Genomic DNA, 57,671 nt, shown 5'->3' with positions numbered 1-57,671 from the left:
GCCCACGCGCACCGAGCTGGAGGAGCCCTGGCTGTCGAACTATCACCTCAACGCGACCTTCGACTACACCACCTACCAGGACCCGGGTGCACCGATGCCGACGACGGGGGCGGACGGCGAGCTGATCCTGGCAGACCTGCGAGGAGCCGACTACGACGACGAGCGCTGGGACGCGCTGCTCGACCAGGCGACTATTGACGAGATGATACACATGATCTCTCTGTCCGGCTACCAGACGCCGGCCATGGATTCCGTCGGCAAGGTCCAGGCTATCGACTCTGACGGTCCTGCCGCCATCAACAACAACTTCACCGGGGTCGGCTCGATCGGCATGCCTGTGGAGGTAATGATCGCCAATACGTGGAACGTCGAGCTCGGCAGCCAGTACGGCCGGATCATGGGGAAGATGGCCAAGGAGATGGGATCGGCCGGCTGGTACGCCCCAGGAATGAACATCCACCGGATCGCCCTGGGTGCCAGGAACTACGAGTACTTCTCCGAGGACCCTTTGTTGTCGGGGACGATGAGCGCCGCAGCCGTGGCCGGAGCCAGGCAGGAGGGGGTGTACTCGTTCGTCAAGCACTTCGCCCTGTACGACTTCAACGGGAAAATGGTCTCGGTCTGGAGCAACGAGCAGGCAATCCGCGAGATCTACCTGCGGCCCTTCGAGATCGCCGTCAAGGACGGCGGCGCCAACGCCGTCATGGTCTCCTGGTCCTTTGTCGGGGCCAGGTGGGCCGGTGAGGTCCCCGAGCTCATGAACACGATTCTTCGTGATGAGTGGGGATTTAGGGGGATGGCACTGACAGACTTCTTCCGCAACAACGGGCACGGCTTCATGAATGCCGACGCGGCCCTGGCCAACGGCGTCGACGCGATGCTCTCGACCTTTGAGGGCGGTCCGAACAGGGTGACCAACCCTGACGACCCGGCCACCGTGGCGAACCTTCGACGCGCGACGAAGAACGTGCTGTACGTCGTGGCCAGCTCGTGGCTGTACGACGAGTCCGAGGACGTGAGCCGGGCAGCGCCGTGGCGCACCTACCTCTACGTGGCCGACGTCATCGTCGCCGTCTCGGTCCTCGCACTGGGTGGGTTCGCTGTCGCCCGCTACCGCAGACGGACGGCGGCCCCGGACGGGTCATGAGCACATCGGGCCGTCTGGAACCGGCACTGGCCTGTACCCTCCCAGCATGACCGAGAACCTCAGGACGCTCGCGCTCGAGGCCGCCGCGGCCTCCACGGCCCAGGCGGACCCGGACTACCCGCTGGTCCACCTCGCCCCTCCCGTGGGGCGCCTCAACGACCCCAACGGGCTGCTCGTCAGCGCCGGCACCTGTCACGCCTTCTACCAGTACACCCCGATGCACGGCACCCGTCGGCTCGTGTACTGGGGGCACGCGAGCTCCACCGACCTGCTGCACTGGCAGCACCACGAGCCGGCTGTCGTCCCGGACTCCTTCTACGACGTCAACGGCGCCTACTCCGGCAACGCGATCGTCCTGGAGGACGAGGAGCTGGCGCACGCCCCCGCCGGGGCCCCGTACCAGCTCTTCTACACCGGCAACGTCAAGGACCCGCGCACCGACGAGCGCACGGCCAGCCAGTGCCTCGTCACCAGCCCGGACCTGGCCACCTTCACCAAGTGGCCCGGCAACCCCCTGCTGCCCACGCACGCCCCCGGCTACACCGCCCACTTCCGCGACCCGCAGGTGATGCGGGACCCCGAGCGGCCGGGCGGCTACCGCATGCTGCTGGGCGTCCAGCGCGAGGACAGCACCGGGGCGGCCCTTGTCTACCGCTCGGCGGACCTCGTCTCCTGGGAGCTCGACGGCGAGATCACCTTCCCCGGCGCCGGAGGCCGTCTCGACGCGCTGGGCTACATGTGGGAGTGCCCGGGCCTGGTGACGCTCACCGACGAGCTGACGCAGGAGGAGTGGGACGTCCTCGTCTTCTGCCCGCAGGGGGCGGCGAGCGGGGCCGCCGGCGGCTACCGGACGGTCTTCCCGTGCGTGTACACGGTCGGGCACCTGGTGGGCACCGAGATGCGCGACTGCGACGGGACCCTGCGCCAGGTGGACCACGGCTTCGAGTTCTACGCCCCGCAGGTCTTCGCGCGGCGGCCCTCGGAGCCCGGCCCGGTGCTGCTGTCCGGGTGGGCGGGAAACGCCGGCCAGGACGACCAGCCCTCGATCGGCACGGGCTGCTGGGTCCACTGCCTCACCGTCCCTCGCGCGCTCAGCCTGCGCGGCGGGCGCCTGGTGCAGCGGCCCGCGGTGCCCCTGGGCCGGGACGCGGTGGAGGCCGGTGCGGGGGAGGCGTCGTCAGCGGACCTGGCCGTCCTTGAGGGGCACCGCTCCTGGCACCTCGTGCTCGACCTCGAGCGCCAGGCGGGGGAGGGCGGTGCGCAGGACGTGCCCGAGGCGGAGGCGGGCGCGCGCCTGACCATCGGGGACGAGGAGTGTTTCGTCACCGTCGAGCTGGTGGCGGGCGGCGCGCCCCGGCTCGTCATCGACCGTGGGCTCTCGCGCTACCACGAGCCCGAGGCCGTGCGGGTCGTGGACCTGGACCCGGGCACGACTCTGCGGCTGGAGGTCGTCCACGACCGCTCGGTGACGGAGGTCTTCGTCGGTGACGGCGACCTTGCCGCGACCTTCCGCTCCTTCGTGGCGCCGACGGCGACCGGCGCGCGTCTGGTCTGCGGCGCCGGCCTGCGGGTGGCCGGGCTCCGGGCGGCAGCCCTCGACTGAGGACGGGCGGGGCCTGTCTCCCGGCCGGGTCTCCTGGGCCGCCCGCCCTGTGAGGCGGTGCGACGGGGCAAGCACCCGCTATGTGATTCGCATCACTTGACGCGCGCCTGTCGGGGCGGAGGGTGTCGCGGTAGTGTGACCAACGTTTGACACAGGTCTGGTCGGACTGGTTGTCGCGACGTCCCCGCGTCCCGCCTCCCATCCCTGCTCATCGCTGAGCGACCGGGCCCCAGAGAAAGGAGACCCGGGTGGCAATGGATCACGCCCGCGTGGCCAGGGACGTCCTGACGTATGTCGGTGGCGCCGACAACATCACCGCGGCCGCGCACTGCGCGACACGCCTACGACTCGTCCTGGCCGACATGGACAAGGTCGACCAGGCCGCCCTCGACAAGGACCCCGACCTCAAGGGCACCTTCGTCGCCGGCGGCATGTTCCAGATCATCGTCGGTCCCGGCGACGTCGACCAGGTCTTCTCCCACATGGTGCGCACCGGAGGCGTCAAGGAGGTCTCCAAGGACGAGGCCAAGGAGGAGGCCGCCAAGGGCGGCAACGTCTTCTCCCGCTTCATCAAGATGGTCGCGGACATCTTCGTCCCGGTCCTTCCGGCCCTCATCGCCGGCGGCCTCATGATGGCGCTCAACAACGTCCTCACCGCCGACTTCTTCTCCTCCTCCGCCTACGTCACCAACGACAACCCGGAGGGCCTGTACTCCCTCGTCGACCGGTGGACGTGGCTCACCGACTACGCGGCCCTGGTCAACATGATCTCCGCCGCCGCCTTCTCCTTCCTGCCGATCCTCATCGGCTTCTCCGCGGCCAAGCGCTTCGGGGGCAACGTCTACCTCGGTGCCGCCATCGGTGGCGCCATGGTCTCGAGCGACCTGCTCAACGCCTGGAACACCGGCGCCGCGCTCGCCGGCGAGTCCACGGTCGAGTACTGGCACCTGTTCGGCATGGAGGTCGCCAAGATCGGCTACCAGGCCCAGGTCATCCCGACCCTGGCCGTCACCTTCGTCATGTGCGTCATCGAGAAGCGCCTGCACAAGTGGCTGTCGGGCACCGCCGACTTCCTGCTCACGCCGCTGTTCACGATGCTCATCACGGGCTTCCTCGCCTTCATCGTCATCGGCCCGATCACCCGCCAGCTCGCCCAGTGGCTCACCGACGGCATCGGCTGGGGATACGACAACCTCGGCCTGTTCGGCGGCCTGCTCTTCGGCCTCGTCTACTCGCCCATCGTCGTCACCGGCCTGCACCAGTCCTTCCCGGCCATCGAGATCCCGCTCATCACCCAGGGCGTGGGCGACTTCATCTTCCCGATCGCCTCCATGGCCAACGTCGCCCAGGGCGCCGTCGCCCTCGCCGTCTTCTTCAAGACCAAGGACGCCAAGATGAAGGGTCTGGCCGGCGCCGGTGGAGCCTCCGCCGTCTTCGGCATCACCGAGCCCGCCATCTTCGGTGTCAACCTGCGCCTGCGCTGGCCCTTCTTCATCGGCATGGGCGCCGCCGCCATCGGCTCCGCGCTCGTGTCCATCTTCGACGTGCGCGGCCAGGCGCTCGGAGCCGCCGGCTTCGTCGGCTTCGTGTCGATCCGCCCGGACGACATCATCACCTACGTCATCCTCGAGCTCGTCGTCTTCGCCCTCGCCTTCGGCGCCGCCTTCGTCTACGGCTCCACCAAGGGCGCGGCCTCCCTCGGTGGCGACGTCGTGACCGACGCCGACGAGAAGGCCCTCGAGGCCGCCGCCGTCGCCGCCCACGACGCCCACGCCGTCGAGCTGCCCGCCGAGGCCGCCACCGACTACACCGTCACTGCCCCCATCGCGGGCCGTGCCATCGCCCTGGCCGAGGTCGAGGACCCGACCTTCTCCTCCGGCATCCTCGGCCCGGGCCTGGCCGTCGACCCCCTGGAGGGGCCGGTCGTCTCCCCGGTCGACGGCGAGGTGCTCGTCGCCTTCCCGACAGCCCACGCCTACGGCATCCGCTCCGCCTCCGGCATCGAGCTGCTCATCCACGTCGGCATGGACACCGTCCAGCTCGACGGCAAGCACTTCACGGCCCGGGTCAAGGCGGGCGACACGGTCCGCCGCGGCCAGCCGCTGGTCGACGTCGACTGGGCGGCGGTCAGGGCCGCCGGCTTCCAGACCGTCACCCCCGTCGTCGTGTCCAACGCGACCGCCTTCGACGGCCTGGCTGACGAGCGCACCGGCGAGGTCCAGCGCGGCGACGCCTTCTACAGCGTCGTTCCGGCCACGGCCTGACACGAGCGCAGCAGGCCGGAGGGCCGGCACCCCGCGACGCGGGGTGCCGGCCCTCCGGCCGTCCCGGCGCGGTGCCGACTGGACCGCCGTGCCGTCCGGGACCATCCGGTCCCCCAACGGTCCCAGTGGGGGAGGCCGCCCCGGTGGGGGAGGGGCTCAGGTCGTGCGGCCCTGGACCAGGGTGCCCGGCAGCTCGATGACCGGGCGCGCGGGCCGGGGGACCTCCCCGTCGTCGCGCAGGGCCGTGATCTGCTCCAGGAGCAGCTCGACGGCGGTGCGGGCGATGGCACGGATCGGCTGCTGCACGGTGGTGAGCCCCGGCAGCGCCCGTCGCAGCGCCGTCGTGCCGTCGAAGCCGACCACCTTGAACTCACCGGGCACGTCAAGCCCCCGCGCACGGGCCCACTCCACGGCGTCGGCGGCGGACAGGTCGTCCGTGGCGAAGACCGCGTCCACCCGGTCCCTCACCGCGTCCAGGCCCTCGCCGACCATCTGCGCGCGCCGCCCGTCTGGCGTGTGGAAGTCCACCGTAAGGACGACCGGCTCGATGCCGGCCTCCTCGAGCACCGCCCGGTAGCCGGCCTCGCGACGGTTGTGGGCACCCGAGCGGGAGGTGAGCAGCGCCGGACGGCGCGCACCGCGCGCGAGCAGGTGCTCGGTGGCCGCACGGGCGCCGTCCTCGTTGGCGCAGCGCACGTTCGGCACCGCGGGGGACAGGTCCCGGTCCACCGTGACCAGCGGCATGTGGATGGTCCGGTACTCGCTGAGGTCCTCGTTGTGGGCGCCGGAGATGATCCCGTCGACACGGTGGGAGACGAGCAGGTCGAGGTAGTCCCGCTCGCGCTCCCGGCGGCCCAGGGAGTTGCAGATGAGCGTGCGGTAGCCGTGCGAGGCCAGGGCGTCCTCGATCTCGGCCGACAGCTCACCGAAGAAGGGCAGGGAGACGGTGGGCACGATGATGCCGACGCTCTGCGTGGACTTGCCGTGCAGGGCCCGCGCCACCTGGTTGGGGCGGTAGCCCAGCTCCTTGATGGCCTCGGCGACGCGCGAGCGCGTGGCCTGGGAGAGGTAGCCGCGGTTGTTGAGGACCCGGGAGACGGTGGTGAGGGAGACCCCCGCCCGCTCGGCGACGTCGGTGAGCGTGGGCTCACGGTGCTGGGGCACAGGGGACTCCTCACACGATCGGCACAGGTAACCGGCTCACTCTATGCCACTCGTCGGTCACCTCCGTGCAGCGGCGGCCCTCACCGCCTGGCGGCCCCGGCGTCCGGGGCGGGGCCGCCAGGGCCGGCGGCTGACGCGCACAGCGCCGGCGCCAGGTCCTCGTAGACGCGGATCATCGCGCGGGCGATGGCGGCGTGCCCCGAGTCGTCCGGGTGGATGCCGTCGATGCTCAGCAGGTCCTCGTCGCCGTCGACCGCCAGGCTCATGGCGTCCGTCGAGACGAGGCCGAGCGTCGTCGCCCGCTCGTGGACCAGGCGGCGGACGACCTCGAAGCGCGGCCCGGTGCCGAGGACGGGGAAGTAGGGGGCGATGATGACGGGCACGCCGCGCAGCCGGGAGGACAGGAAGGACAGGTCGTGCTGGACGGCCTGGCGGACGAGCTCGAGCTGGGAGGGCAGCAGCGCGGCGTCGTTGAGCCCCAGGCAGACGGTGACGACGTCCGGCTCGGCGCGCAGGACGGTCTCGAGCCAGGTGGTGTCCCGGCACGAGGGGGCGCGCCCGCCGCCGGGCAGGTGGCCGCCGCGGCGGGCGAGGAAGCCCAGGCCGTCGGCGGCGAGGTTGACCTCGCGCCAGCGCAGGTGCTCGCACACGAGCGAGCTCCAGCGGTTGCGCGGGTGCGTGACGGCCTGCCAGCCCGTGGTGACGGAGTCTCCGAGGAAGACGGCGGTGGGGAAGGGGGCTGACCGGGGCAGGCTGGGCACGAGGTCGACCCTAGTCCCGGGTCCGTCCACGTGGCTGCGCGGACGCCGGCGGCGAGCTTCTCAGGGGTCTCACAGGTGCTGAGGGGGACAGGTGCAGGAGGCGGACCTAACGTCGCGGCCATGACGACGAGAGGCACGCAGATGTCCGACGACGCCCGGGGCACCATCCTCATGGGGCCGCATGGCCCGTTGCGCGACATGGGGGTCTATGACGCGGGCTCCACGGGGAGCGCCGCCACCGGGGAGGCAGCCGACGGCGGTGCGCACGTGCCGTGGGCGGATGCGCGAGCGCAGTCCCCAGTCTCCGGCGGGCCGGCCGGCCGGGCGGCGGGGCAGTGGTCGGTGCCCGCTGCTGACGGGCCGGACGACGTCGCGGGTGTCCTCAGCCCGGTGTGGCGCACGGGGACGGCGGTGGGCCTGCTGGGCCTCGTCGTCGGGATGCTCATGATCCTCGGCACGAGCGGGCTGGCGGCCGTGGTGCTGTGGCCGCTGGGCGCGCTGTCGCTCATCAGCGGTGCGAGCGTGCTGTGGGCGACGCACCAGGCGCGCCGTGCCGCGCGCCGGATGAGCGTGCAGGTCACCCGGGTGCGCGTGGTGCGCTCCTGGCCGTGACGCGACCGGCACGTGAGAGGGCTTCGCGACCGGGCCGTCGTCGTGAGGGGAGGGCGCCTGCCGTCCGGGCAGCGCCTGTCCGAGCCTCTCCGCCACGCCGTAATGACATAATGTGCATTATCGGCGAATGGGGTGAGGTGCGCGGGAAGGGGCTGCCGAGGCGCCGGCGCCGGCCCTCTCAGCCCTCGCGCATCCGCAGGCGCGCGACAATCGGCTCCGGGTCGTCCTTGAGACGGCCGTAGACGACGACGTCCTCGCGCACGAGCACCACGTCCTCGCCGTCGTGCACCTCGACGACGCGCGCCTCGCGCAGCAGGCCCTCCTGCAGGAAGCCCGCGGCCCGCGCGATGTTGCCGGCGTGACGGTACGAGGCCACGTGCTCGAGCTCGAGACGGTCCAGGACCAGGCCGTCGTCGGCCAGCGCCCAGTCCGCCACCGTCGCCACCGCGCGGCGGGTCAGCCCGCGGCCGCGGTAGTCGTCGCCCATCCAGAAGCTGAGCGCGCCCGTGCCGTTGTCCTCGTCCGCGGCGACGGACACGAGCCCCATGAGGACGTCGTCGCCTCCCACGATGGCCCAGCCGTGCAGGGGCGACCCGGCGTCCGCACGCGTTCTGACATAAGTCTGTGCCGACTCGAGGTCCACCACGCTGCCCTCCAGCGACATCCCCGAGGAGCCCGTGAAGGCACGGCGCACGGCCTCGGCGTCGTCGTCACGGAGCGGACGCAGGTAGACGGTCTCAACGGACGGAGAGGAGGCGACGTTGCTGCTCATAGGGGTATCCAACCACCCCGCGCCGCCCTCGCGCAGGAGGCGCTCAGTCCCCCAGCGCCGTCCCGACGGCGCGCGCCGCCTCGATCCACTCGTGGTCACGCGGCACGTACTTGACCTTGCCCGCCACCCGGCGCAGCGGCACGAGCTCCGTGCCGTGACCACGGTCCGCCACCATGACACCGAAGCTGCCGTCGGCGATCGCCCGCGCCCCGGCCACGCCCAGGCGGGTGCCCAGCAGGCGGTCGGCGGCGTTCGGCGTGCCGCCGCGCTGGACGTAGCCCAGGATCGTCACCCGGGCCTCGAGGCCCGTGCGCTCCTCGAGCTGGCCCGCCAGCGTGAAGGTGTTCGCCCGGTGCGACGCCTCCAGCCGCTTGACGCCCCGCTTGGCCGCCGCCTTCGACTCCGGCGAGGACGCCTCCTTCACCAGGGCCTGCGCGTGGTTGATCTCCTCACGGTCCTCACGCGACAGCGCCCCCTCGGCGACCGCGACCACGGAGAAGGAGGAGCCGTGCGAGCGGCGCCGCTCGATCTTGGCCGCGATGGCGTCGACGTCGTAGGGGATCTCCGGCAGCAGGATGACGTCCGCTCCCCCGGCGATGCCGGCGCCCAGCGCCAGCCACCCCGCCCGGTGCCCCATGATCTCGGTGAGGATGATGCGGTGGTGGGAGTGGGCCGTCGAGTGCAGCCGGTCCACCGCCTCCGTGGCGATCTCCAGGGCGGTGGAGAAGCCGAAGGACGAGTCCGTCTCGACGATGTCGTTGTCGATCGTCTTGGGCAGGTGGAGGACGTTGAGCCCGGCGTCCATGAGCCGGCGGGCGTTCTTGGCCGTGCCTCCCCCACCGAGGCACACGAGCGCGTCCAGCTCGTTGCGGGCGTAGTTCTCGACGATGGTGGGCACCATGTCCCGCTCCTCGCCGTCGACCACCATGCGGTGGACCTTGTCGCGGCTCGTGCCCAGCAGGGTGCCGCCGGTGGTGAGGATGCCGGACAGCGAGGCGGAGTCCAGGCGCATGAAGCGGTTCTCAGCCAGACCGCGCATGCCGTCTCGGAAGCCGATGAGCTCCCACCCGTGCTCCTGGATCACCGCCTTGCCGAAGCCGCGGATCGCCGCGTTGAGTCCAGGGGCGTCTCCGCCGGCGGTCAGGATCCCGATGCGCTTGGTGGCCATGGGGTGATTATGCCTGCCCGTCGCCCGTGCGCGCCGTCCAAGAGCCCCACGGGTCCCGCAACGCCGTGGGCGGGGCACCGCCGCGCAGCCGGTAGACTCACCCTCCGGACGGGCGCGCGCCCCGCCAGGAACAAACCGGACGGCGGGAGCGTTGCAGCCACCGGTCCCCGTGCCGCCTCCTGGGCCGCGGGGCCGGCGATGATCTTCGAGGAGAGGCAACAGCATGGCAGACCGCGCACTGCGTGGCATGACCATCGGCGCGAAGTCGATGGAGTCCGAGGAGGGCGTCGAGTTCGCCGAGCGCCAGATGGTCACCTTCGAGTGCCCGATGGCCCACATGACGACCGTGCCCATGGCCCTGGAGGCGGAGGTCCCGCCCACCTGGGAGTGCCCCGAGTGCGGCCAGACCGCGAACCTGCGCGGCGAGGAGGAGCCGGAGTCGGACGAGCCCAAGAAGGCGCCGCGCACCCACTGGGACATGCTCCTGGAGCGCCGCTCCCTCGACGAGCTCAAGGTCCTCCTGGAGGAGCGGCTCGAGCTCCTGCGCTCGGGCGAGATCTACCGCCAGCGCTTCTGAGGAGCCCGCTCCCCCGCACATCACGACACAGCACGCGGCCGGCCCCGGGAAAGGGGCCGGCCGCGGCGCATGTGAGTGGTACCGGGCGCCCCGTCCCGGGCCCCCACCGGGCCTCAGCGCCGGGCGGCCCGCTCACGCACCTGCTGGACCAGGCCGCCGAGCTGGGCGGCGCGACGGCGCAGCCCCCACTTGGTCACCAGGGCCAGCTCCTCGGTGAAGATGCCTCCCGAGAGCTTGGACCGGCCGGCCTCGCGCTCAACGAAGGTGATCGGCATCTCCACGACCCGACCACCCGCCTCCTCGACCAGCAGCGTCATGTTGACCTGGAAGCCGTAGCCCAGGGCCTCGACCCGCGACAGGTCCAGACGGCGCAGGACGGAGGCCGTGTAGACGCGGAAGCCCGCCGTCGCGTCCTTCACGCGCGTGCCGAGCATCGCGTTGATGTAGAGGTTGCCCGCCCTCGACAGGGCCACGCGCCGTGCGTCCCAGCCCTCGGTGGCGCCCCCCGACACCCAGCGCGAGCCGATGACGAGGTCCGGGGCGTCCGACATCTGGGCGCGCTGGAGGAGCAGTGCCAGGTCCTCGGCGCGGTGCGAGCCGTCCGCGTCCATCTCGACGACGAGCTCGTAGCCGGCGTCCAGCGCCCAGGCGAAGCCCGCGAGGTAGGCGGGGCCGAGGCCGTTCTTCTCCTGACGGTGCAGGACGTGGACGTGGTCGTCCTCCGCGGCCCGGGCGTCCGCGAAGGCGCCGGTGCCGTCCGGTGAGGAGTCGTCGACGACGAGGACGTGGGCCTGCGGCGCCGCGGCGCGCACGCGCTCGAGCGCACCGGGCAGGGACTCGATCTCGTTGTAGGTCGGGATGACGACGACGGTCCTCACAGCACTCTCCTCCTGCGTCAGCGGCCGGACCGGCGACGGCGCCGGACCTGTGCACGCGCGTGGGACACGATACCCGCGACGGCCAGCAGCCCCGCTCCCACCAGGACCGCCCTGCCGGGCCACGCACCCAGACGGTCGGCCACGGTGACGTGGTGGCGCAGCCCCACGTCGGCCACGAGCGCGCCCTGCACGCCGTCGTCGAGCCGCTGCACCACCGCCCCCCGGGGGCCGATGACGGCCGTGACACCGACCGTCGAGACCTGTACGACGCTGCGGGCGTGGACGACCGCCTGCACCCGCCCCTGGGCGAGCTGCTGCTCGGACTCCGAGGAGCCCACGAAGGAGGCGTTGTTGGTGGGGATGACGATGAGGCTGCCGCCCTCGAGCACACCGGCGCGCAGCACGTCGTCGTAGGCGACCTCGAAGCAGATCCCCAGGGCCACGACGACGTCACGGTCCTGGGCGGCGGCCCGCACCGTCAGCGTGTGGGGGCCCGTGCCGGCCACCATGTCCGTGCCGATGCGGTCGGCCTGGTCGGTGACCGCGCGCACGAGAGGGCGCAGCGGGATGAACTCGCCGAAGGGCACGGGACGGTGCTTGCGGTAGTAGTCCCCCGCCCCCTGGCCGGGGGTCCAGACGACGACGTCGTTGTAGCGCGCACCGTCCGCGAAGGGGACGGCACCGACGAGCACGGGGGCCCCCACGGCCTGTGCCGCGCCCTCGACGAGCACCGCGCTGGCCGAGTACCCCCTGGGGTCGAGGTCGGCGGCGTTCTCCGGCCACACGACGAGGTCCACGCCCCCCTCCCCCACCTCCTGCGCCAGGTCGAGGGTCGCCTGCGCGTGGTTGCTCGTGACCTCCAGGGCGCGGGCGAAGGCCTCCTCGTCGTGGGCCACCGAGCCCTGGACGGCCGCGACGCGCATCGTGCCGTCCTGCGCCGCCGAGGGCAGCGGCAGGGCCAGCGGGGCGAGCAGGAGCACGCCCGCGCAGGCGCCGGCGGCCAGCACCCCCAGCAGACGGCGCCCGCGCAGAGCGAGCACCGCCTCGGCCAGGCACCCGCCGACCAGCGCGACGAGCAGGCTGAGCCCCACGGAGCCGCCGTAGGCGGCCAGCGGCAGCGACGGCGAGTCCGCCATGGCGAAGGCGAGCCGGCCGAAGGGGAAACCGCCCCAGGGCCAGCTCGAGCGCAGCTCCTCGACCCCGCACCACAGCACCGCGAAGGCCACGGCGCGCGCGCCGGGCGCCCATCGCCCGGCCACCAGCGGGCCGCTGCGCGAGACCAGTGCCCAGGCGCAGCCGAGCGCGGCCAGGTAGAGGCTCTCGACGACGGTCAGGGCCACCCAGCCGATGGGGTGGCCCATCGAGACCCGGGTGAAGTGCAGCAGCGGGGCGAAGAGCCCGGCGCCGAAGAGCAGGCTCGTGACCGCGGCCTCGCGCGCGCCCCTGCCGCGAGTCGCCAGCGCCAGCAGCGCGAGCGCCACGGGGGCGGCGAGCCACAGGTCGTGAGGAGGGAAGGCCGTCCACAGCAGCAGGCCGGAGGCCAGGCCGGTCGCGAACCGGGTGAGGCGGCCGAGGGATCCGGTCACACGAGCTCCTGAGGTGAGAGGGGCGCCGTCGCCGGCGCGGGCGCCCAGGAGCCTACCGTCCGGCGGGCCCGCGCTCGCACAGCTGCTCGCACCGCCACGGGCTCATACCGAGGACCAGGCGACCACGCCCCGGCTGATGTCCAGGACCGCCTCAGCGGCCGTGACCGACAGGTGGGCGACGCCGGCGCCCAGGGCGGCGTCCTGGGGGTCGGGAGGCAGGCTCGCGAGCTGGCCAAGCAGGTCGAGGAGCTGCTTGACCCACCGGACGAAGTCCCCGGCTGTGAGCTCGGAGTCCTCCAGCACGTGGGCCAGGCCCGCCCCCTGGGCCCAGGCCTCGACGGCCCCGGCCAGGGCCGGCTCGGCGCCCGAGGACGCCGGCAGCCGCATGAGGGACTCCAGGTCGTTGAGACGCCGCGAGACCTGCGCCTCAGCACGCAGCGCGGCACCGAGGGCCGTGCCCGGGGCCACCGGCAGCCACAGGCCCTGGGCGGCGGCCCGAGGCTCGTAGACGCAGGCGGACAGTGCCCCGGCGAGCTCCGCGGGGCCCAGGGCGTCCCACACGCCCCGGCGCAGGCACTCGGCGACGAGCAGGTCGCGCTCGGCGTAGACGCGCGAGAGCAGGCGCCCGGCGGCGGTCACGCGCAGCTCGCGCTCCGGGTGGGCGCGGTCGACGGGCTCGAGGTAGCCCAGCTCGAGCAGGACCTGGCAGACGGCGTCGAAGACCCGGGCGATCGTGCCGGTGCGCGACTCGATCCGGGCCTGGAGCCGGTCCGCCTCCGCCAGGGCCTTGGACCAGGCGCGTCCCACCCGGGCGTGCTCCTCGCGGTCGGGGCAGGCGTGGCAGGGGTGGGCGCGCATCTCGTGGCGCAGCGCCTCGAGACGCTCCTGCGCGCCGCCCGTCCCGTCGGCGTCCTCTCCCCCGCGGCTCCGGTGGCGTCTGCGATCCTCCTGCTCCAGGCTGCCCGAGCGCAGCGCCTCCACCAGCCTGCCCACCAGGCGGTCCCTCTCGCGCGGCCGGCGCGCGTCCACGCCCTCGCTCACGCGCAACGCGCCGACGCGCACCACGCCGTCGGGCACCGTGTCCGGGCTGAGGGTGAGGACGCGCGAGTCCTCCGCCAGGACGGTGAGGGCGGGCGTCCCGGTGCGGTCCTCGCCCACCGCCAGGACGACGCCGTGGCGCGAGCGGCGCCCCTTGCGGAAGACGATGACGTCGCCCCTGCGCAGGGCGGACATCTCGCGGCTGGCACCGGCCCGGCGCGAGGCGCGCTTGCGCCGGGACAGGTCCGCCTCGGCGTCGGCGATGCGCTGGCGCAGCAGGGCGTACTCGCGGAAGTCCCCCAGGTGGCAGGTCATCTGCTCCTCCAGGCCGGCGAGCGAGCGGCGCCGTCGCCGGGCCTGGGCGGCGAGCTCGACCACCCCGCGGTCGGCCTGGAACTGGGCGAAGGAGGACTCCAGGACCTCCCGGGCGCGCCGGCACGTCGAGCGCCCCAGGAGGTTGACGGCCATGTTGTAGGTGGGCCGGAAGGCGGAGACGAGCGGGTAGGTGCGCCGCGAGGCGAGGGAGGACACGAGGGAGGGGTCGACGTCGTCGGCGGCCAGGACGACGGCGTGGCCCTCGACGTCGATGCCGCGACGGCCCGCACGGCCGGTGAGCTGGGTGTACTCCCCCGGCGTGAGGGTGACGTGCGCGGAGCCGTTCCACTTGCGCAGGGACTCCAGGACCACGGTGCGCGCGGGCATGTTGATGCCCAGGGCGAGGGTCTCGGTGGCGTAGACGACTTTGACCAGGCCGGCGCTGAACAGCTCCTCGACGGTCTCCTTGAACACCGGCAGCAGGCCGGCGTGGTGAGCCGCGACGCCGCGCTCGAGGGCGTGGGCCCAGGCGTGGAAGCCGACGACGGCCAGGTCCGCCACGGGCACCTCGGCGGTGCGCCGCTCGATGACCTCGCGGATCCTGCGTGCCTCGGCCTCGGTGGTGAGGTCCACTCCCCCGGCCACCGCCTGGGAGACCGCCTGCTCGCAGCCGGCGCGCGAGAAGATGAAGACGATGGCGGGCAGGAGGCGTGCGCCCTCGAGGGCGTCGATGACGCTCAGGCGCGAGGGCGGGCGCAGGCGCGCGACGCGGGCACCGCCCTCCCCCCGGCGCGGGGCCCGGCCACCCGCCGTCCGGCCCCGCCTCCACGGCTGCTGGTGCCCGCGCGCCTGCGTGGAGGAGGAGCCCGCGGCCGCTGCGCGCCGGGCGCTGCGCACGGCCTTGAGCAGCTCGGGGTTGAGCGGGGGCAGCCCGGGGGCCGGGGCACCCTCCCGGGCAGGCTCCTGCGCAACGTCGTCGGAGCCCAGGGCCCCGGTGGGGACCGTGTACAGGTCCAGCAGCCGCCGCCCCACCATCATGTGCTGGGTCAGGGGCACCGGCCGGTGCTCGGAGACGACGACGGCGGTGGTGCCGCGCACGTGCCCCAGCCAGTCCCCCAGCTCCTCGGCGTTGGAGACTGTGGCGGACAGGGAGACGACCTGCACCTGCGGGGCGAGGTGGATGATGACCTCCTCCCACACGGGGCCGCGGAAGCGGTCCGCGAGGTAGTGCACCTCGTCCATGACGACGAAGCCGAGGCGGTCGAGGTCGCGCGAGCCCGAGTACAGCATGTTGCGCAGGACCTCGGTGGTCATGACGATGACGTCCGCGTGAGGGTTGAGGGAGGTGTCGCCGGTGAGCAGGCCGACCCGGTCCTCGCCGTAGCGGTCCGCGAGGTTGAGGTACTTCTGGTTGGACAGGGCCTTGATGGGCGTGGTGTAGAAGGTCTTGAGCCCCTTGGCCAGCCCGAGGTGGACGGCGAACTCCCCGACGACGGTCTTGCCGGCGCCGGTGGGGGCGGCCACGAGGACGCCCTCGCCGCGCTCAAGGGCCTGGCAGCCGCGGACCTGGAAGTCGTCCAGGGGGAAGTCGTACCCGGCGGAGAAGCGGGCGAGCTCCGTGCGCGCGGCGGCCTGGCGGCGGCGCGCGGCGGCGTAGCGCTCGGAGGCCGAGGGTGTCATGAGCCCCACCCTACGCGGGGCCGGAAGGCTGTCAGGCGCTGGCGTCCCCGGGGGCCGTCCCGCTCGCGTCCTCGTCGGCCGGTGCCGGCACGAGCACGCGCACGGCCGCCGCAACGGCCTCCAGGCGCAGGGGCAGTGGCGTCAGGGGCTCCCCGTCCGCCATGGGGTGCGGGGGCAGGCGCAGCCCGGGACCCTCAAGGGCCTCGATGACGACCGTGCGGGTGCGCTCGGCGTGGACCGACGGGTGGCCGAGGTGCCCACCGGTGAAGACCTTGGACAGGAGCCGCAGCAGGCCGGTGCGCGGCAGGGGGTCCAGGCGCAGGACCTCGAGCAGGCCGTCGGTGGTGCTGGCCCGGGGCGCCAGGTCCATGCCGCCGCCGATGTAGCGGGTGTTGGCCGCGGTGAGGATGAGGGCGCCGCCCTCCCAGGTGCCCGAGTCCGTCGTCACGCGGTAGCCGTAGGGGCGCAGGCGGGCCAGCTCGCCGAGGACGGCGACGGTGTAACGGGCCTCCCCGTGCGGCCACACGAGGGCGTTGGCGCGGGCGTTGACAGCGGCCTCGACGCCGGTGCCGACGGTGGCCATGCACCACTCGTGCTCGGGGGCGACGGGCGTGCCGTCGGGGCGGGTGACGTGGATGGCGTCGGCGCCGACGACGTGCCCGGCGCGCAGGGCGGTGTCGATGACGTCGAGGGAGGCCTCGACGTCCCTGGAGGGAAGGCCGTAGTGCCGGGCGACGTCGTTGCCGGTGCCGACGGCGACGATGCCCAGGGGCACGCCGGTGAGGGCGACGACGTCGAGTCCCAGGTGGACCATGCCGTCCCCGCCGACGACGACGAGGGCGTCGAGCTCGTGGTTCTCCAGCAGGGCGGTGGCGGCCTCGCGGGTGGCGTCGTAGGAGCTGGCGGTGACGACGAGGACGTCGTGGCCGCGGCGCACGAGCCCGGTGCGGGCGAGCTCGGCCGCGTGAGTGTGGCGGCCGTGCCCGGCGCTCGGGTTGGAGGCGAGGGCGATGCGCATGAGGTCTCTCAGCCGGGTCGGGAGGGTGGGGAGGGGCGGGAGCACCTGGGGCGCGGCGGGCACCGCCCCGGGTCAGGACCCGCTCGTGGCGGCCGGCAGCTGAGGGGTGCTCCCTGAGGCGGTGCCGGAGGCGGGAAGGGCCGGGGCGGCGGGCGTGTCCGCGAGGGCCGCGTCGAGCTCGGCGTCCTCCTTGGCGCGGCGCCGGGCCACGCGCTTGTCGTGGCTGATCGACATGAAGCAGGCGAGGAAGTACAGGCCGGTGATCGGCAGCGCCATGAGGATCATCGACCAGGGGTCCGGAAGGGGGTTCGCGAAGGCCATGAAGGTGAAGATCGCGAGGACGGCCCAGCGCCAGCCCTTGATCATCGTCGTGCCCTTGACCAGACCGAGGCGGTTGAGGGCCACGAGCAGCTCGGGCAGCAGGAAGGCGATGCCGAAGACGAGCAGCAGCCTCATGACGAAGCTGAGGTAGAGGGTGGCCTGGATGAAGCCGGTGCCGGAGTCGGGGATGAAGCCGGTGAGGATGGAGACCGCGTGGGGCAGGATCCAGGCGCCCAGGGCGACGCCCGAGGTGAACAGGACGAGGCCGACGACGCCGTAGACCCAGGTGTAGAGCTTCTCCTTGCGGGTCATGCCGGGGCCGACGTAGGCCCAAAACTCGTACATCCACAGGGGCGAGGAGAACAGGACGCCGAGCCAGATCGACACCTTGAGCCTCATGTCGAAGGAGGACAGGACGGTGTCGAAGTTCATCGAGATGCTGGCGCCGTTGGCGTTGGCGACCTCGATGGGACGGGTGATGAGGGAGAAGACCTCGTCGTAGACGATGTAGCCGACGACCGCCATGACGAGCACGCCCACCGCTGAGATGAACAGGCGGTTGCGCGCCTCGCGCAGGTGGTCCCCGATGGACATGATCGCCTCGGGGTTGTCCTTGCGGCTGGTCGGCTTGCCGACCTTCGGCTCCTTGGCCATGACCTGCTCCTGTCCGGGTTCACGTGGTGGTGCGCGAGTGCGGGGGCGGTGCCGTCACCGCTGACGGCACCGCCCCCGCCGTCACGCTCGACGGGGCTCAGGCCTGCGGGGTGGTGCCGTCCGTGTACTGCTGCGGAGCGGCCTGGCCGGCCTGGGTCGGCTGCGTGTAGTAGGTGCCCTGCTGCGGCTGCTGGATCTGGGCCGGCGGGGCGGGGGTCGCGGTGGTGCCGAGGTCGTCCTCGCGCAGCTCCTTGACCTCCTTCTTGAAGACCTTCATCGACTTGCCGATGGAGCCGGCGATCTCCGGGAGCTTTCCGGCTCCGAAGATGAGCAGGACGAGGACGAGGAGGACGACGATGTGGGTGGGTGAGAACTTCACAGCACTACTCCAATGTGGGGTTCGGCCCGATGAGACGAGTGAGAGTCTAACGGCACGTCGTGAAGGCGCCTGCGCACCCATGGTCCTGTTCCACCCTCGGCGTAGGCGCGTGACCACTGCCTGTGAGCGAGCCGGAGGGGGCCCACGAGTCCTCAGGACGGGTGCCCGGCACCGGCGCCCGGGGCGCAGGCGGAGCCCGTGGTGCGGGCCGGCTCTCCCTGCGCGAGGGCGAGGGCGGCCCGGGCGCGGGCGGCGGCCTCCTCGCGCAGCCAGGGCGGCCTGACGTCCAGGACGTGGCGCCCGGCACTGAGCACGAGGCCCACGAGCCACTCGCGGCTGCGTCCGCGCACGGTGGCGGTGAGCGTGCCGTCCGGGTGCTCCTCGACCTGCTCGCAGCCGGCCTGCTCCACGAGCCAGCGGCCGGCCGGCGCCAGGTGGAGCTCAGCGGTCTCCGCCTCCTGGCGGTGGGCCAGGCGCTCCAGGCCCTGGGCGCGCAGACGCCGGTGCGGGGCCGCCGCCTGGTCGGTGACCGTGGCCAGAAGGACCCGGTCGAGGCGGAAGGTGCGCTCGGCGCGCCGGCGCGTGCACCAGGCCCTGAGGGACAGGTGGGAGCCGTCGGAGACGATCTCGAAGGGGTCGACGTCGCGCTCGCTGCGCTCGTCGGTGGCCGAGGCGTACACCAGGTGCAGGCGCCGTCCCTCGGCCAGGGCGCGGGTCACAGCGGCGAGCACCGGGTCCTCGGTCTCGGCCACGGCCTGCGGGCTGGCCCCGAGCACGTGGGACAGGGCCTGCTCCGCGCGGCGCAGGGGCGCGGTGGCGCCGGGGACGGCCGACAGGAGGCGGCTGAGGACCCGCAGCGAGAGCAGGAGGGCGGTGCCCTCCTCCCGGGTGAGGGTGACGGGGCGGTCGAGGCCCAGCGGCTCGGTCAGGCGCAGGCGGCCCTCGTCGAGCAGGTCGGCGTCGAAGTCGACGAGGAGGTCCGGGGTTCCTCCCGGCAGCCCGGAGACCCACAGGGTCTCGACGTCGCGGCGCAGCTGGTCCTCGGTGACCCCGAACTGGGCGGCGGCCTGGGCCAGCGTCGCCCCGGGGTGGTCGGACACCCAGGCGGGCAGGGCCAGCAGCCGCAGGAGGCGGTCGGTGGAGGAGGGACGGGCCATCACCGCTCCTGCTCCTGGGCGAGCGCGGCGGCACCGCGCAGGTGGTCGAGGACGGCCTCGCGCAGGGTCTCGGGCTCGAGGACGACGACGGCGTCCGCCAGGGCCGCGAGGCTGCCCGCCAGGACCATGAGGTCCTCGTAGGCGACGGCGACGACGTCCCAGCCCTCGGGACCCTGGCACCGGGGCCGGGCACCGGGCTCCCGCCCGCGCCGGCGCAGGGCGTGGGCCCGTCCCGGGGCGAGGGCGAGCACGGCGGTGGCGCGCGCCCCGCCGCCGGCCTCGGGGCGCAGGTCGGGGGCGAAGGCGCCGGGCCCGCTCACCACGCTCACCTCGCCCCGCAGGCGCGCCAGGCGGAAGACGCGGTGGCCGTCATCGGGGCCTGCGGCGCTGCCGGCGCCGCAGGCGCTGTTGGTGGGTCCCGTGCCCGAGGCCGGGGTGAGGCGCGTGTCGCGGGCGTCGAGGTACCAGGCGCCCTCGCTCAGGCGCAGGCCGTGCGGCTCCACGATCCGGTGGCGCACGGTGCCCGTGCGGGCGGAGAGGTAGTCGAAGGAGACCAGGCGGCGCTCCTCGACGGCGGTGAGCAGCACGGCCGGCACGTCCTGGCCGGCCAGGTCGATGCTGAGGTCCGGCAGAACCTCGTCCCCCGTGCGGGCGGGGGCGACGGCGAGCAGCTTGGTCAGGGCGCGCCGGGCGGGCTGGGGCAGGGTGCCGTCCCGCCAGGCGAAGGCCGCCAGCTCCAGGGCGGCGACGTCGGCGGCCTCCAGGCGCAGGGGCGGCAGCACGTAGTGGTCCTCGTCCACCCGGTAGCAGGGCTCACCGGACACACTCTCCACGACGAGGGGGACGCCGATGGAGCGCAGGACGTCCTTGTCACGCTCGAACATGCGCCGGGCCCGGTCGCCGCCGTCGGGGTCGTAGCCGCAGACCCTGCTGATGACCTCGGTGGCGCTCATGCCGTGGCGGGTGTGGCGCAGGGCCAGCAGGAGGTTGACCTGCCGCTCCTCGGCCGGGACCTGGGACACGCTGCTGCTCACGCGCACAGACTAGGGCCACCGTAGGCTGTGGCCATGATGTGGCGCGACGGCGAGGTGCTCTCCCTGCGGAGCGCGTGGGGGCCGGCCGGCCGCTCCTGCGCCGAGCTGGAGGTGCGGGTGAGCGCCGCCCCCGCCGGCGCCCGGTGCCTGGGACCCGGCCAGGTCCTGCGCGCCATCGCCTACGAGCAGGTGACCGGGGTGCCCGAGCCGGGTGAGCGGGTGCGCCTGGAGGTCTCGGCCCTCGACCGCGGCCTGGGCACCGGTGGGCACGCGATGGTGACGGCCCGGCTGTCGGTGCTGGCCGCCGACGCCCCCTGCGAGGGCCACCTCGTCAAGGCCCGGTACATGCCCGACCAGGTGATGGTCGCCGGCGCCGACGAGCAGGGCGCAGCGCACCACGAGGTCCTCTCCCGGCCGGTGGGCACGCTCCACCTCGACGGGGCGCCCGTCGTCGTCGCCGACCTGCACTCGAGCCTGCCGGCGGTGCTCGCCGGCCTGCGCAGCGCTGCGGGGGGCCGCGGGGAGGACGCGCCGGGGCCCCGCACCGTGTACGTCATGACCGACGGCGGCGCCCTGCCACTGGCCTACTCGCGCACCGTCGCGCTGCTGCGCGAGGCCGGCTGGCTCGTCGGGACGGTGACGGCCGGGCAGGCGTGGGGCGGGGACCTGGAGGCCGTGAGCCTTCACAACGCGCTCCTCGCCGCCCGGCACGTGCTGCGCGCGGAGGTCGTCGTCGTCGCCCAGGGACCGGGCAACCTGGGCACCGACACGCCCTGGGGGTTCTCCGGGGTGGCCTGCGGCGACGCGGTCAACGCCGTGGCCGTGCTCGGCGGACGGCCCGTCGCCTGCCTGCGCGTGTCCGAGGCCGACGCGCGTGAGCGCCACCGGGGCGTCTCCCACCACTCGCTCACGGCCTACGGGCGCGTGGCGCTGGCCGCCGCGGACGTGGCGGTGCCGCTGCTCGAGGGCCCGCTGGGCGAGCAGGTCCTGGCGCAGGCGCGCAGGCTGTGCGCGCCGCGGGCGGTGGGGGCGCAGCACCGGCGCGTCGACGTCGCCCTCGACGGCCTCATGGAGGCCCTGACGCGCATGGAGGCGGCGACTGGCGTGCGGCTGTCGACGATGGGCCGGAGCCTGGACGCGGACCGGACGGCCTTCCTCACGGCCGCGGCGGCGGGGCGCCACGCCGCGAGCCTGCTGGCTGGGACGGGACGAGGCCATGGCGCCGGCGTGCACTAGCCTGCGGCCATGAAGAACTTCGAGGACCTGTTCGCCGAGCTCCAGCACAAGGCCACGACCCGACCGGAGGGCTCCGGCACGGTCGAGGAGCTGGACCGGGGCGTGCACTTCATTGGCAAGAAGCTGGTCGAGGAGGCCGCCGAGGCCTGGATGGCCTGCGAGCACGAGTCGGACGAGGCCGCCTGCGAGGAGCTGAGCCAGCTCCTGTACCACGCGCAGGTGATGATGGTGGCCAAGGGCTACACCCTCGAGGACGTCTACCGCTACCTCTGACCCCCCCCCGGAACGCCACCACCGCCCCTCCCCTGACCCGTACCTGACCGACCCAAGGAGCGCCCTCGTGCTGCGCATCGCCGTCCCCAACAAGGGGTCCCTGTCCGAGCCCGCCACCACCATGCTCAAGGAGGCCGGCTACCGCACACGCCGCACCGGCCGCGAGCTCGTCCTCGTCGACCAGGACAACGACGTCGAGCTGTTCTTCCTGCGCCCGCGGGACATCGCCGTCTACGTCGGCCAGGGCACCGTCCACGCCGGCATCACGGGACGCGACCTGCTGCTCGACTCCGGCGTGGAGGCGGTCGAGCACCTGCCGCTCGGCTTCGCCCGCTCCACCTTCCGCTTCGCCGCCCCGACGGGCACGATGCGCAGCCTCGACGACATCACCGGCAGGCGCGTGGCGACCTCCTACGACGTGCTCGTGCGCGACTACCTCGAGGCCCAGGGCGTCCAGGCCTCCACCGTCCACCTCGACGGCGCCGTGGAGTCCTCGGTCCAGCTCGGTGTCGCGGACCTCATCGCCGACGTGGTGGAGACGGGCACGACCCTGCGCGCCGCGGGACTGGAGGTCTTCGGTGAGCCGATCCTCGCCAGCGAGGCCGTCCTCATCACCACCGAGCGCTACCGTGAGGAGCCTGGCCTGGCCACCCTCGTGCGCCGGCTGGAGGGCGTCATGCGGGCGCGCTCCTACGTGCTCATCGACTACGACGTGCGTATGAACGACCTGCACCTGGCGACGGCGATCACGCCCGGGATCGAGTCACCGACCGTCTCGCCGCTGCAGAACCCCGACTGGGTGGCGGTGCGGGCCATGGTGCCGCGCAGGGACATGAACCGGGTGATGGACGAGCTCTACGAGGTGGGCGCGCGCGCCATCCTCGTCTCCTCGCTGCTGGCCTGCCGCCTCTGAGGCGGGTGCGCACCCGACCGGGGCCTGCCGGGGCCGGGTGCGCACGAGGCCGGCCCCGCCTGCTCAGGTGAGCGGGTCGCAGACCTCGTCCGTGGCGGGCGTGGTCTCCCCCAGCAGGCCGTGGCCGGCGAGGAAGTCGATCATCTCCCCGACGTGCTCGGGCGTGAGGGCGCCGACGACGGCGTCGGCGTCGGGCTTGACGAGGGCGGCGGTGGCGACGGCGACCTCACGGGCGTGGGCGGCCTGGGTGCCGTCGACGAGGTCGGTGACGTAGGAGCGGGTGGCCTCGACGGCGCCGTCGGGGTCGGACACGAAGAGCTCCATGCCGGCCACCGAGGCGGCCACGGCCGCGGCGAGCTCGTCGCGACGGGCCTCCAGCAGGGCCCGGGTGGTGACGAGTGAGGCGCCGACCAGCGGGACCTGCGGGGCGACGTCGATCGTGCGCACCGCCAGTCCGTTCTGGGCGAGCTGGACGGCGTCGTTGTTGGTGAAGCCGGCGATGGCGTCCACCTTGCCGCCGACCAGGGCCGCCTGCTGGGTGTAGCCGATCTCCTGGATGTCGACGTCGGACTCGCTGAGGGAGGCGGTCTCCAGGGCGAGCTGGACGGTGAACCAGGTGGACCCGTACCGGCCGGGCAGGCCGAGGCTGTGGCCCTTGAGGTCCGCCAGGGTGGTGATGCCGGAGTCCTCGGGGACGATGACGCAGCCGGGGAAGCGCTGGTAGTAGCCGCCGACGACGACGAGGTCGCTGCCGTGGGAGGCGGCCACGACGGCCTCGTCGGCGGAGGCGACGACGAGGTGCTCGGTGCCGGCGAGCAGGGCGTCGAACTGCCCCTCCTGGGCGCCGTGGTGGCGCAGGCTCACCCCCTCGGCGTACCTGCCGGCGTCGGCGGTCATGTAGAAGGGGGCGAACTGGACGTTGGGCGTGTAGGTCATGCCGATGACGAGGCCGGCGGCCGCGGAGGCGTCCTCACGCCGTGAGGCGGTCCCTGAGGAGCAGGAGGCGAGCAGGGCGGCGGGCGCGGTGGCGAGCGCCGCGGTCAGGAGCGTGCGGCGGGTGAGGAGGGGGCGCGGGGTCATGATGGTCCTTTCGGGGGCGGAGCGGAGGCTGGGTGGGTGCCGGGACGGTGGTCGGGGTGGGAGCGCTGGTCTCAGGTGGCACGGCGCCCGCGCATGGCGGAGACGACGCGGCTGCGCCGCTCGAGCTCGTGCAGGCACCAGTGGATCGACGTCGCCATGAGGCACAGCAGGACGATGGTGGAGAACAGGCCCGTGGTGTCCACGCTGTCGCGCTGGTGGGACAGGACCATGCCCAGCCCCTCGCCCCCCATGGTCATCTCGCCGACGACGGCGCCGGTGACCGACAGGGTGAAGCCGGTGCGCAGCCCGGCGAGGACCGCCGGCAGGGCCATGGGCAGCTCCATGTAGGCCAGGAGCGTGACGCCGTGGGCTCCGTCGAGACGGGCCGCGTCGATGACGTCGGTGTCCAGGCCCCTCAGGCCCAGCAGGACGGAGACGGTGATGGGGAAGAAAACCATGAAGGCGCACAGGACGACGACCGGGAACGTCCCGTAGCCGATCCACAGGACGAGCAGAGGGGCGACGGCGATCGCGGGCACGGCCTGGGAGGCGGCGACATAGGGCAGGACGGTGCGGCTGAACAGGGGCCAGCGGTACAGGGCCCAGGCCAGCGGGAGGGCGGCGACGGCGGCGAGCAGGCAGCCGAGCAGCGCCTCGCGCAGCGTCACCCCGGCGTAGGCCAGGACGCCGCCCTGGGTGACGGCGAGCCACAGGCGGCGGGCGACGTCGAGCGGGTTGGGCAGGAGGACCGCGGGCACCACCGCCGCGACGGTGACGGCCCACCACAGCACGAGCACGCCCGCGCCGAGGAGGAGGGCGGGCAGGGGGCCGGGGCGGCGAGTGGCGCGCCCAGCGGCCGAGGCGGACGCGAGGGCGTCAGGGTCGGCGTGGTGGGGGGTGCTGCCCACGGGTCCTCCCGGTGCTCCCCCGGGACGGGTGCCCCGGGCGGCTCCGGGATGACGGGCGTGCTATCGCCCGCGCGGCGCGCCCGCGTTCCCGTGGGGCCACCCGCGCACGGTGCGTGCGGCGGGCGTCCTCGACGTCGGGACGCCGATCGCGTCTCGTGCCTCCTCCCATCCGGACTCTCACCGTCGGTGCTGGAGTTCCACCAGCTCAGCCGCTCACAGCACCCCGACGGGGCGTGTGCGCGGGTCGCGGACTATGACCGCCGGCTCGGAATTTCACCGACCCCGGAGCACGTGCTCTGGCAGGAGGCTAGCTGGTGACGGTGGAGCGGGCAACTGAGCGGCGTACCCTGGGGCTCGGGACCCCGGGCGCAGGAGGTGGGCGGCGAATGAGCGATGACGTGACGGGACGGGTGCGTTTCCGCGACATCAAGCCCATTGAGGCGCCGCTGTCGCTTGACGAGCTGCAAGGGCCGTACGAGGGACTGGTTGACCTGCCCCACTCCGTGCGCTGGCAGGCCGACCGGCTCGGTGTGGATGTGTCCAATCCGGGCTGGCGGCGTATGGCGTACCAGGCGCTGCTCGCCGAGGGCACCGTCGACGAGCAGCGCCACGTGATGAACCGGGAGCGGCTTGTCGAGTCCTGGCCGGTTCTCAACATGGACCCGCGGGTGCGCAGTCTGTGGGAGGGCCGCTTCCCCCAGCTTCGGGTGGCTGTGTGAGCCGGGACCCGGAAGAGCAGCGGCGCATCACGCGTCTTGCTCTCGAGGCCGCTGGCGACGGCTCCGGTCTCGCCCTCGCCGGATCCGGAGCGATCCGTGAGCACGGGCTCATCGACCGGCCCACTGAGGATGTGGACCTGTTCACCACTGAGGGTCCCCTGCTCAGTTCGGCGCCTCGGTCAACCGGGTCATCGCCGCACTGAGCGCGGCTGGTTACACCACGGAGGTCCTCAGGCGGTACGAGATGTTCGCCCAGCTCACCATCATCGACGCGCAAGGACACCTCACCGCCATGGACCTTGGTGTGGACTGGCGGGCGCATCCGCCCATACGGCGGCTAGAGGTCGGGCCGTTGCTGGATATCGAGGACGCGGTCGGCAACAAGATTGGCGCCTTGTTCTCACGCGGTGAGACTCGTGACTACCTCGACGTGGATGCGATCCGTCGTTCCGGAACGTACAGCGACGAGGAGCTTGTGGACCTCGCGCGGAAGGCCGACGCAGGGTTCGATACGGTCTGGTTCGCCCACATTCTTGAGAAGGTGGAGCGCATTCAGACCGAAGAAGTGCGCGTGTACTCGGTAACAGCACGTGAGCTCGACGAGATCAAGGCACGCACCACAGCCTGGGCCGCGGGTATACGTGCTCGAGCCCAGCAGAACTGATGCTGACATAGCACCGTGATCTGGGTAGGGCCGGCTTCGCGGCAGGTGCCATAGGGCGCGCAGGAGGCCGTCGGTGACGCTGTCCATGAGGTCGAGGATGCCCGGGGCGCGCCAGGCGCGTCGTCCTCGGCTGATCTGGTAGCCGACGACGATGCCGGCCTCCTCGAGCCGGGCGAAGGCCCGTCTAGCGGCCTGCGCGGAGACGCCGAGCTCTCCGGCGGCCGTCGCGACGTCAAGCACGGGGCGGCTGACAAGGAGGTCTGCGAGTGCCCGGTCGGGGGTTCCTGCCCGGCCCGTGAGCCGGGTGGTCCAGCCGTCGTGGACACGGGCCAGCGCGCTGCCCGCGGTGGTGCCCAGTCGGGCGGCCTCCTGAGCGGCACGGATCGTCAGTGCGATGACGGGCACCAGGTCGGCGTCACGGTAGGCGTCGAGGGTGCGGGAGTAGCTCGGGGTGTCGGCGAGCAGGACGGCGGAGAGCGGCAAGGGCGCGTGGACTGACAGGCCTGCCTGCCGCAAGAGGATGTGGATGAGGGCCCGGCCCGTGCGGCCGTTGCCGTTGACGAACGGGTGAATGGTCTCGAACTGGGCGTGGGCGATGGCGATGCGTGTGAGAGGGGGCAGGTCGCCGCGGCGGCAGAAGGTCAGGAGGTCCTCGAGAGCGTCTGGAACCCGGGTATGTGCCGGGGGCACGAAGAGGGCTCCGACAGGAGCGAGGTCCGAGCCTCCGATCCACACCGGCTCGGTACGCAGGCGTCCCGCGATACCGGGTGCGGTGCGGGACATGAGGCAGTGGTGGATCTCCAGGAGGCGGGGAAGGTCGAGGTCAGCGGTCTGGGTGGTCGCTGCGCGCATTGCCCGGGCGTTGGCAACGACGGCGGTCGCGTTCCCGCCTGTCCCACCGAAGGCCTCCTCCTCCAAGACCTTGCGGGCGGAGGACGTCAGGCGCTCGATGCGGGAGGAGGCCGACGACTCCGAGCGAAGGAGGAGACTCGTCCATGGAAGCAGAGTCGTACCCACAGCAGCGTTGAAACGAGTGACCTCGGCGATGGCCTGAGCCTCCTGTGCCAGAAGCTCAGCGGGAACAACAGGATCGCTATGACGAATCGGAGGAACGATGGAGCTCCGGTAGGTGGTGGGCTGCGCCGCGCGCTGGCGGGCGGTGAGAGCCTGTGGATAGCGGCTGCGCCAGGGCAGGGTCTCCCAGGCGACGGCGGGCCAGTTCGGCACGACGGTCATCTGTCACCCTCTCCCTATTGCGTGACACTTACGTGCATAAGTGTAAATTGGCTGTCGGCGCATGACAGATACCGTGGCGGGCTTGGGTACTCGTCGTCCCTTCGCGATGCCTGAGCCTGACATGAGCTTGCGGACCTCATCGTTGGTCCGCCGCCACGTGGCGTGGTACGTGCGCAGTCTGTCACCCACCTCTGACACGAACGAAGCACACTGTGCTCGTCTTGTCAGCAAGGATGGGCGCCCCGGACCGCTCTCAGCACCCACGAGAACATGGTTGGACCAGCCCCGGTCCCTCGTCGTCAAGGGCACTGTGATGACGAGCGTCGTCACGACCTGGTGGTACTGCTCGTTGGACACGACGAGGACGGGCCTGCGGCCGGTCAGCTCTCTGCTGACGGATGGGTCGGGTCTCGCCCACCAGACCTCGCCTGACAGTGGACGTGGCGTCACATCCATCTGTCGGACTCCCAGTCCGCCCGCTCGGCCATGTACTCAGCGTCGGGAGGGCCGGCATCCATCTCAACGCGCAACCTGGCAAGGCGCTGCTCGCGCTCGGCGGTCTCCGTCACCTTGCGCAAGGCGGTATCCGCATCGGTCGTCGTGCCTGCCATACGATGAGCATGGCAGACAGGTACCTGGTTGTGGGGCGACGGTGCTGCACCGTATCCGTGGCGGTCCCTGCCCTGCACACGCCCTGTGAGAGGGAGCCCCGGGAGAGAAGGATCATGACGGACACCGGACTCGACCAGGCCGTCGCCGAGCTGGCACACGCCCTTGAGCAGGCCGACGCCGTCGTCGTCGGTGCGGGCTCAGGCCTGTCCACCGCAGCGGGCCTGACCTACTCGGGTGAGCGGTTCGAACGGCTCTTCGCCGACCTCATCGACAGGTACGGCCTGAGGGACATGTACTCGGCGGGCTTCATCCCCTTCCCGGCTCCCGAGGAGCAGTGGGCGTACTGGAGCCGCCACATCTGGTGCAACCGCTACGCCCCGGCGCCCAAGGACACCTACCGCACGCTGCTGGCCGTGCTCGACGGGCGCGACTTCTTCGTGCTCACCACCAACGTCGACCACCAGCTCCAGCTGGCCGGGTTCCCCAAGGACCGTCTCTTCTACACCCAGGGCGACTACGGACTGTGGCAGTGCAGCAAGCCCTGCCACCACAGGACCTACGACAACCGTGAGACCGTGCGGCAGATGATCGAGGCGCAGGGCTTCTCGATCGCCGAGGACGGCGCCCTCGTGCTGCCCGAAGGGGATCTGCTCATGACGGTTCCGCACGAGCTGGTCCCGCACTGCCCCGTGTGCGGCAGACCCATGACGATGAACCTGCGCGCGGACGACACCTTCGTCGAGGACACCGGCTGGCACGAGGCGGCGTCACGCTACCGGCAGTTCCTCCAGGCGCACGGCCAGAACACGGTGCTCTACCTAGAGCTCGGCGTGGGTGCGAACACACCGGCCATCATCAAGTACCCGTTCTGGCGCTCAACCTATGCGAATCCCCTCGCGGTCTACGCCTGCGTCAACCTGGGCGAGACCGGTGCCCCGGCGCAGATCCGGGACCGCTCCATCCTCGTCGACGCCGACATCGACCAGGTGCTCAGCGGGCTCGCGGCCGCCGTCGGAAAGGACCACCTGCATGACAGCCGACCGTAGGACAACGCTTCTGACCGAGCTGGTCCGAGCACTGTGCTTGGAGCGCGGCACCGAGCCTCCTGCAGCCACGAGCGCGGACGACCTCTGGACGGTCTTCCGCGCCCTCGTCAACACCCGGCCGCCCGCACCGGCCGACGTCGAGCGCCTCGCCATGCAGGACGAGCTGCTGCGCTCAATGATCGAGGAGGCGGGCACCGCCACGCTCGCAGACGCCCAGGCAAGCCCCCATGACGACCGCCTGCTGCTGTGGCGCGGAGACATCACCACCCTCGCCGTCGACGCCGTCGTCAATGCCGCCAACAGCCAGATGCTCGGCTGCTGGGCACCGGGGCACCACTGCATCGACAACGCCATCCACACCTTCGCCGGCACACAGCTGCGCCTGGAGTGCGCCCGACTCATGCGGGCGCAGGGCCACGAGGAGCCGACGGGCACGGCCAAGATCACATCCGCCTACAACCTGCCGAGCAGGCACGTGATCCACACAGTCGGCCCCATCGCCAATGGGCACCCCACCGACCTCCACCGCAGGCAGCTGGCCTCCTGCTACACCAGCTGCCTCGACCTCGCCGCCGCCAAGGGGCTGCGGTCCATCGCCTTCTGCGGCATCAGCACGGGCGTGTTCGGTTTTCCGCAGGACGAGGCCGCTCCCATCGCCGTCGAGACCGTGCGCACGTGGCTCGGCGCTCACGAGACGGGTATCAGGGTGGTCTTCAACGTGTTCTCGGCGGATGACGAGCGGGTCTACCGGGGTCTCCTGGGACTGTAGGCCCGCGCCTGGTGCTCAGCCCAGCTGCTTGATGACCCGCGCGGGGACTCCGGCCACCACGCAGTTGTCGGGCACGTCCTTGGTGACGACGGCGCCCGCGGCCACGACCACGTTGCTGCCGATGGCCACGCCCCCGGTGATGACGCAGTTGCCGCCGATCCACACGTCGTCGCCTACCGTAATGGGCTCGGAGACCGCGAGCCGCTCACGCCTGCCCTGCGCCTTGAGCGGGTGGCCCGTCGTGGCGATGAGCGTGCCGGGGCCGACCATGCAGTAGTCCCCGAAGGTCACGGGTGCGCCGTCGAGGATGGTCACGTTGAAGTTCGCCGTGAAGCGCCTGCCCACGCGGATGTTCTGGCCGTTGTCACAATGGAACCCGGGCTGGATGTCGAGCTCGTCGCCCGCCTGGCCGAGGAGCTCACGCGCAGCGGCCTCACGTGCGGCCGCGTCCAGGGGGTCGATGGCGTTGAGCCTCGCGCAGCGCTGGGACGCGGTGTCCTTCAACCGGGCCAGCGCCGGGTCGTCGTAGCGGTACGGCAGGCCCGCCTCTAGCTTCTCCATCTCGGTCATCTGGGCGTCGTGCTCAGGCATGCTGTCCCTCCTGGATCTTGCTCGCTGTCATTCTTCCCCACTTCTGCCTGCCCCGTGCCGGTGCGGTCAGTACTCCAGTGACGCGGTGCCATTGGCGACGGCGACGGCCTCGTCGAACTCGGCCCCGACCTGCGGGTCAACCGTGCCCGCACGGGAGACGGTCAGGGCGACGAGGAGGTTGGCGACGAATCCGGGCAGGATCTCGTAGAGGTCGAAGACACCCCCGTCGAGGTTGCCCCACACCATGACGACGACCGCACCCGTCACCATGCCGGCCAGGGCCCCGGTGGGCGTCAGCCGCCTCCAGTACAGGGACAGCAGCACGGTGGGACCGAAGGAGGCCCCGAAGCCCGCCCAGGCGAAGGCCACGAGGGCGAGGATCGTGTCGTTGGGGGTCCAGGCCATCGCGGCGGCGACGACGGCGACGAGCAGCACCGAGAAGCGCGAGTACATCACCAGCCGGCGCTGGGAGACCTCCCGGTGGGTCACCTGGAGGTAGAGGTCCTCGATGAGGGCCGAGGAGGTGACGAGCAGCTGGCTGGCGACCGTCGACATGATGGCGGCCAGGATGGCGGCGAGCATGAAGCCCGCGACGAAGGGGTGGAAGAGCAGCTGGCCGAGGCTGATGAACACGGTCTCCGGGTTGGCCAGCGCCCCGCCGTCGCGCTGGTAGACGGCCACGCCGATGACGGCCGTGCCGGCGGCGCCGGCGCAGGCGAAGAGCATCCAGCCGATGCCGACCATGCGCCCAGCCCTGGCCTCCTGGGGTGAGCGCATGGCCATGAAGCGCACGATGATGTGCGGCTGGCCGAAGTAGCCCAGCCCCCAGGCGAGCGCCGAGACGATGCCGATGAGGGAGGTGGAGGGGCCGACGACGGCCCAGTAGGCGGGGTCGACGGCGGCGACGGCGTCGAGCGTGGCCCCCACTCCCCCGAGGTGGATGACGCCCGCGACCGGCACGGCCAGCAGCGCCGCGACCATCATGAGCCCCTGGACGAGGTCCGTGTAGGACACGGCGAGGAAGCCTCCTACGAGGGTGTAGACCACCGTGATCCCGGCGACGAGGGTGAGTCCGAGGCGGTAGTCCATGCCGAAGGAGGACTCGAAGAAGGTGCCGCCGGAGACCATGCCGCTGGAGACGTAGAAGGTGAAGAACACGAGGATGATGAGGCCGCTGGCCCAGCGCAGCAGGTGGCGGGGGTCGTGCAGGCGGTTGTCGAGGAAGGACGGCACGGTGATGGAGTTGCTGGCCACCTCCGTGTAGGTGCGCAGGCGCGGGGCCACGTACCTCCAGTTGAGCCAGGCCCCGATGGTGAGCCCGACGGCGATCCACCCCTCGACGACGCCGGTGAGGTAGAGCGCCCCGGGCAGCCCCATGAGCAGCCAACCGGACATGTCGGAGGCGCCGGCGGACAGCGCGGTGACGACGGGGCCGAGCCCGCGCCCGGCGAGCATGTAGTCGTCGAGGTCGTCGTTGCGCCCGTAGGCCCACCACCCGATGGCGAGCATCGCGACGAAGTAGATGATCATCGCGATGGCCTGGAACGTCGTGTCCGTCATGGGACCTCCTGCGGGAACTCGGGGAGCGCCAAGGATATGCCGACATCGCGCCGCTGCCCGAGCCCGGGCCCGCTGGTCCGGCACGTGGACGGGTCAGTCGCCGTCGGCCACCAGGCCCTGCCCACGTGCCGGGGCGGGTCAGGGCAGGAAGTCGGGAGCGGGCACGCCGACGTAGACGGTCTCGAGGTAGTCCTCGATGCCCTCCTTGCCGCCCTCACGGCCCATGCCGGACTGCTTGACACCGCCGAAGGGCGCCGCGGCGTTGGAGATCGTCGCGGAGTTGACGCCGATCATGCCGAACTCCAGGCGCTCGGCCAGCCGCATGACGCGGGCCATGTCGGTGGTGTGGACGTAGGCGCTCAGGCCCACGGAGTCGTCGTTGGCCAGGGCGATGACCTCCTCCTCGGTCGAGAAGGGCACGATGGGGGCGATGGGGCCGAAGATCTCCTCGCGGATGATGTCGGTGCGCGGGTCGACGTCGACCAGGATCGTCGGGGGGTAGAAGAAGCCGGGCCCCTCGGGCACCCGGCCGCCGGTGAGCGCCCGGGCGCCGGAGGCCAGCGCCCCGTCCACCATGGCGGCGATGGCGTCGCGCTGACGGGCCGAGACGAGCGGGCCGATGTCCACGCCCTCCTCGGTACCGTCGCCGACGCGCTGGGCGGCCAGGGCCTCGGCCAGGCGGCGGCCGAAGTCCTCGCTGACGGACTCGTGGACGAGGAAGTGGTCGGAGGCGTTGCAGGCCTGGCCCATGTTGCGCATCTTCGTCACGAGGGCGGCCTCGACGGCGGCGTCGAGGTCCGCGTCCTCGAAGACGATGAAGGGGGCGTTGCCGCCCAGCTCCATGGAGGTGCGCAGGACGTTGTCGGCCGCCTCCTTGAGCAGCGCCCGGCCCACGGGGGTCGAGCCGGTGAAGGACACCTTGCGCAGACGCGGGTCCTGGATGAGCGGTCCGGTGATCTCGCGGTTGCGCTCGGAGGGCAGGACGGACAGGACCCCGGCGGGCAGCCCGGCCTCGGACATGATCCGGGCGAAGAGCAGGGAGGTGAGCGGGGTGTCCTTCGAGGGCTTGAGGATGGCGACGTTGCCGGCGGCGAGCGCGGGACCGGCCTTGCGGGTGGCCATGGCCAGGGGGAAGTTCCACGGGGTGATGAGCAGGCAGGGGCCGACGGGCCGGCGCACGACGACGGCCTGGAGGTGGCCCTCGGGGAGGCGGAAGTAGTCGCCGCGCACGCGCACGGCCTCCTCGGCGAACCAGCGCAGGAACTCGGCGCCGTAGGTGACCTCGCCGTCGGCCTGCGCCAGCGGCTTGCCCATCTCCAGGGTCATGAGCAGGGCCAGGTCCTTGCGGTAGGTGGTGGTGGCGAGCTCGAAGGCGCGGCGCAGGATGTCGGCGCGCTCGCGCGGGGAGGTGAACTGCCAGGTCCTCTGGGCGGCCACGGCCTGGTCCATGGCGGTGGCCGCGTCCTGGGGGGTGGCGCTGGCCACCGTGGTGAGGACCTCCCCCGTGGCGGGGTTGAGGACGTCGAAGCGCTCACCGGAGGAGGACTCGGTGAACTCGCCGTTGAGGAAGATCCCGGTGGGGACGCGGCTGAGGAGGTCGGTGACCGCGTCCTGGGTGGTCGTGTGGTCCATGTGTGGCCTCTCCTGTGACGTCCCGCCCGGCTCGGGCCCGTGGCGCGCCGGCACCCGTGTCGACGCCGCGCGACGAGCCTACCGGCCGCCGCCCCCACCGGCGACAGGAACAGCGGCGGCCCGCGTGCACAGGACGATGGCGGCGGCCCAGTCGCCGTCGTGGGTCAGGGACACCGGCCAGCGGCCAGCTGTGGCCGTCCCCCGGCCCAGTCCCTCCTCGACGGCGGCCGCCACCTCGCCCGTCAGCCGCAGCTCCGGGCGGCCCCAGCGGTCGCCGATGACCTCGATCTGGCGCCAGTCGAGGCGCTCGGGGGCCAGGGCCGGGGGCACCGCCCGCTCCGCCAGCGCGTTGGCGGCCTGGGACCAGGCCTTGACGAGCGACTCCTTGGCCGCCCACCTGGCGGCCAGGTGCTCCGCCTGAAGGGAGCCGGTGGCGTCCGAGCGTCGACGCGCCTCACGCAGCTCGCGGGCGGTGAAGGCCCGCTCGGCGAAGACCGTGCCGGGGATCGTCAGCTGGTGGGCGAAGGCGGGCACGTGCACCAGGTCGGTGCCGACGCCCAGCACGCACGAGTCCGGCGGCACGGGTGCCTCGGGCAGGCGGGGATCACTCATGGTGCCTCCTCACGACGCGGTTGCCACGCACATGACTAGCACGGCGTGCGCGCGCACGCCACACGCGTGGGGCGGGGCCCGGACCGAGTCGATCCTCGGTCCGGGCCCCGCCCCGGTGCGCTCACGGCGCGGCTCAGCGTCGCATGAGGCTCACAGTCCCGCGTGGTAGACGCCGTCAGCGCCCAGGCGGGCCTCGGGGTCGAGCAGCACGGCGGCCTCGACCTCGTGCGGGTCCCGACCGGGTGACTTCTCCCCCAGACGGCGGTCCTCCACCGGCTCGAAGAGCGAGGCGCGCCCGATCATGCCGGCCCGGCGGCGGCGCGAGCCCTCCGCCAGACGACGGTTCGCGCTGGCGAGCCAGGACTCCACCGCCTCCTGGCCCCCGGCCCGGCGCAGCGCCGCCTCGAAGGCCCCGGGGTGGACCACCGCGATGAGCCCGGAGACGTGCCCGAAGCCCAGGCTCGTGAGCAGGCCGGCGCGCACCACCCCGCCGCGCGTGGGCAGCGAGATCGGCGTGCGCGGCCACACCCAGAAGGCGTCCTCGGCCAGCGGCGCGTCCACGACGTCGAGGCTGGCGTTGCCGGGCGCGACCCCCGTGGCCAGGATCTCGGTGAGGCCCGCGATCTGGAACAGAGCGGCACCGCCCTTGGCGTGGCCGGTCACCGACTTCTGGGAGACCGCCACCAGCGGGTTGCCCTCGCGGCGCCCCAGGGCCCGGGCCAGGCGGGTGTGCAGCTCGGACTCGTTGGGGTCGTTGGCGTTGGTGGACGTGTCGTGCTTGGACACGACGGCGATGTCGTCCGCCTCCACGCCCAGCGCCCCCAGCGCCCTGGCCAGCCTCGAGCGTGTGCCGCCGCGGCCGGCGCCGAGCGCGCCCAGGCCCGGGGCGGGGATCGAGGTGTGGGCGCCGTCGGAGTAGGAGGAGACGAAGCCGAGCACGCCGGCGACCGGCAGGCCCATCCGGGCGGCCACCGAGGCGCGGGCCAGGATGACCGTGCCGCCGCCCTCGGCCTCGACGAAGCCGCCGCGCCGACGGTCGTTGGCCCGCGAGAAGTGGCGGTCGGAGATGCCCTTGGCGCGCATGGCGGCCGCCTCGGCGGTGGCGCTCATGTTGCCGAAGCCGACGACCGACTCGACCGAGATGTCGTCGATGGCGCCGGCGACGACGACCTCCGCCTTGCCCAGGGCGATCTTGTCGAAGCCCTCCTCCACCGAGACCGCGGCGGTGGCGCAGGCCGAGACCGGCTGGACCATCGAGCCGTAGCCGCCGACGTAGGACTGCATGACGTGCGCGGCCACCACGTTGGGCAGGGCCTCCTGGAGGATGTCGCTGGCACGCTCCTCGTCCAGGAGCCGGCCGACGAACATCTTGCGCATCGACTCCATGCCGCCGAAGCCCGTGCCCTGCGTCGAGGCGACGTCGGAGGGGTGCACGGCCCGCAGGAGCTCGGCGGGAGTGAACCCGGCCGCGAGGAAGGCCTCCACCGCGGTCACGAGGTTCCACGAGGCGATGGGGTCCATGCCCTCGACCATCGAGGCGGGGATGCCCCACCTGCGCGGGTCGAATCCCGTGGGCATCTGGCCGCCGACCGTGCGCGAGAGCGCGGCCCGGCGCGGCACGCGCACGAGGGAGCCGGCCAGGCGGGTGACCGTCCACTCCCCCGTGCCGGGGTCCGCGGCGATGAGCGTGTGCTCGGGGTCGGCCTGCGCCACGGATCGGGCGGTGGCCTCGTCGGGCACGCTCAGGGTGATGTCGGTGTCGAGGTAGACGGCGACGTCGATCTCGGCCTCAGGGGCGATGACCCCGTCATCGGTGAACTGGCGGATGCCGCAGCGGGCGACCACCTCGTCACGGTAGCGCTCGTGCACCTCGTCCTCGCCGACGAGCTCGCCGTCGGTGTCGTACCAGCCGGCCACCGGGGAGTCCTGCCAGGTGAGCAGGCCCATGCCCCAGGCGAGCTCGAGCACGCCCGCGGCGGTGAGCTCGACGTCGTCGCCACCGCTCATGCCCAGCTCCGCCTCGCGGCGGGTACGGGCGGTTCCCCAGGTGGAGACCTCGCCGGTGGAGACGATGACGACCATGTCCTCCAGGTCGGTGGTGACCTCGCCCCAGCCGGGGGCGGTGGGCTGCACCGGGGTGAGCGGGGTGGGCAGGGCGGGCACCGAGGCCGGCTCCGCCGCCCCGTCCGTCCCGCTGCCCTGGGCGATGGCGGCCTGCTCGCGCAGGGCCACGAGGTCGACCCCCTCGCCCAGTCCCCCGGTGAGGTCGGCCTCGACCGGTGCCTGGACGGCGGCGGCGCGCACCTCGGGCAGGCACAGGGCCAGGAGCTCGTGGGCGATCTCCTCGGTCGCCCAGGTGCGCACGCCCGCGGCCTCGACAGCGGCCACGAGCGGGTCGTTGCCGCTCATGAGGCCGGTGCCGCGCACCCAGCCGATGCGCGGGTGGGCGAGGGTGACGCGCTGCGCCCAGGCGCGCTCGGAGGACCAGCGGTTGACCACGGCGTCCAGGGCGGACTTGACCTCGCCGTAGGCGCCGTCGCCGCCGAAGGTCCCCCGGTTGGGCGAGCCCGGCAGCACGACGTGAAGGCGGTGGTCCACGTGGGTGTCCGTGCCGATGGCCGCCAGTGCCGCCATCGTGCGCTCCACGCTCCACAGCAGCAGGCGCGTCTGGGACTCGGCCTCGGGGCCGGCGTCGGCCAGCGTGCCGGACACGCGCGGGGCGGCGAAGGGGAACAGGAGGGTCGGGACCAGGGCCTCCTTGACGAGGGTGGAGGTCCCGCCTGAGGTGACGACCTCGTCGCGCCCGACCCACTCGGCCAGGGCGTCGACGTCGCGGTAGGAGGCGAGGTTGGCCGGCACGACCCACAGCCGGGCCCCGGCGGCGGCGTGCTCACGGTAGAGCGAGGTCGCGAAGGACAGGCGCTCGTGGGTCAGGCGCGAGGAGGTGGCGATGACGGTGGCGCCTCCGGCCAGGAGGGCGCCGACCACCGCCGCGGCGATGGACCCGGGGGCCACGCCGGTGACGACGGCGACGTCCTCGGCCCAGCGCACCTGCGCCGAGCCGGGCTCCGGGGCCGTCCGGGCGGCCTCGCCGATGGCCCGGGCCAGGGCTGCGCGCTCGGCGTCGCCCTCGTCCTCGAGCCGCTGCGCCCACCAGGCGGCCTGGTCGGCCACCGCCCGGCCCAGGCCGGTGAAGCGCGCGGGGGCCAGTCGCTCGCGCGCCTGCGACAGGGGCGTCTCACCGTTGCCCAGACGGGCCAGGTCCTCGCGGGCGGTGGCCCAGCGGTCGTCGATGAGGACGGCGCGGCGCGGGTCGAAGGCCGCGGTGACGGAGGCGAGCCAGCCGGGGCCCAGCTCGGCGTCGACGGCGGCGACCAGGGCCTGCGTGGTGGCGGCCTCCGCCTCCTCCTCGGCCAGGGCCTGGGCGCTGGCGCCGGCGGGGGCGGCCAGGCCCAGCGCCTCGAGGAGGGTGCGGGCCGTCCTCGCGAGCACGCCGGTCTCACCGGTGACGGTCTCGCTGAAGGCGTCCAGGGCGGCGGAGTCGACGACGGCCCCACCCGCACTCCCACCGGCGGAGGGCTTGGCGACGGCGACGCCGTGGTCGGCGGCCACCGCCTGGACGGCCTTGTCGATGAGGGCGTCGACCGCGCCGACCGAGCCCAGCGGGGCCGAGGAGCCCAGGGTCGCCAGGTCCTCTCCGCGCACGGAGGCGCCCTCGCGGGTGCCCAGGAACAGGGCGGCGGTGACGTGGGAGACCCAGCCCTCCCCCAGGCCCCAGGTGGCGCTCACGCGCTCGGCCACGCGGGTGGCGCGCACGCCCGAGGGGCCGAGCAGACGGCCCAGGCCGGAGCGGATGGCGTCGGTGAGCACCGGGCCGAAGGGCTTGTACCCGGGGGCCCCCTTGGCGACGATGGCGGCCAGCGAGGGCATGTCCGCGTCGGCGGCGCCGTCGATGGAGGCGAGCTGGAGCTCGGTGCCCAGGTCCATGAGAAGCTGGTTGCGTCGCGAGGAGACGCCGTTGGTCAGGGTCTCGGTCGTGTCGGTGGCGCCGATCTGGCCGGGGGCCAGGCGGGCGGCGTGGGCGAGCAGGACGGTGAGCGCGTCCGTGGCGCCGAAGGGCAGGTCCTCCACCGGGCCGGAGGCGACGGCGGGCTCCACCGGGGCGGCCGGTGAGGTCTCGGCTGCCGGCTCGGGCAGCGCGGCGGGGGCGTCCGCGGGGCCTGCGGCCGGGCCGGCCGGGGCAGCCGGCGCCGTGCCCGCGGCGGGAGCCCCGGGCAGGGCGTCGTCCATGACCTCCTCGACCGCCGGGTCCGTGTCCGTGGCCAGGACCCGTGACTCGTCGCGGCGCGCGTTGTGCACGACGACGCGGCGCCCGGCGTGGGCCGGCAGGAGCAGCGTGCGCGCCGCCATGTTGGCCAGCGTCGGCGAGGCCGCCAGGCCCACCTCGACCAGGTGCTCGATGCCCAGCCCGCCCTGCTGAGGGGAGCGGAGGAGGACGTCCTGGGTCTCGATCCAGCGCACCGGGGAGGCGAACTGCCAGGCCAGGAGCTCGACGAGGAGCAGGCGGGCGAGCTCGCGCGGCCGGGCGGCGCGGGCGGGCCAGTCCGCCAGGGCCTCGCGCACGGGCTCGGAGGGCACGACCGCCAGGACCGACTCGGCGAAGTCCCGGGTGAGGGCGAAGGGGCGGGCGACGAGGTTGGGCACGTAGCGGCCGATGAGACGCTCGTGGTCCAGGTCCTCAGGGATGAGGGCGAGCAGGCGCTCACGGAACTCGGGCACGCCGGGGCGCAGCACCTCGGAGTGGAAGGGCACGTCGATACCGGGCACGTACATGAAGGGGTTCTTCGCCCCCCGCGCCTCGGCCCGGGCGCGCGCGTCGCGGGCCAGGGCCTCCAGGCCCCTCACCGTGCCGGCGACCGCGTACTGCTGGCCGGCGAGGTTGTAGTTGACGATCTGCAGGAACTCGCCCGAGGCCTCGGCCACGCCGGCGACGTAGGACTCGACGTCCTCGGCGCGGACACCGGCCATGACCGGGCGCAGCGCCCCCATGCGGTAGCCCGAGGCGCCGTGCTCGTCGCGCTCGACCAGGCCGTGCATCGTGGAGCCGCGCTGGAAGACGATGGAGATCGTCGTCTCCACCGGCATGACGCGCCCGTAGGCGCTCAGGGCCGTGTACTCGCCCAGGGAGTGGCCGGCGAAGGCGGCGTCCTCGACGAGCGCGCCGGCCTCCTCCAGGCGTGCCACGGTGGCCATCGCGACGGTGGCCAGGGCCACCTGGGTGAACTGGGTGAGGTTGAGCAGGCCCTCGGGGTGGCGGTAGGTGGTGCCCCGGGCCGTCATCTCGGTCGGGTTGTCCCGCACGAGGTTGATGACGGAGAAGCCGAGCTCGGCGCGGGTGTGCGCGTCAGCGCGCTCCCACACCTGGCGGGCCGCCCTCGAGGCGCTCATCTCGTCCAGGCCCATGCCCTGGGCCTGGATGCCCTGCCCAGGGAAGACGTAGGCGGTGGGCTCGGCCACGGTGACGGCGGTGCCGCGTGAGACGACCTCGTCGCCGATGCGGCAGGTGACCTCCAGGGCCATGCCGCCGCCGCGCACGAGGCCCGTGCGCTCGACCGAGACCTCGACGACGTCCTCGAGCTCGACGGTGCCGAGCATGACGTAGGTCCACCCGGCCAGCACGTGGTGCTGGCCGTCGGCGCCGGTGGAGGCGGCGACCTGCTGGGCGGTGGCGGACAGCCACATGCCGTGCACGAGCGGGGCGCTCATGCCCGCGACCCTGGCGGCGTGGTCGCTCGTGTGGATGGGGTTGTAGTCGCCCGAGACACGGGCGAAGGCGGTCATGTCCGTCGGTGCGCTCACGCGCACGCGGCGCAGGAGCCTGCGGGCGGCGGGCTCGACCTCGCGGCCGGTGCCGCCGGCGAGCTCGGGCGAGGAGGGCACGGCCGTGCCGTGGGCGCGCCCGCGGATGGCGAAGCGCTCACGCATGAGGGCGATGACCTCACCGTCCTGCTCACCGCCCGAGGCGTCGGTCAGCTGCAGGCGCACGTCGACCACGCGCCCGGCGCTGGACTCCTCCAGGGCGGCGACCCACCCGTCCACGCGCACCCGCGCCTGCGGGCCCGCCCAGGCGGCCAGCTCCGCCAGCGGGCGGCGCAGGTCCACGGTGTGGTCGAGGTGGACCGCGCCGAGCAGGCCCTCGATGAGCGGCATCCCCTCCTCGACGACGGAGCCGAGGGCGGCGTACACGGTGGGCCAGCACGGGCCCAGGAGGGCGTCGGGCACGAGGCCGGCGGCGCTCAGGCCCGAGGGCAGGGCGTCGGCCGTGACGGCGGCGTGGTCGCTGCCGAGGGTGGCGGCCAGGGTGAAGGAGTCCTGGACGGTGCCGAAGGGCTGGGTGGTGGGGCGCCCCAGCGCGTCGACGGCGCCCTCGACGGGTGCCACGACCCGGGGCAGGGCCTCGATGCGGTCCCCCGCGGCGGAGACGGAGCCGACGCCGGCGGTGGCCCGCAGGAGCTCGTTCATCGTCTCGCTGATGCGCTCGGGGTCCACCAGGGGGGCGGCCCCGTCCCAGGCGGCGGCCAGCCGCAGGGGCACGACGAGGCGGCGCACGGCGTGGACCGCCTCACCGCCGGGCGTGGCGTCCCAGTGGGTGTCGAGGTGGATGTCGAGGTCGTAGGCGTCCTCGGCGACGTCGGGGCGGTGGACGAGATCGTAGGCGCCGTCATCGAGCACACGGGCCGGGTTGGTCGTCAGGTGCCCGTTCCACAGGACGTGGGGGGCGGAGCGGACGAGCTCGCCGGCGTCCTTGACCGGTGCGGCGCTCACGGCCGGGGCGGTGGCGCCCAGGCGGCCGGCGGCGGCCTGCTCGGTGGCGCCGGCCGCCTGGACGGCCTCGACGGCGGCGGACTCGAAGCGGCCCAGCAGGTGGCCGATGGGCTCGTTGACCGTGGTGATGCCGGCGACCGCCGTCGGGCCGGGGATGATGCGCACCTGGTCGGCCGTGTAGCGCGGGTCCTGGGACTGCCACAGGGAGTCCTGGCCCCAGCGGCGCAGGATGTCGGCGTCGAGGACGGGCACGAAGGGGCAGGGCTTGGGGTGCTTGGCGCACAGGTCGACGAACCAGGCGGCGTCCGCGGGCTCGACGAGGGTCGTGGCGGCGGCCGGGTAGTGCTCGGCGACGGCGGCCAGGGCGGCGTCGCAGTCGAGCACGGCGGCGTGGTCCTCGAAGAGCGTGGGGACCCGCCCGTGGTCGGCCGGGCTCAGGCGCGCCTCGACGCGGTGGAGCATGTCGAGGAAGCGGTCGTACCAGCCCTCGTCCATCCAGTCGGTCTCGGTGGCGGCGCGGCCCTCGTGCGGGCTGACGGTGAGCTCGGCGTAGCGGGTGAGCCAGGCGAGGTAGGTCATGGCCTCGACGTCGCCGAAGTAGGGCTTGGCCGTGCGGGCCATGGCGGCGATGAGCTCGTCGCGGTGGGCGGCCACGGCCTGCTCGTCGCCGGCGACGACCTGGATGAGGCGGGCCGCCCGGGCGGAGGAGTTGTCGATCTCGTACAGGTCGGCGCGCAGGTGGGACAGGCCCGAGGTCATGCCTCCGGCCGACGCGCCGGAGGCGACCCAGCCGTCGACGGCGCCCTGGGTCTCCTCGGTGATGCCGGGGGTGTCCACGAGCAGCTGCTTGACGTCCTCGTTGGTCCTGGCCTCCAGGGCCGTCATGGCGGCCGTGCCCACCATGACTCCGTCCACGGGGGCGTCGGCGGTGCCGTAGCGGCGCGCCCAGGCGCCGGTGAGGTAGCGGGCGGCCCTCTCGGGGGTGCCGATGCCACCGCCGACGACGAGCACGATGTTCTCGTGGGCGCGCACGGCGTCGTAGGTGGCCAGGAGCATGGTGTCCAGGTCCTCCCACGAGTGGTGGCCTCCGGCGTGGCCGTCCTCGACCTGCATGATGACCTGGGCGCCGGGGACGGCCTGGGCGATGGCGATGACCTGGCGGATCTGGTCCACCGTGCCGGGCTTGAAGGCGATGTACGGGAAGCCCTCGGCGTGCAGGCGCTCGATGAGCTCGACGGCCTCGTCGAGCTCGGGGACGCCGGCGGAGACGACGATGCCGTCAATGGGGGTGCCGGCCCCGCGGGCCTTGGACAGCAACCGCTGCGTGCCGAGCTGGAGGTTCCACAGGTAGCGGTCCATGAACATGGCGTTGAAGGCGGCGGTGCGCCCGGGCTCCAGCTGGGCCTCGAGGGAGGCGAGGTTGTCGGCCAGGACCTTGGCGGTGACCTGGCCGCCTCCGGCGAGCTCGGCCCAGTAGCCGGCGTTGGCGGCGGCCGCGACGATCTCGGCGTCGACGGTCGTGGGGGTCATGCCCGCCAGGAGGACGGCCGAGCGGCCGGTCAGGCGGGTGAAGGCGGTGGACAGGGTGAGACGGCCGTCGGGCAGGCGGGTCAGGCGCGGGGCGAAGCGGGAGCGGTCCACGCTCGTGGCGGGTGCGGCGCCGGGGCGGTCGAGCTCGTCCAGGGCCCTGGCGGTGCCGGCGGCGACGACGCCCGTGCCGGTGCCGGCGACGACGGCCTCGGTCAGGCGCGCCAGGACGGTGCCGGGGCCGAGGTCGAGCACGAGGCGGGCGTCCGCGGCGGCCAGGGCCCGGGTGACGAGGGCGGGCCAGTCCACGGGGTCGGTGAGGACGGCGACGGCGAGGTCACGAGCCAGGTCCGTGTCGATGCCGCAGCGCCCGGCCCAGGCGACGACGTCGGCGACGGCCTGGCTCAGCAGGGGCGTGTGGAAGGGCACGGAGGTGGCCAGGAACTCGGTGACGGGGGCCAGGACGGCGCCGCCGCGGCGGCGCTCCCTGCGGTCCTCGGCGGAGCGGGCGGCGGCCTGCTCCAGGGCGGTGACGACCCGCTCGAGGTCGGCGGGGCGGCCGGAGAGGATGTGGGCCTGGCGGCCGTTGACGACGCCGACGGTGACCGCGTGATCACCGGCCAGGCCCGGGACCCGGGCGAGGACGGAGTCCAGGACGTCGCGGGTGACGCCGCGCACAGAGAGCATCGGGGTGCTGGTGCCCGTGGTGCCGAGCCCCAGGCGCTGGGTGGTGCGGGCGGCGGCGGCGCCGATGAGGCGGGCCAGGGCGTGGACCTCGACGACCGCCGGGACGGTGCTGCCGAGGCTGCCCGGGCCGGCGTCGGTGGCACGGTCGCCTCTGACGGTGCTCGACAGCGCCTGGAGCAGGGCGACGCCGAGCACGCCCTGGGAGTGGCCGACCACCTGGGCGGGAGCGGCCTCGCCCAGGACGTTGACACCGGCGGCCGGCAGGCAGGACAGGACGGCGTGCTGGGCCATGAGGATGCCGGGGACGGAGACGTCGGCGGTGTCGGCGGCCGCGGTGGCGGGGCTCAGGGGGGTCGCGTCGTTGTCGAGCAGCCGCGCCCCGCGGGGGGTGACGACGAGCAGGTCGGTGGAGACCGGGGCCAGGAGCCGGCAGACGGCCTCGTCCAGGGCGACGAGCCCCGCGGCGAGGTCGCGGTCGGTGCTGGCCAGCTCGCTGAGGGTCGCGCGCCAGGGGGTGGCCTGCCCCCCGAGGGTGAGGACGTAGGCCTCGCCCTGGGCGAGGCGCTCGGCCGTCGTGGTGCGGGTGGTGGTGGGCTGGCTGCTCATGCGGTCCTCAGTCGTGGGGGTCTGGTTGCCGGTGGTGGTCGTGGTGGTCGGGTCGCTCATGGGTGTCCTCGTGTCCTGGTGCTCGCGCGGGGTGGTCACAGGGGACCGTTGTCGTGCTTCTTGCCGGACGTGCGCGCCGCGTCCCGCTTGGCCGCCAGGGCCGCCAGGGAGTCGACGATGACGGTGCGGGTGTCCTCGGGGGCGATGACGGCGTCGATCTCGCCGATGGCGACGGCCTTGTCCGGGTTGATGACGCTGTCCTCGTACTCCCGCACCAGGCGCTCCTGCTCTGCGGCCGCAGCCTGCCCGCCCTGCTCGTCGCACACACGGGCGAGCTCGCGGCGGTGGATGATGCCGATGGCGCCCGCGGCGCCCAGGACGGCGATCTGGGCGCCCGGCCAGGCGAAGTTGAGGTCGGCGCCGATCGCCTTGGAGCCCATGACGATGTAGGCGCCGCCGTAGGCCTTGCGCAGGACCACGGTGACGAGCGGGACGGTGGCGGTGGCGTAGGCGTTGATGACCTTCGCGCCGCGGCGGATGATGCCCGCGTGCTCCTGCTCGGCGCCGGGCCGGTAGCCGGGCACGTCCACGAAGGTGACGACGGGCAGGCCGAAGGCGTCGCAGAAGCGCACGAAGCGGGCCAGCTTCTCGGAGGCGTCGACGTCCAGGGTGCCGGCGTCCACCATCGGCTGGTTGGCGACCACACCCACGGGCCGTCCCTCGAAGCAGGCGAAGCCGACGACGACGTTGGTGGCGAAGTCCTCCTGGACCTGGACGAGCTCGCCGTGGTCCACCAGGGCCGACACGACGTCGACGACGTCGTAGGCCTGGCGGGTGGAGGCGGGCACGAGGGCCCCGACGCCGGCGGCGGCCAGGCAGTCCTGGACCCGGTCGGTGTCGTCGTAGGCGTAGCGGGGGGCGTCCTGGTCGGCGCAGGAGGGCAGGTAGGCCAGCAGGGTGCGTACCTGCGCCAGGGCGTCGGCCTCGTCCTCGGCGACGTAGTGGACGACGCCGGAGACCGAGCCGTGGATGTCGGCCCCGCCCAGGTCCTCGGCGCTGATGCGCTCGCCGGTGACGGCGCGCACGACGTCGGGACCGGTGACGAACATGTGGGAGGCCTCGCGGGTGGCGATGACGAAGTCCGTCAGGGCCGGGCTGTAGACGGCGCCGCCCGCGCAGGGGCCGAGGATGACGCTGATCTGGGGCACGAGCCCGGAGGCGGCGCAGGTGCGGTTGAAGATGCGCCCGTACTGGCGCAGGGCGGCCACACCCTCCTGGATCTTGGCGCCGCCGGAGTCGATGAGGCCGATGACCGGGATCTGCAGGCGCAGGGCGTCGTCGAGCAGGCGCACGATCTTGTCGCCCTCGACCGCGCCGAGCGCGCCGCCGGAGACGGAGAAGTCCTGGGAGTAGACGGCCACCTGGCGGCCGTCGACCTGCCCGAAGCCGGTGACGACGCCGCTGGGGCGGGCCCGCTCCCCCGCCCCGGAGCCGGTGTAGCGGCCGATCTCGAGGAAGGTCGAGGGGTCGAGCAGGGCGTCGATGCGCTCGCGGGCGGTCTGCTTTCCCTTGGCGTGCTGGCGCTCGGCGGCCGTGTCCTCGGCGGCGCGGGCGATGCGCTCGGCGCTGCGGCGGAAGGACTCGGTGGCCGGGGCCCCGGCGATCGTCTGCGCCAGGGGCAGGGCGCCCGCCGCGGTGGACGGGGCCGGGGCGGCGGCGCCGGGGGCGCCCGGGGTGGCGGTGGTGGTCATGTCTCAGTCCTTCTGCACGCCGGCGGCCGGCCCGCCGGTTGGCTCGTCAGACGGCTGCCCGGCCAGGCGCACCAGCTCCTCGCCGGCGCTCACGGTCTGGCCGGCGCTGACGTCGACGGCCTCGACGACGCCGTCGTGGGGGGCGTGCACGTAGTTCTCCATCTTCATGGACTCCAGGACCACGAGGAGGTCGCCCTCGTGGACGCGGGCCCCGGGCTCGACGCAGATGCGGGTGACGATCGCCTGCATCGGGGCGGCGATGACGCCGTCGGGGGCGAGGGCCCCGCCGTCGACGGCGAGGGCGGCGCGGGCGCGTGAGCGCGAGCGCAGCGGCTGGGGGGCCCGGTGGGGCCGGGCCCCGATGTTGTGCCGGGCCCCGGGCCCGCCGAGGATGCCGTCGGGCAGGGTGAGGCTCAGGCGTCGGCCGTTGAGCTCGATGACGTAGCTCGAGCGGGTGCGCGGAGCGTGCCCGGCGCTGGTGTCCGCGGCCGGGACCTCGCCGATGACGGGGACCGCGGCGGCGGCCGGGGCGGTGAGCACGGGCAGGACGGAGCTCTCGATCCAGCGGGTGGTGACCCCCAGAGCGCCCTCGGCGTCGGGGCCGGTGAGCTCGGGGCGGGACAGGACGTGCTCGTGCAGGGCGGTGCAGACGGTGACGCCCTCGACGACGGTCTCGCGCAGGGCGCGGCGGGCCCGGGCGAGGGCCTGCTCACGGGTGGCCCCGGTGACGACGATCTTGGCGAGCATGGGGTCGAAGAGGGGGGTGACGACGTCGCCCTCGACGACGCCGGACTCGATGCGGATGCCGGGTCCGGCGGGCCAGCGCAGGCGGGTGATGGTGCCGGTGGAGGGGGCCATGGCGGCTGCGGGGTCCTCGCAGGTCAGGCGCAGCTCGACCGAGTGGCCGCGGACCTCGGGGACGGGACCGAGGGGTCCTCCGGCGGCGATGCGCAGCTGGGTCTCGACCAGGTCGGTGCCGGTGACCTCCTCGGAGACGCAGTGCTCGACCTGGAGACGGGGGTTGACCTCGAGGAACCACAGGTCGCCCTCGGGGGTGAGCAGGAACTCGCAGGTGGCGACGCCGACGTAGTCGACGGTCTCGAGCAGCCGCCGGGAGGCCTCGACGAGGCGGTCGTGGGTGCCCGGGGGCAGGTAGGGGGCGGGGGCCTCCTCGAGCAGCTTCTGGTTGCGGCGCTGGAGGGTGCAGTCGCGGGTGGAGACGACGGCGAAGGAGCCGTGGGCGTCGCGGGCGCACTGGGTCTCGACGTGGCGGGCGGCGGTGACGAACTTCTCGAGGATGAGGGTGGCGCCGCCGGCCGAGGCGGAGGCGAAGGCCGGGGTGCTGCGGGCCTCGTCGTCGTCGGTCAGGACGGTGATGCCGCGTCCGCCGCCGCCGTCGGTGCGCTTGAGGGCGACGGGGTAACCGTGCTCGGCGGCGAAGGCGATGACGGTGGCGGGCTGCGTGACCGAGCCCGTGATGCCGGGCACGGGGGCGACGCCGGCCCTCTCGGCGGTGGCCCGGGCGCTCATCTTGTCCCCCAGGGCCCGCATGGCGCCGGGGCTGGGGCCGACCCAGGCGATGCCGGCGTCGATGACGGCCTGGGCGAAGGCGTCGTCCTCGGACAGGAAGCCGTAGCCGGGGTGGATGGCCTGGGCCCCGGTCTCGCGGGCCAGGGCGAGGACGGCGCCGGCGTCGGTGTAGCCGCTGCCCTCGGGCAGGGCGTAGGCCTCGTCGGCGAGCTCGGCGGCCGGGGACATGAGGTCCTCGGGGGTGTAGGGCAGGATCGACGTGCCGCCGAGGTCGCGGACGGTCCGGATGACCCGCAGGGCGATCTCGCCGCGGTTGGCGATGAGGACGCGGTCAAGGACCCTGGTGGTCGCTCTCGTGGGCACGGTGCTCCTCTGTGTCTCGGCGCTCTGACGAAGATCGTGGTCCCCCACAAAGAGGGGTCCGGTCGGTCTTCCGGACCGGACGGCCGTGCCAGCGTGGTCGCGCTGACGGGCGTGCCCGTCCGGCGGTGCCGTCACAGCACGTTGCGCACAAGGGTCAGACGTGGCTGCGGCAGCAGCTCCACGTTAGAGGGGGATCCAAGCGAGGGTCACTTGTGGGCATCGCACAAAACGTGTCCCGCATGTTGTTCCCATGACGCCGTTCCGCGGAATCGCGGGGCGGATCGCCACCGCGAGCGGGAGTGAGGAGATCGCGGAGGAGTTTGAGAGGTTATCTACAAGACTGCTCAGTGGCAGTGCCGGGAGGCCAGCTCGCGCAGGTGCTCGACCTCCGCCAGGGCGTCCTCGGCCCCGTAGACCGCCGAGCCCGCCACGAAGACCGTGGCCCCCGCCTCGGCCGCGCGCTCGATCGTCGAGCGGTTGATGCCGCCGTCCACCTGGATGCGCAGCTCGAGGTTCTGCTCGCTGATGAGGCGGCGCGCCGCCGCGACCTTGGTGAGCATGAGGTCGATGAAGGACTGTCCGCCGAAGCCGGGCTCGACGGTCATGAGCAGCAGGAGGTCGATCTCGGCCAGGACCGGCTCGACCGCGCTCAGCGGCGTCGCCGGGCGCAGGGCGAGACCCGCGCCCGCACCCAGACGGTGCAGCTCGCGCGCCAGGACGAAGGGCGCCTTGGTGGCCTCGGCGTGGGCGGTGACGAGCGCGCAGCCCATCTCCGCGTACTGGGGGGCCCAGCGGTCCGCGTCCTCGATCATGAGGTGGGCGTCCACCGGCAGGCTCGTGTGCGCCAGCACCGCCTGGGCGAGGGAGGGGCCTCCGAAGTGGTTGTCGACGAAGTGGTTGTCCATGATGTCGAGGTGGAGGCCGTCCGCGCCCTCGACACGGGCGAGCTCGTCCGCCAGGTGCGCCTGGTCGGCGTTGAGGATCGAGGGGTGGATCGCGACGCGCGAGGTCATCGGGGCTCCTTCACATGCGGGACGGGGCAGGCGCTCATCGGTCAGGAGGTCCGCCGCAGGAGCGCGCAGAACATGGCGTCCGTGCCGTCCAGGTGCGGCCACAGCTGGAGCATCTCGTCGCGGGCCCCGGCCGGCGGCACGGGCGCCACACGGGTGGCGACGTCGCCGGCGTGCAGGAGCCCGACCTCATGACCCTGGCGGGCCAGGCGCCTCATGACGTCCTGGACCACCAGGCGGGTCTCCATCAGGTGCGGCGAGCAGGTGACGTAGGCGACGAGGCCCCCGGTGCGCACCGCCCCCAGGGCGCTGGTGAGCAGCTCGCGCTGCAGGCCGGCCAGCTCGGTGACGTCCGTCGCCTCGCGGCGCCAGCGGGCCTCGGGGCGGCGCCTCAGGGAGCCGAGCCCCGAGCAGGGGGCGTCGACGAGCACCCGGTCGTAGCGGCCCGGCTCGGCCGGGCCATAGTCGCGCCCGTCCTCGCAGCGGACCTCGACCACGCCCTCGGGCACGGCGCGCACGGCGGAGCGCACGAGAGCGGCGCGGTGAGGGCTGACCTCGTTGGTGACGAGTCGGGCGCCGCGCTGGGCGGCGCGGGCGGCCAGCAGCGCCGCCTTGCCGCCGGGGCCCGCGCACAGGTCGAGCCAGTTCTCGTCGCGTCCCTCCAGGGGGGCCTCGGACAGCAGGAGGGCGACGAGCTGGGAGCCCTCGTCCTCCACGCCCGCGCGTGAGCGGCGCACGGCCTCCACGCGGCCGGGGTCTCCCCCGTCCATGACGAGGGCGTAGGGGCTCAGGTCACCAGGACGGGGCTCGGTGCGGGTGGCGGCCTCGACCTGACGGGCCAGCTGCTCGGGGCTGATGAGCCCGGGGCGGGCGCACAGGACGACGGCCGGGTCGGTGTTGTCGGCGGCGAGCAGGGCGGCGAGCTCGTCCTCCTCGCGCCCGTGGGCCCTGAGGGCCTGACGCATGGCCCGGGTCACCCACAGGGGGTGGGACTCGGTGAGCGACAGGGCGGCCAGGGCGTCGGGGGCCTCGGCGGTGACCTCCTCGAGCCAGCTGGCCAGGTCCTTGTCCGCCACGCGCCGCAGCACGGCGTTGACAAGCCCGGCGGCTCCCCGCCCGGCGGCGTGGGCGGCAAGGCTGACGGTGGCGTCCACGGCGCCGTGGGTGGCCACGCGCATGCCGAGCAGCTGGTGGGCGCCCAGGCGCAGGACGTCGAGGACGACGCCGTCGAGCTTGTCCAGGGGCCGGTCCACGCAGCGGGAGATGATGGCGTCGTAGCGGCCCCGCAGGCGCAGGGTGCCGTAGGTCAGCGCCGTGGCGAAGCCGGCGTCGCGGCGGCCCAGACGGGCGTCGTCGAGCAGCGGGGGCAGCACGAGGTTGGCGTAGGCGCCGTCCTCGCGCACCCGCGTGAGGGCCTCGAGGCTCACGAGGCGCGCCGGGTCCGCCTCGTGGCGGCGCGTGCCCCCACCGGTGCGCCCGCCATCGGTGGCACGGGTCCCGGAGCGCTGCCCGGGGCCGTCGGCCCGGTGGTGGGCGGCGCGTGCGGGGTGGCGGCGCCCGGCCTGGTTGCCCTGACCGCGCTCGCGTCCCTGGCCGCGCCGCTGGGCGCCGGCGTGTGAGCGTCCGCCGCCTGGGCCCGCGCCGCGGCCTCCTCGTGCGCCGTTGTGGCCGCCCATCAGCGCACCTGCCCGTCGTCGGCGGCACCCAGCCGGGTGCCGGGCGCGGGGCGTGCGCCGCGGGCCCAGGCCTCGGCCTCCATCCAGCTCTTGCCCGCCGGTGCCACCCGCCCCAGTCTCAGGGCGGTGGTGCCGGTGCCCACGAGGACGTCACGCTTGGTCACGTGCAGCTCGCCGGGGGCCAGGGGCGCGGCGCCGTCGGCGGCGGGCACGAGCGGGCCCAGGCGCAGCGGGAGGCCGAGGTAGGTGGTGCGGGCGCCGGGGGCGGGGGTGACGCCACGGACCTGCCGGTCGATCTCCTCGGCCGGGCGCCTCCAGTCGACCTCGCCGTCGGCCGGTGAGAGCGTGGGGGCGAGGCTAACGCCCTGCTCCGCCTGCGCGGTGGCGACGGCGGTGCCGCGGGCCAGGGCGTCGAGCACGTCGAGGACGAGGGGGGCGCCGTCGGCGGCGAGCCGGTCCAGTAGGTCGCCGGCCGTGTCGCGCGCGCCCACGGGCTCAGTGCGTGCGGCGTAGACGGGCCCGGTGTCGAGGCCGGCCTCGAGGCGGAAGACGCTGGCCCCCGTCACCCGGTCCCCGGCCATGACGGCCCGCTGCACGGGGGCGGCGCCGCGCCAGGCGGGCAGGAGGGAGAAGTGGAGGTTGAGCCAGCCGTGCGCGGGCACGTCGAGCAGGCCGGGGGGCACGAGCCTGCCGTAGGCGACGACGACGGCGACGTCCGCGTCCAGGCCGCGCACCCAGGCCTGCGTGTCCTCGTCCTTGAGGGTGGTGGGGGTGCGCACGTCGAGGCCGGCCCCGCGGGCCAGGGCGGCGACGGGTGAGGGGTGCAGCGCGCGTCCACGGCCCCGGCGGGCGTCGGCCCGGGTGAGGACCCCGACGACGTCGTGCTCCTCGTGGTCCATGAGGGCGCGCAGCACGGGCAGGGCGACCTCGGGGGTGCCGGCGAAGAGAACACGCATGGGTCTCAGTCTACGGCGGTGGGCAGCAGGCCCCGTGCGGCCAGGTCCTCGTGCAGCGCGTCGGCGGTGGTGAAGTGGTGGGTGACCAGGCCGACGGCACCGGCCCCGGCGGTGTTGGCGGCGGAGTCGTCCACGAAGAGGGTGCGCCCGGCGGCCAGCCCGTAGCGGTCGAGCAGGCGGCGGTAGAGGCGGGCGTCGGGCTTGACCAGGCGCTCCTCGCCGGAGACGACGACGCCGTGGAAGCGGGCGAGCTCGGGCACGCGCTCGCGCCCGTGGTGCCACAGGAGGTGGTTGAAGTTCGTCAGGCAGTACAGGGGCGTGCCGGCGTCCAGAAGCGCCCGGACGAGGGGCACGGTGCCGGGGACGGGCTCGGTGAGGGTCTCGTCGAAGTGCTCCCAGTAGGTGCGCATGGCCTCGACCTTGTCGGTGCGCACCGGCTGCTCGGCTCCGACGGCGGCCAGGACCTCCTCGAGGGTGGCGCCCGCGTCCCACAGCCGGTTCCACCGGGTGAACTCGCCGGTGGTGGTCATCTCCTCCCACACGGCCGGCTCGACCCGGCCCTCGACGGCCCGGTGCGCCTCCCAGCGGTGCAGGACGTTGCCCCAGTCGAGGATGACGGCGTCGACGGGCGCGGTGCCGTGACCAGTATCGCGGGCCGGGCTGCTCTCGGCCATCACGTCCCGGGCAGGGTTGCTGGTGTGCTCCACGGCGTCTCCTCACGCTCGGTGCCGCTGGTCCCCCATGCTACCGGCGCGCTGCCCCGGGGTACCGGGCCCCGTCCGCTCAACCGCCTGGCGCGGGCTCACCACAGCACCGTGGGGTCGAGCTCGATGCGCACGGGGTCCTGGCGGTGCACGGAGCGCTCGCGCGACTGCAGGCGCAGCGCCTCGGCCAGCTCGCGGCCCTGGGTGAGCGGGACCCGGACGAGGGCGCGCACGTGCTCGGGGGCCGGCGCCCCTCCCCTGGTGGGCCGGGCCACCGGCTGCGGCGCGTGGACCGGCCCGAGGACGTCCCAGCCCCGGGCCCGTGCCGCCTCGAGGTATGCCTCGACCGCCGGCAGGGGGCCGTCGAGGCGGGCGCAGCGCACGGCGGGCGGCAGCTCGAGCTCGAGCCGCTCGCGCAGCTCCTCGGCGGCGAAGCCGGCGTGGCTCCAGCGCACGAGGGCCTGGGAGACGGCCAGGTCCGGGGAGCCCAGGAGGATGACCCGGGCGTCGTGGCGGGCCAGGACGACGGCGTTGGCCCACCGGCGCAGGGCCTCGCTCGAGGCCCCGAGCTCGGGACGCGAGGACAGCACGGCGCCGTCGAGCAGGAGGACGGCCGTGTAGCCGCCCTCGGCGACGGGCTCCGCACCGGGGGTGGCCACGACGATCCGGGCTCTGGCGTCCACGGTGGTGACGACGCCGTGGTCCGCGCGGGTGCCGGAGACGACGACGGGCACACCCGGGAAGGCGCGCCCGAGCTCGTCACCCGTGCGCACGGAGCCCGAGCCGGCCATGCGCAGGCGCTCACCGCCGCAGTGCGGGCAGGCCCAGCCGGCCCCGGGGCGCCCGCACCAGCGGCAGGCGGCCTCGCCGCGCCGGCTCATCGACAGCGGGCCGGAGCAGGCGCGGCAGCGGGCGACGGCGCGGCACGTGGCGCACACGACGACGGGGGCGTAGCCGGACCGGGCGACCTGGACGAGCACGGGGCCGTGGTCGAGGGCCTCGCGCAGCGCGCGGTGCGCGAGGGAGGGGATGCGGGCACGGCCGCTGGCGCCCTCACGGCCGAGCTCGCTGTCGCCGGGGACCTCGACCCGGGGCACGGTGGCACGGATGAGGGGGCGCGGGGCCTCGAGGTCGCGGGCCCAGCCCTGCAGGACGTAGGACTGGGCCTCGACGCTGCGCGTGCGCGAGGCGACGAGCAGGGCGCAGTGCTCGAGCCCGCTGCGCAGGGCCAGGACGGTGCGGGCGTGGACGTAGGGGGCGCGGGGCTCGTCGAGGCGGTCGTCGCCGTCGTCCCAGATGACGGCCAGGCCGAGGTCCGCCACGGGGGCGAGGGCGACGGCGCGGGTGCCGACGACGACGCGGGCGTGGCCCAGCAGGAGCCGGGTGAAGACGCGGTAGCGGCGGGCCGGCCCGTGCTCGGCGCTGAGGACGAGCACCTCCTCGCCGTCGAGGTCCTCACTGAGCCGCTCGGCGAGCGCCTCGGCCTGGGCCGTGGTGGCGACGGCGACGAGGGCGCCGCGGCCGCCGGACAGGCTGGCCCGCACGGCTTGGGCGAGCAGGCCCTCCCAGCTGTCGAGGACGCCCTCGCGCGCGGGCAGGGCGGTGAGGACGGCCCGGGGGGCGTGGCCGTCGCTGATGGCGTCCAGGAGCTCGGCGCCACCGGTGTAGGCGCCCCAGCCGGTGGGGCCGGCCTGGGGGCGGGAGGGCCGGCGCGGGTGGACTGCGTGCCCGGCGTGCTCTGCTCGCACGGCGCGCTCGGTGGTGGCGTGCCGGGTGGGCACGGCCAGGCGCAGCACGTCGGAGCGGGTGCCGGCGGTGCGGGCGGCGACGGCCTCGACGAGCCTGCGGGTGCGCTCGGGCACGACCGGCAGGTCGGAGACGACGCGGCGCACGGGGGCGAGTCGGCCGGTGTGCGTCGTCGTGCCGGCGCGCTCCCACACCCAGCCGTGGACCTCCTGGCCACCGAAGCGGACGACGACGCGCACGCCCTCGGCGGCGGCGACGTCGAGCTCGGGCGGGACGAGGTAGTCGAAGAGCCGGTCCAGGTGGGGCACGCCGGAGTCCAGCAGCACCCGGGCGACGGGGTTGAGGACGCCGTCACCGGTGACACGGCGGTGGGCCGGGGCGGGGGCCACGAGCAGCGCGTCCTGCTGGCCGAGCCCGCTCATCGTCCCTCCTTCCACTGCCTGCGGTGACGTGTCCCTGCCGTCCGGGTCCTGCGCGATCAGACCGCGGCGCGCAGGTCCGCTGCGCGGCTCGTGTCCTCCCAGGTGAAGCCGGGGCGGCCGAAGTGCCCGTAGGCGCTGGTCGTGCGGTAGATCGGCCGCAGCAGGTCGAGGTCGCGGATGATCGCGGCCGGGCGCAGGTCGAAGACCTCCTGCACGGCGGCCTGGATCCTCGCCACCGGGACCGTCTCGGTGCCGAAGGTCTCGACGTACAGGCCCACGGGGTGCGCGGAGCCGATGGCGTAGGCGACCTGGATCTCGCAGCGCCCGGCCAGGCCGGCGGCGACGACGTTCTTCGCGACCCAGCGCATCGCGTAGGCGCCGGAGCGGTCCACCTTCGAGGGGTCCTTGCCGGAGAAGGCGCCACCGCCGTGGCGGGCCGTGCCCCCGTAGGTGTCGACGATGATCTTGCGGCCGGTCAGGCCCGCGTCCCCGGCCGGGCCGCCGATGATGAACTGGCCCGAGGGGTTGACCAGGACCTTGGCGCCGGAGACGTTGAGGTCGAGGCCCTTGGCCTGCTCGAGAACGAGCACGGGGACGAGGACCTCCTCGGTCAGGGCGTCCGTCAGCCAGGCGCGGCTGCGGTCCTCGTCGTGCTGGGTGGAGATGACGACGTTGGTCAGGCTGACGGGGCGGTCGCCCTCGTAGCCGATGGTGACCTGGGTCTTGCCGTCGGGGCGCAGGCCCTCGATGACGCCCTGCTTGCGCACGGCGGTCAGGCGCTCGGCGAGGCGGTGGGCCAGGTGGATGGGCAGCGGCATGAGCTCGCTGGTCTCCGTGCAGGCGTAGCCGAACATGAGGCCCTGGTCCCCGGCGCCCTGGGCGTCGAGCGGGTCGAGGCCGACGCCCTCCCCACGGACCTCGAGGGCCTTGTCCACGCCGGCGGCGATGTCCGGGGACTGCTGGCCGATGGAGATGGACACGCCGCAGGAGCGGCCGTCGAAGCAGACGTCGGAGGAGTCGTAGCCGATGGCGACGATCTCGTCGCGCACGATCTGGGGGATCTCGACGTAGGCGCTCGTCGTCACCTCTCCGGCGACGTGGACGAGACCCGTGGTCATCATGGTCTCGACGGCGACGTGCGCAGCGGGGTCCTGCTCGAGGATCGCGTCGAGGACGGAGTCGGAGATCCGGTCGCAGATCTTGTCCGGGTGGCCCTCGGTGACGGACTCGGAGGTGAAGAGGCGGAGGGAGGAGTTCACCCGCCCAGACTACCGGCGGGCCAGGACACGGACCGGGCCCCGAGCGGCCTCGTCACTGTGCGTCGGCGCACGTCCGCCGGCCCCGGGCCTCAGGCACCGGCCAGGCGCCCGGCGACCAGCGCGACGAGGGCGCGGGCGACCTCGTCCTTCGAGCCCCGGGCGCGCGCCACCTCGGCGCCAGCCGCGTCGAGCACGACGACGGCGTTGGGCACGTCGCCGAAGCCCAGGCCCTGGCCGACCGCGTTGACGGCCAGCAGGTCGGCGCCCTTGCGCCGCGCCTTGGCGGCGCCGTGGGCGAGGACGTCGCCCTCGGCGTCACCGGTCTCCGCGGCGAAGCCGACGACGAGGGTGCGCCCTCCGTCGGTGCGCGGCGGGCGGCTGACAAGGCCGGCGAGGACGTCGGGGTTCTCCACCAGCTCGATGGGGGCCGGTCCGGCGGCCCCGCCCTCCTCGCCCGGCGCGAGGCCGTGCTTCTTGATCTTGGCACCGTGCACGCTGCGGGGGCGGTAGTCGGCGACGGCGGCCGCCATGACGACGGCGTCGGCGTCCGTGCAGGCCGCCCGCACCGCGTCCTGCAGCTCCAGGGCGGTGCCGACGCCGACGACGCTGACCGTCGGCGGCAGGTCGCGCAGGACGTCGGCGTCGAGGTTTGCGGCCACGAGGGTGACCCGGGCCCCCTGGGCGGCGGCGGCGCGGGCGACGGCGGTGCCCTGGCGCCCGGAGGAGCGGTTGCCGAGGTAGCGCACCGGGTCCAGCGGCTCGCGGGTGCCTCCGGCGGAGACGACGACGTGGCGCCCGGCCAGGCCGGGGCCCTCGGTCTCGCGCGCGTGGCGCCCGGCCAGGACGCGCAGGGCCTCGGCGGCGATGGCCTCGGGCTCGGGCAGGCGCCCGGTGCCGGAGTCCCGGCCGGTCAGGCGCCCGTCGGCGGGGTCGAGGACGCCCAGGCCGCGGCGGCGCAGGGTGGCCACGTTCTCGACGGTCGCCGGGTTGAGCCACATCTGGGTGTGCATGGCCGGGCAGAGCAGCACGGGGGCGGTCGTCGTGAGGATCGTGGCGGTGAGCAGGTCGTCCGCGCGCCCGGCGGCCACCCGGGCGAGCAGGTCCGCGGAGGCGGGGGCGACCAGGACGAGCTCGGCCCACTCCCCCACGGCCACGTGCTCGACCGCCGCCGGGTCGTCGAAGACACCGGTGGACACGGGGCCCCCGGCCACCGCGGCCAGGGCGGGGGCGCCGATGAAGCGCAGGGCCGCCTCGGTGGCGACCACCTTGACCTCGCAGCCGGCCTCGCGCAGGCGCCGTACCACCGTGGGCGCCTTGTAGGCGGCGATGGACCCGGAGACCCCGACGACGACGCGCCGCGTCCCGGTCGGGGACGCGGCGCGCGTGCTCACCTGCTGCTCCACGGGAGGCCCGGGCCTCAGAACTGGATGTCGTCCAGGCTGGTGGCCGGGCCCTCCTCGCCCAGCGACAGCGGGGTGTCGAGGGAGATGTCGGAGAACATGTCCGCCTCGGCGGCCCGGCGGGCCTCCTCGGCCTCGGCGCGGCGGGCGCGGGCGACCTCGCCCGGGATGACCTCGAGCTTGTCCTCGGCGATCTCGCGCAAGGCGATGCCCAGCGGCTTCTCCTCGGTCTCGGCATCGACGAGGGGGCCGAAGAACTCGAGGTGGTTGTCCTCGAGCTGCTGGGTGTAGCTGTTGATCTGGCGGGCGCGCTTGGCGGCCTCCACCACGAGCCCGTACTTGGAGTCGACCTTCTCCAGGAGGTCGTCGATCGGCGGGTTCGTGATGCCCTCGGGCTGGGGGGAGGTACCGAGCATGTGCGTGACCTGCTTTCTGAGCGCGTGACCGGCCCTGACAGGCCGTGCGGTAACCGGGACAGTCTAGCCCGCGAGGCCGAGCAGGCCCTCGAGCTCGTCCGTGGCACGCGCCACGGTGTCGTTGACGACGACGTGGTCGAACTCACCGACTGCCGCCATCTCCGTGCGGGCCGTGAGCAGGCGCCGCTCGCGCTCGGCCTCGTCCTCGGTGCCCCGGCCGACCAGCCGGTTGACGAGCTCGTCCCAGCTGGGCGGGGCCAGGAAGACGAGCAGGGCCTCGGGCAGCGTGCGGCGCACCTGCCGGGCGCCGTCGAGGTCGATCTCGAGCAGGACGGGGCGGTCGGCGTCGAGCTCGGCCTGCACCGGCCCGCGCGGGGTGCCGTAGCGGCAGCACCCGTGCACGAGGGCCCACTCGAGCATCTGGCCCTCGGCGACGAGCCGGTCGAACTGCTCGTCGGTGACGAAGTGGTAGTGGACGCCGTCGGCCTCCCCCGGCCGCGGGCGGCGGGTCGTGGCGGAGACGGAGACGTACAGGTCGGGGTGGCGCCGTCGCAGCTCCGCGACCACCGTGCCCTTGCCGACGGCGGTCGGGCCGGCCAGGACGACGGCGCGGGGGGACGTCGTGGACTCGCTCATGAGCCCATCATCCACCACGCGCCGCCGCCCCAGGAAACCAGCGCAGCCGCCCGCCGCCGGGCTGCGCGAGTTCTCCCTGCGGGTCGTGGACGCGCTGGGGGGCCGGGTGGCCGCCGTCAAACCGCAGTCGGCCTTCTACGAGCGTCACGGCTCCGCCGGCGTGGCGGTCCTGGAGGAG

44 protein-coding genes, 1 pseudogene and 1 riboswitch (1 of these 46 running past the window's edge) are annotated in these 57,671 nt (G+C 73.8%); of the genes and pseudogenes, 12 read left to right on the top strand and 33 right to left on the bottom strand.

The window, feature by feature from the left end:
- The 3 genes from H6X67_RS08745 to H6X67_RS08735 all read left to right on the top strand — a co-directional run.
- Positions 1–1,147, top strand: partial view of a glycoside hydrolase family 3 C-terminal domain-containing protein gene (locus H6X67_RS08745; RefSeq protein ID WP_249368584.1) — the end only. 1,736 nt of this gene lie to the left of the window's left edge; only the last 1,147 of its 2,883 coding nucleotides appear in the window; the start codon falls outside the window, past its left edge; its stop codon occupies positions 1,145–1,147.
- A gap of 46 nt (positions 1,148–1,193) precedes the next feature.
- Complete coding sequence (locus H6X67_RS08740; protein WP_249368585.1) at positions 1,194–2,750, top strand: glycoside hydrolase family 32 protein; 1,557 nt, start codon at positions 1,194–1,196, stop codon at positions 2,748–2,750.
- 254 nt (positions 2,751–3,004) lie between these two features.
- Positions 3,005–5,014 (top strand): PTS sucrose transporter subunit IIABC, encoded by a 2,010-nt coding sequence (locus H6X67_RS08735; protein WP_249368597.1) that lies wholly within the window; start codon positions 3,005–3,007, stop codon positions 5,012–5,014.
- 156 nt (positions 5,015–5,170) lie between these two features.
- Here H6X67_RS08735 and H6X67_RS08730 read toward each other — a convergent pair whose 3' ends face one another.
- Entirely contained in the window at positions 5,171–6,178 is a 1,008-nt protein-coding gene (locus tag H6X67_RS08730) for a LacI family DNA-binding transcriptional regulator (protein WP_249368586.1), read from the bottom strand.
- 80 nt (positions 6,179–6,258) lie between these two features.
- The gene (locus tag H6X67_RS08725; protein WP_249368587.1) at positions 6,259–6,939 is read right to left on the bottom strand and encodes an SGNH/GDSL hydrolase family protein; all 681 of its coding nucleotides are present in this window, start codon (positions 6,937–6,939) and stop codon (positions 6,259–6,261) included.
- A gap of 120 nt (positions 6,940–7,059) precedes the next feature.
- On the opposite strand from H6X67_RS08725, the gene H6X67_RS08720 reads away from it, so the two are divergent.
- Positions 7,060–7,551, top strand: a complete 492-nt coding sequence (locus H6X67_RS08720) for a hypothetical protein (protein WP_249368588.1) — start codon at positions 7,060–7,062, stop codon at positions 7,549–7,551.
- A 178-nt stretch (positions 7,552–7,729) separates the two neighbouring features.
- Here H6X67_RS08720 and H6X67_RS08715 read toward each other — a convergent pair whose 3' ends face one another.
- Positions 7,730–8,323: a GNAT family N-acetyltransferase gene (locus tag H6X67_RS08715; RefSeq protein ID WP_249368589.1), complete on the bottom strand. Its 594-nt coding sequence runs from the start codon at positions 8,321–8,323 to the stop codon at positions 7,730–7,732.
- Positions 8,324–8,366: 43 nt separating this feature from the next.
- On the bottom strand, positions 8,367–9,491 hold the full coding sequence (locus H6X67_RS08710) for a 6-phosphofructokinase (protein WP_249368590.1): 1,125 nt from the start codon (positions 9,489–9,491) through the stop codon (positions 8,367–8,369).
- 223 nt (positions 9,492–9,714) lie between these two features.
- On the opposite strand from H6X67_RS08710, the gene H6X67_RS08705 reads away from it, so the two are divergent.
- A complete protein-coding gene (locus H6X67_RS08705; protein WP_249368591.1) occupies positions 9,715–10,068 on the top strand; it encodes an RNA polymerase-binding protein RbpA in 354 nt (117 codons plus the stop codon).
- 113 nt (positions 10,069–10,181) lie between these two features.
- Here H6X67_RS08705 and H6X67_RS08700 read toward each other — a convergent pair whose 3' ends face one another.
- The 8 genes from H6X67_RS08700 to H6X67_RS08665 form a co-directional block, all read right to left on the bottom strand.
- Positions 10,182–10,946 carry a polyprenol monophosphomannose synthase gene (locus H6X67_RS08700; protein WP_249368592.1) on the bottom strand — a complete coding sequence of 255 codons (765 nt, stop codon included), beginning with the start codon at positions 10,944–10,946 and terminating at the stop codon, positions 10,182–10,184.
- Between the two features lie 17 nt (positions 10,947–10,963).
- Positions 10,964–12,532: an apolipoprotein N-acyltransferase gene (gene lnt, locus H6X67_RS08695; RefSeq protein ID WP_249368593.1), complete on the bottom strand. Its 1,569-nt coding sequence runs from the start codon at positions 12,530–12,532 to the stop codon at positions 10,964–10,966.
- Positions 12,533–12,634: 102 nt separating this feature from the next.
- The gene (locus tag H6X67_RS08690) at positions 12,635–15,565 is read right to left on the bottom strand and encodes a DEAD/DEAH box helicase (protein WP_249368594.1); all 2,931 of its coding nucleotides are present in this window, start codon (positions 15,563–15,565) and stop codon (positions 12,635–12,637) included.
- 31 nt (positions 15,566–15,596) lie between these two features.
- Positions 15,597–16,583, bottom strand: a complete 987-nt coding sequence (locus H6X67_RS08685) for a diacylglycerol/lipid kinase family protein (protein ID WP_249435507.1) — start codon at positions 16,581–16,583, stop codon at positions 15,597–15,599.
- Positions 16,584–16,655: 72 nt separating this feature from the next.
- The gene (tatC, locus tag H6X67_RS08680) at positions 16,656–17,558 is read right to left on the bottom strand and encodes a twin-arginine translocase subunit TatC (protein ID WP_249369792.1); all 903 of its coding nucleotides are present in this window, start codon (positions 17,556–17,558) and stop codon (positions 16,656–16,658) included.
- A 97-nt stretch (positions 17,559–17,655) separates the two neighbouring features.
- Positions 17,656–17,937, bottom strand: a complete 282-nt coding sequence (tatA, locus tag H6X67_RS08675; RefSeq protein ID WP_249369790.1) for a twin-arginine translocase TatA/TatE family subunit — start codon at positions 17,935–17,937, stop codon at positions 17,656–17,658.
- Positions 17,938–18,089: 152 nt separating this feature from the next.
- A complete protein-coding gene (locus H6X67_RS08670; RefSeq protein WP_249369789.1) occupies positions 18,090–19,094 on the bottom strand; it encodes a helix-turn-helix transcriptional regulator in 1,005 nt (334 codons plus the stop codon).
- The gene (locus tag H6X67_RS08665) at positions 19,094–20,128 is read right to left on the bottom strand and encodes a helix-turn-helix transcriptional regulator (RefSeq protein WP_311765864.1); all 1,035 of its coding nucleotides are present in this window, start codon (positions 20,126–20,128) and stop codon (positions 19,094–19,096) included. Before H6X67_RS08665 ends, H6X67_RS08670 begins: the two co-directional genes overlap by 1 nt.
- Positions 20,129–20,161: 33 nt before the next feature.
- On the opposite strand from H6X67_RS08665, the gene H6X67_RS08660 reads away from it, so the two are divergent.
- The 3 genes from H6X67_RS08660 (at position 20,162) to hisG (ending at position 22,550) form a co-directional block, all read left to right on the top strand.
- The gene (locus tag H6X67_RS08660; protein WP_249369785.1) at positions 20,162–21,364 is read left to right on the top strand and encodes a DUF3866 family protein; all 1,203 of its coding nucleotides are present in this window, start codon (positions 20,162–20,164) and stop codon (positions 21,362–21,364) included.
- Positions 21,365–21,373: 9 nt separating this feature from the next.
- Complete coding sequence (locus tag H6X67_RS08655; RefSeq protein WP_249369782.1) at positions 21,374–21,637, top strand: phosphoribosyl-ATP diphosphatase; 264 nt, start codon at positions 21,374–21,376, stop codon at positions 21,635–21,637.
- A 67-nt stretch (positions 21,638–21,704) separates the two neighbouring features.
- Positions 21,705–22,550, top strand: coding sequence for an ATP phosphoribosyltransferase (gene hisG, locus H6X67_RS08650; protein WP_249369962.1), 846 nt, complete (start codon positions 21,705–21,707; stop codon positions 22,548–22,550).
- 63 nt (positions 22,551–22,613) lie between these two features.
- On the opposite strand, the gene H6X67_RS08645 is transcribed toward hisG, so the two are convergent.
- The gene (locus H6X67_RS08645; protein ID WP_249375693.1) at positions 22,614–23,630 is read right to left on the bottom strand and encodes an ABC transporter substrate-binding protein; all 1,017 of its coding nucleotides are present in this window, start codon (positions 23,628–23,630) and stop codon (positions 22,614–22,616) included.
- Between the two features lie 71 nt (positions 23,631–23,701).
- Positions 23,702–24,538: an ABC transporter permease gene (locus H6X67_RS08640; protein ID WP_311765856.1), complete on the bottom strand. Its 837-nt coding sequence runs from the start codon at positions 24,536–24,538 to the stop codon at positions 23,702–23,704.
- Positions 24,539–24,690: 152 nt separating this feature from the next.
- Positions 24,691–24,832, bottom strand: a riboswitch (FMN riboswitch).
- A gap of 92 nt (positions 24,833–24,924) precedes the next feature.
- Between H6X67_RS08640 and H6X67_RS08635 the strand changes: the two genes are divergently transcribed.
- Positions 24,925–25,257 carry a transcriptional regulator gene (locus tag H6X67_RS08635; protein ID WP_249369106.1) on the top strand — a complete coding sequence of 111 codons (333 nt, stop codon included), beginning with the start codon at positions 24,925–24,927 and terminating at the stop codon, positions 25,255–25,257.
- A gap of 400 nt (positions 25,258–25,657) precedes the next feature.
- Here the strand turns inward: H6X67_RS08635 and H6X67_RS08630 are convergent, their stop codons facing one another.
- The 3 genes from H6X67_RS08630 to H6X67_RS08620 are packed head-to-tail and all read right to left on the bottom strand — an operon-like array spanning position 25,658 to position 27,768.
- Positions 25,658–27,157, bottom strand: coding sequence for a Fic family protein (locus H6X67_RS08630; protein WP_249369107.1), 1,500 nt, complete (start codon positions 27,155–27,157; stop codon positions 25,658–25,660).
- A 3-nt stretch (positions 27,158–27,160) separates the two neighbouring features.
- On the bottom strand, positions 27,161–27,613 hold the full coding sequence (locus H6X67_RS08625; protein WP_249369108.1) for a type II toxin-antitoxin system PemK/MazF family toxin: 453 nt from the start codon (positions 27,611–27,613) through the stop codon (positions 27,161–27,163).
- The gene (locus H6X67_RS08620) at positions 27,604–27,768 is read right to left on the bottom strand and encodes a hypothetical protein (RefSeq protein WP_249369109.1); all 165 of its coding nucleotides are present in this window, start codon (positions 27,766–27,768) and stop codon (positions 27,604–27,606) included. The genes H6X67_RS08625 and H6X67_RS08620 overlap by 10 nt, the downstream gene beginning before the upstream one ends.
- A gap of 114 nt (positions 27,769–27,882) precedes the next feature.
- Here H6X67_RS08620 and H6X67_RS08615 point away from each other — a divergent pair, with 114 nt between their 5' ends.
- Entirely contained in the window at positions 27,883–28,815 is a 933-nt protein-coding gene (locus H6X67_RS08615; RefSeq protein WP_249369110.1) for an SIR2 family NAD-dependent protein deacylase, read from the top strand.
- The gene (locus H6X67_RS08610; RefSeq protein ID WP_249369111.1) at positions 28,799–29,584 is read left to right on the top strand and encodes a protein-ADP-ribose hydrolase; all 786 of its coding nucleotides are present in this window, start codon (positions 28,799–28,801) and stop codon (positions 29,582–29,584) included. Before H6X67_RS08615 ends, H6X67_RS08610 begins: the two co-directional genes overlap by 17 nt.
- A 15-nt stretch (positions 29,585–29,599) precedes the next feature.
- On the opposite strand, the gene H6X67_RS08600 is transcribed toward H6X67_RS08610, so the two are convergent.
- From H6X67_RS08600 to gmk, 16 genes are all read right to left on the bottom strand, one after another.
- Entirely contained in the window at positions 29,600–30,175 is a 576-nt protein-coding gene (locus H6X67_RS08600; protein ID WP_283251364.1) for a sugar O-acetyltransferase, read from the bottom strand.
- Between the two features lie 66 nt (positions 30,176–30,241).
- Positions 30,242–31,735 (bottom strand): sodium/proline symporter PutP, encoded by a 1,494-nt coding sequence (gene putP / locus H6X67_RS08595; RefSeq protein WP_249369112.1) that lies wholly within the window; start codon positions 31,733–31,735, stop codon positions 30,242–30,244.
- Between the two features lie 138 nt (positions 31,736–31,873).
- Positions 31,874–33,367 (bottom strand): NAD-dependent succinate-semialdehyde dehydrogenase, encoded by a 1,494-nt coding sequence (locus H6X67_RS08590; protein WP_249369113.1) that lies wholly within the window; start codon positions 33,365–33,367, stop codon positions 31,874–31,876.
- Between the two features lie 78 nt (positions 33,368–33,445).
- Positions 33,446–33,979, bottom strand: a complete 534-nt coding sequence (acpS, locus tag H6X67_RS08585; protein WP_249369114.1) for a holo-ACP synthase AcpS — start codon at positions 33,977–33,979, stop codon at positions 33,446–33,448.
- A gap of 150 nt (positions 33,980–34,129) precedes the next feature.
- Positions 34,130–43,624 carry a type I polyketide synthase gene (locus tag H6X67_RS08580; protein ID WP_249375405.1) on the bottom strand — a complete coding sequence of 3,165 codons (9,495 nt, stop codon included), beginning with the start codon at positions 43,622–43,624 and terminating at the stop codon, positions 34,130–34,132.
- 95 nt (positions 43,625–43,719) lie between these two features.
- Positions 43,720–45,375, bottom strand: a complete 1,656-nt coding sequence (locus H6X67_RS08575; RefSeq protein WP_249369292.1) for an acyl-CoA carboxylase subunit beta — start codon at positions 45,373–45,375, stop codon at positions 43,720–43,722.
- A gap of 3 nt (positions 45,376–45,378) precedes the next feature.
- On the bottom strand, positions 45,379–47,268 hold the full coding sequence (locus H6X67_RS08570) for an ATP-binding protein (RefSeq protein ID WP_249375275.1): 1,890 nt from the start codon (positions 47,266–47,268) through the stop codon (positions 45,379–45,381).
- A 344-nt stretch (positions 47,269–47,612) separates the two neighbouring features.
- Positions 47,613–48,281, bottom strand: coding sequence for a ribulose-phosphate 3-epimerase (gene rpe, locus H6X67_RS08565; RefSeq protein ID WP_249367514.1), 669 nt, complete (start codon positions 48,279–48,281; stop codon positions 47,613–47,615).
- A 41-nt stretch (positions 48,282–48,322) separates the two neighbouring features.
- Positions 48,323–49,705, bottom strand: a complete 1,383-nt coding sequence (locus H6X67_RS08560; protein ID WP_311765836.1) for an RsmB/NOP family class I SAM-dependent RNA methyltransferase — start codon at positions 49,703–49,705, stop codon at positions 48,323–48,325.
- Between the two features lie 248 nt (positions 49,706–49,953).
- Positions 49,954–50,910: a methionyl-tRNA formyltransferase gene (fmt, locus tag H6X67_RS08555; RefSeq protein WP_249367516.1), complete on the bottom strand. Its 957-nt coding sequence runs from the start codon at positions 50,908–50,910 to the stop codon at positions 49,954–49,956.
- Positions 50,911–50,915: 5 nt separating this feature from the next.
- Positions 50,916–51,617 carry an HAD family hydrolase gene (locus tag H6X67_RS08550; RefSeq protein WP_249367517.1) on the bottom strand — a complete coding sequence of 234 codons (702 nt, stop codon included), beginning with the start codon at positions 51,615–51,617 and terminating at the stop codon, positions 50,916–50,918.
- Positions 51,618–51,712: 95 nt separating this feature from the next.
- Positions 51,713–53,782, bottom strand: a complete 2,070-nt coding sequence (locus H6X67_RS08545; RefSeq protein WP_249367518.1) for a primosomal protein N' family DNA-binding protein — start codon at positions 53,780–53,782, stop codon at positions 51,713–51,715.
- 56 nt (positions 53,783–53,838) lie between these two features.
- Complete coding sequence (gene metK / locus H6X67_RS08540) at positions 53,839–55,041, bottom strand: methionine adenosyltransferase (RefSeq protein WP_249367519.1); 1,203 nt, start codon at positions 55,039–55,041, stop codon at positions 53,839–53,841.
- Positions 55,042–55,130: 89 nt separating this feature from the next.
- Complete coding sequence (gene coaBC / locus H6X67_RS08535) at positions 55,131–56,432, bottom strand: bifunctional phosphopantothenoylcysteine decarboxylase/phosphopantothenate--cysteine ligase CoaBC (protein ID WP_249367520.1); 1,302 nt, start codon at positions 56,430–56,432, stop codon at positions 55,131–55,133.
- A 26-nt stretch (positions 56,433–56,458) separates the two neighbouring features.
- The gene (rpoZ, locus tag H6X67_RS08530; RefSeq protein WP_249367521.1) at positions 56,459–56,857 is read right to left on the bottom strand and encodes a DNA-directed RNA polymerase subunit omega; all 399 of its coding nucleotides are present in this window, start codon (positions 56,855–56,857) and stop codon (positions 56,459–56,461) included.
- A gap of 63 nt (positions 56,858–56,920) precedes the next feature.
- Entirely contained in the window at positions 56,921–57,493 is a 573-nt protein-coding gene (gene gmk / locus H6X67_RS08525; protein WP_249367522.1) for a guanylate kinase, read from the bottom strand.
- On the opposite strand from gmk, the pseudogene H6X67_RS08520 reads away from it, so the two are divergent.
- Positions 57,492–57,671 (top strand): annotated as a pseudogene (locus tag H6X67_RS08520) (hypothetical protein); the annotation flags it as partial. The gene gmk and the pseudogene H6X67_RS08520 overlap by 2 nt on opposite strands.

Source organism: Actinomyces sp. AC-20-1 (genome assembly GCF_023369555.1).
Classification (GTDB): Bacteria; Actinomycetota; Actinomycetes; order Actinomycetales; family Actinomycetaceae; genus Actinomyces.
Note: the sequence above shows the minus strand (reverse complement) of the source record. Positions and strands in the feature narration are given on the sequence as shown.

Coding starts and splice junctions, on each gene's coding strand:
- H6X67_RS08635 (WP_249369106.1), top strand. CDS start 24,925: ATGAGCGATGACGTGACGGGACGGGTGCGTTTCCGCGACATCAAGCCC.
- H6X67_RS08660 (WP_249369785.1), top strand. CDS start 20,162: ATGATGTGGCGCGACGGCGAGGTGCTCTCCCTGCGGAGCGCGTGGGGG.
- gmk (WP_249367522.1), bottom strand. CDS start 57,493: ATGAGCGAGTCCACGACGTCCCCCCGCGCCGTCGTCCTGGCCGGCCCG.
- H6X67_RS08720 (WP_249368588.1), top strand. CDS start 7,060: ATGACGACGAGAGGCACGCAGATGTCCGACGACGCCCGGGGCACCATC.
- H6X67_RS08645 (WP_249375693.1), bottom strand. CDS start 23,630: ATGACCCCGCGCCCCCTCCTCACCCGCCGCACGCTCCTGACCGCGGCG.
- putP (WP_249369112.1), bottom strand. CDS start 31,735: ATGACGGACACGACGTTCCAGGCCATCGCGATGATCATCTACTTCGTC.
- H6X67_RS08625 (WP_249369108.1), bottom strand. CDS start 27,613: ATGGATGTGACGCCACGTCCACTGTCAGGCGAGGTCTGGTGGGCGAGA.
- H6X67_RS08710 (WP_249368590.1), bottom strand. CDS start 9,491: ATGGCCACCAAGCGCATCGGGATCCTGACCGCCGGCGGAGACGCCCCT.
- H6X67_RS08690 (WP_249368594.1), bottom strand. CDS start 15,565: ATGACACCCTCGGCCTCCGAGCGCTACGCCGCCGCGCGCCGCCGCCAG.
- H6X67_RS08580 (WP_249375405.1), bottom strand. CDS start 43,624: ATGAGCAGCCAGCCCACCACCACCCGCACCACGACGGCCGAGCGCCTC.
- H6X67_RS08740 (WP_249368585.1), top strand. CDS start 1,194: ATGACCGAGAACCTCAGGACGCTCGCGCTCGAGGCCGCCGCGGCCTCC.
- H6X67_RS08590 (WP_249369113.1), bottom strand. CDS start 33,367: ATGGACCACACGACCACCCAGGACGCGGTCACCGACCTCCTCAGCCGC.
- H6X67_RS08715 (WP_249368589.1), bottom strand. CDS start 8,323: ATGAGCAGCAACGTCGCCTCCTCTCCGTCCGTTGAGACCGTCTACCTG.
- H6X67_RS08655 (WP_249369782.1), top strand. CDS start 21,374: ATGAAGAACTTCGAGGACCTGTTCGCCGAGCTCCAGCACAAGGCCACG.
- H6X67_RS08600 (WP_283251364.1), bottom strand. CDS start 30,175: ATGCCTGAGCACGACGCCCAGATGACCGAGATGGAGAAGCTAGAGGCG.
- H6X67_RS08615 (WP_249369110.1), top strand. CDS start 27,883: ATGACGGACACCGGACTCGACCAGGCCGTCGCCGAGCTGGCACACGCC.
- fmt (WP_249367516.1), bottom strand. CDS start 50,910: ATGCGTGTTCTCTTCGCCGGCACCCCCGAGGTCGCCCTGCCCGTGCTG.
- H6X67_RS08630 (WP_249369107.1), bottom strand. CDS start 27,157: ATGACCGTCGTGCCGAACTGGCCCGCCGTCGCCTGGGAGACCCTGCCC.
- H6X67_RS08620 (WP_249369109.1), bottom strand. CDS start 27,768: ATGGCAGGCACGACGACCGATGCGGATACCGCCTTGCGCAAGGTGACG.
- tatC (WP_249369792.1), bottom strand. CDS start 17,558: ATGGCCAAGGAGCCGAAGGTCGGCAAGCCGACCAGCCGCAAGGACAAC.
- rpe (WP_249367514.1), bottom strand. CDS start 48,281: ATGACCTCGCGCGTCGCGATCCACCCCTCGATCCTCAACGCCGACCAG.
- H6X67_RS08545 (WP_249367518.1), bottom strand. CDS start 53,782: ATGAGCGGGCTCGGCCAGCAGGACGCGCTGCTCGTGGCCCCCGCCCCG.
- H6X67_RS08735 (WP_249368597.1), top strand. CDS start 3,005: ATGGATCACGCCCGCGTGGCCAGGGACGTCCTGACGTATGTCGGTGGC.
- H6X67_RS08575 (WP_249369292.1), bottom strand. CDS start 45,375: ATGACCACCACCGCCACCCCGGGCGCCCCCGGCGCCGCCGCCCCGGCC.
- H6X67_RS08610 (WP_249369111.1), top strand. CDS start 28,799: ATGACAGCCGACCGTAGGACAACGCTTCTGACCGAGCTGGTCCGAGCA.
- H6X67_RS08685 (WP_249435507.1), bottom strand. CDS start 16,583: ATGCGCATCGCCCTCGCCTCCAACCCGAGCGCCGGGCACGGCCGCCAC.
- rpoZ (WP_249367521.1), bottom strand. CDS start 56,857: ATGCTCGGTACCTCCCCCCAGCCCGAGGGCATCACGAACCCGCCGATC.
- H6X67_RS08705 (WP_249368591.1), top strand. CDS start 9,715: ATGGCAGACCGCGCACTGCGTGGCATGACCATCGGCGCGAAGTCGATG.
- acpS (WP_249369114.1), bottom strand. CDS start 33,979: ATGAGTGATCCCCGCCTGCCCGAGGCACCCGTGCCGCCGGACTCGTGC.
- H6X67_RS08670 (WP_249369789.1), bottom strand. CDS start 19,094: ATGGCCCGTCCCTCCTCCACCGACCGCCTCCTGCGGCTGCTGGCCCTG.